We start from the raw sequence: 57,671 nt of genomic DNA, 5'->3' as shown, positions 1-57,671 counted from the left end.
GGTGGTCATTTACGCCATCTTCGCATTCATGTCCGACTTCAAGAATGTATCACCCATGAACGTCAACAACCTCATCATGCAGAATTCTTACGTCATCGTGCTGGCACTGGGCATGCTGCTCTGCTGCCTTACCGGTAACGTAGACCTTTCCGTAGGTTCTGTGGTTGCTTTCTCCGGGGCTATTGCCGCCATCATGGTAGTGGATTACCAGATGGCCATTCCCCTGGCTATCCTGGCCGCCATCGGCATCGGCCTATTGGTAGGTGTCTGGCAGGGCTTCTTCATATCGAAATTGGGCGTGGCGCCATTCATAGTCACCCTTGCTAATATGCTGGTCTTCCGTGGCTTGGCTCTGGTAGTGCTGAACGGTCAGACCAAAGGCCCCCTGCCCCAGGAATTCACCCAGATTGGTGCAGGCTACATGCCTCAGTTCTTCACGACCATCGGCGGCATGAAGTTTGAGCTGCTGGCTCTCACTGCAGGCGTTCTGCTCTCTGCCCTGATTGTCTTCATGGAAATCCGTTCCCGCAGGAACAAGGCCAAGAACGGCTTTGAGGTTCCCTCTTTGGGAGCTTCCATCTTCAAGGTTGGCGTTTCCATCGCCATCGTGAACTTCTTCACTGTGAAGCTTGCTATGTACATGGGTCTGCCTCTGGTGCTCATGATTGTGGCAGTCCTCGTGGCTTTCTATGCTTTCCTTACCAACCGCACCGTGCCCGGTCGTCAGATTTACGCCGTGGGCGGCAACAGGAAGGCTGCAGCTCTCTCTGGTATCAAGGTCAACAAGGTCATGTTCTGGATCTATGTGAACATGGGCATCCTGGCAGGCCTGGCCGGTGTTATCCTCACCGCCCGCAATGCTTCTGCAACTCCTAAGGCTGGTGATATGTTCGAGATGGACGCCATCGCAGCCTGCTATATCGGCGGCACCGCAGTGCCCGGCGGCGAAGGCACCGTTACTGGCGCCGTGGTAGGTGCACTGATCATGGGTGTCTTGAACAATGGCATGTCCCTCCTGGGCTGGTCTGTTGATGTCCAGAGAGTGGTAAAAGGCTTGGTCCTGTTGGCAGCCGTTGCCATTGACCTGCATTTCAAGAGCAAGAAGAACGGCTAAGGAGTGGATTGAGTTGGCAAAGGAAGAGATTGTAAAGGCACTTAACGATGGTGACACGGCTCTGGGGCTGGAGCTTGGCTCTACTAATATCAAGGCGGTGCTGGTGGATGGAGAAGCCCGGGTGATTGCCGAAGGCAGTTATGGCTGGGAAAATCAGCTGGTGGAAGGGATTTGGACATATTCTTTGGATGAGGTCTGGAAAGGGATCCAGTCCTGCTATGCCGCCTTGGCTGCCCAGGTGCAGGAGACGTATGGCGTGAAGCTCACGAAAATCGGCAGTTTCGGCGTCAGCGCCATGATGCACGGGTATCTGGCTTTTGACGCAAAGGGAGAGCAGCTGGCCCAGTTCCGCACCTGGCGGAACAATATCACCGGGGAAGCAGCCCGGAAACTCACGGAACTTCTGGGGTTCAATATTCCCCAGCGGTGGAGCATAGCCCATCTCTATCAGGCGATATTGAATGAAGAACCTGAGGTGCCAAGGCTTTCCTTCCTTACCACTCTGGCTGGCTACGTGCATTGGCAGCTGACTGGTGAAAAGGTGCTTGGTGTGGGGGATGCCTCAGGCATGTTCCCCATCGACGCTGCCACCGGGGGCTACGATGCAGAAATGGTTTTGAAGTTCCAGCAGCTAACTGAGGTCAGCCGTTTTGACTGGCGTTTGGCAGAGCTCCTGCCAGAGGTCAAGGCCGCTGGCACCGTGGCAGGTCATATCACTGAAGAAGGTGCAAAACTCCTTGACCCCACGGGGGCTTTGGAACCGGGCGCTCCCTGCGCTCCTCCGGAAGGGGATGCTGGCACGGGCATGGTGGCCACCAATGCGGTGCGCCCTGGCACGGGCAATATCTCTGTAGGCACCTCCGCTTTCTCCATGAATGTGCTCAGTGCGCCGCTTGCTGCTGTGCATGAGGACATAGATGTGGTCATGACCCCGGATGGGGCTCCTGTGGCCATGGTGCACACCAATAACTGCACCTCTGATCTCAATGCCTGGGTGGGACTCTTCGAGGAATTTGCCACCCTTGTGGGCTCCGATGTGAAGGGGGGCAAGCTCTACAGCCTGCTATTGACTCACAGCAAGAGCGCCCGTCGTGATGCAGGGGGGCTTCTCAACTACAGCTGCCTGTCCGGGGAGAATGTGACCAGGGTGGAGGCAGGCCGTCCCTTGTTCGTCAGAGGGCCGAAGGCGAAGATGCATCTGCCGGAGTTCATGCTGACCCAGCTTTACGGTGCGCTGGCACCCTTGGCTGTGGGCATGCAGGTGCTCACAGAAGAGGAGCACGTGGAGGCTGAAGCCATGGTGGCTCAGGGTGGTCTCCTGAAAACCCCGGAGATTGCCCAGCAGGCGCTGGCTGACCTCCTGGGGATTCCCATCACGGTGATGGAGACTGCAGGCAGCGGCGGTCCCTGGGGCATGGCGGTGCTGGCGCTCTTCCTTAACAAGAAGGGGGCAAATGAGAGTTTGCCGGACTTCTTGGAGAAGAATATTTTTGCCGAAGCAAAGAGTTCGACCCTGCCACCTATGGCAGAGGGACGCGAAGGGGCCAAGGCTTATATCAAGGCTTATAAAGAGGGGCTTAGATTAGAACGCATGGCTGGGGAGTGCATTAACGAGTGATGTTGGCAGCGGGACAGATGCTTTGATGTTATGATTGGCACTGAAATTTTATAAGGGCAAAGTGTATAGCAGTCCTTACCTCCACCGCTTGCGGGGGAGGTGGCAGCCCAAAGGGCTGACGGAAGGGGGGGGCCAGGGGGCGAATAGGTGACTTCGAAGGATACTTGTTCGGTTGATTTTCCCCCTTCCACCGTCTTCGACGGTCCCCCTCCAGGGAGCCCACCGGGCTCCCGCGCTTACGCGCCCCCCGCAAGCGGTGGAGGCCTTGGCACTCACCTTTACTGTAGCTTAACTAGAAAAAGGAGTTTTACAAATGCTTAAATTACCTGATTATGAATTTTGGTTTGTGGCTGGCAGCCAGTTCCTTTATGGTGAGGAGCAGCTGAAGAATGTGGCCCGTGATGCAGAGGATATCGTCAAGAAGCTCAATGAGAGCGGGTCCCTGCCCTATAAGGTGGTCTGCAAGGGGGTCATGACCACGGCTGACGGCATCACCCAGTTCATGAAGGATGTGAACTACCACGAGGAAGTGGCAGGCGTCATCACCTGGATGCATACTTTCTCTCCGGCCAAGAACTGGATTCGCGGCACGGTGCTGCTGCAGAAGCCACTCCTGCATCTGGCTACCCAGTATCGTCAGGATATTCCCTACGATACCATTGATTTCGATTACATGAACCTGAACCAGAGTGCCCATGGCGACCGTGAGTATGCTTACCTCAACAGCCGTCTGAACCTCAAGAACAAGATTGTCTACGGCTTCTGGGGCGATGAAGAGGTGCAGGCTGAGATTGCCAGCTGGCAGGATGTGGCCGTGGCCTACAACGAGAGCTTCAAGCTGAAGGTCTGCCGCTTTGGCGACACCATGCGTGATGTGGCTGTCACCGAGGGTGACAAGGTGCAGGCTCAGATCCAGCTGGGCTGGACGGTGGATTACTGGCCGGTAGGCGATCTGGTAGAAGTTATTGACGCTGTTTCCGAAGAGGATATTGACAGGGAGTATCAGGAACTGCGCAACAAGTATGACCTGGCTCCCCAGCATAACGATGCTGCCAAATTCACCGAATCTGTGAGATATCAGCTGCGGGAGTATCTGGGTATCAAGAAGTTCCTGGATGACAGGGGTTACACCGCCTTCTGCACCAACTTCCAGGACCTCAAAGGCCTCAAGCAGCTGCCGGGCCTGGCTGCCCAGCTTCTCATGGCTGAGGGCTACGGCTTTGGCGCTGAGGGTGACTGGAAGCATGCGGCTCTCACCCGCCTGTTGAAGATCATGGCTCACAATGACCGCACTGTCTTCATGGAGGATTATACTCTTGACCTCCGCAAGGGCCATGAGGCTATTCTGGGCGCTCACATGCTGGAGGTGGATCCCACCATTGCCAGCGACAAGCCGAAGGTTGAAGTCCACCCGCTGGATATCGGCGGCAAGGATGACCCTGCCCGCCTGGTGTTCACCGGTGCAGACGGCAAGGCCGTGGATGTCACCGTGGCTGATTTCCGGGATGGCTTCCGCCTGATCTACTACCCGGTAGATTGCCGCAAGGCTGAGGCAGAGACTCCCCATCTCCCTGTAGCCAAGCAGCTCTGGACTCCCACCGTGGGCCTCAAGAAAGGCTCCGAGGAGTGGATGAGGGCTGGCGGCGGACATCACACCGTCCTGTCCTTTACCCTTACTCCCCAGCAGCTCCATGATCTCGGCGTGATGCTGGGCATGGACCTGGTGGAAATCCTTTAATCAGCTTTCTCCACACTCTTTTTCTCATATAAATCCTAACGACAAAGGCAGCCTCAGTCGAGGCTGCCTTTGTCGTGTATGGAGGAAATTAAAAAGGGGCTGTTGCACGTAATCCAAACGTGCAGCAGCCTCATTTTTTATGCAAAAAGATAATCCCGGGACATTCAAGCCCCGGGATTAGGTGTAGAATTTAGGTATGCAAAAACCAAATTCACAGAAAGAGTATACGTCTTTAGGAGAGAATTATCAACTGTTTCTCCCCTTAAATCTTGAATTTCAGGTTAGCAAAGATGACCCCGTCCGCCTGCTTCGCCACTGCATTGGAGGTATGGATATAAAGTCACTGGAGGAGACCTATCAAAGGATAGATCGAAATCTGGCGTCGCCCAGGCAGATGCTGGCCATCCTTGTTTATGCCGGAATGAACCATATTTTCAGCTCACGCAGGATCGAGACTGCCTGCCGAAGGGACATCAACTTCATGTACCTGCTGGAAGGCAAGCCGGCCCCTGACCATGTTACCATCTCAAGATTCCGTTCCAAACATCTGGCCCCCTGCATCAAGGAACTGTTTGCCCAGATGGACTTCCTGCTTGAACAGTTCGGTGTCATTTCCCTTAAAGACATCTTCATTGACGGAACAAAGATTGAGTCTTTCTCCAACAAGTATAAATTTGTCTGGAAGAAGGCTGTCCTTAAAAACAAAGCCAAGCTCATGGCAAAGCTTCCTGCCTTTGTCAGCAAAGCCAGGGAAGCGTTCACGCTTTCTCTGCATTACGGCGATGAAATCCATGTCAGGCACCTCAAAAAGCTCCGCCGCAAGCTCAAGGCATGCCAGAAGGCGCAGGACATCATCTTCGTCAAGGGAACGGGCAAGCGCAAGACTGCCCTGCAGAAAACAATGGAGCAGCTGGACGAGTTCATTGCCCGGCTCAAAAAATACAATACATATCTGCACATTCTAGGCAACCGCAATAGCTTTGCCAAGACAGACACGGATGCCACCTTCATGCGCATGAAGGAAGATGCCATGAAGAACGGCCAGCTTAAGCCCGCCTACAACATCCAGTGCGGTACGGACTCTGAATTCATCACATGGGCATCGGTCGGTCCCCAGCCTACAGATACAACCACACTCATTCCTTTCCTTCAGGATATGGAGAAACATCTGCAGCGCCGCTATCCCAATGTGGTTGCGGATGCAGGATACGAAAGCGAAGAGAACTACCTCTATCTTGAGACCAACGGGCAGCGCGCCTTCATAAAGCCCAGCAATTATGAGAAGAGCAAGACAAGAAAATGGAAAAAGGATATCGGGCGCAGGGAGAATATGACCTATCTGCCAGAAGAAGATGCCTATTTATGCGCCCAGGGCAGGAAGCTTGCAGCTGCAAAGGAATTCGTACGCAGCAGCCGGACAGGATTCAAAAGAAATATAACCCTTTACAGTTCTGCGGATTGCGGCAATTGCCCGCTGAAGAGCCAGTGCATACACGGAAACCATTGCAAGACCCCGCTGGAGGAGAGAACCAAGCACTTTGAAGTATCCAAACAGTTTCTGCGCCAACGTCAGGAAGATTTGGAACGTATAACCTCAAAAGAAGGAGTACAACTGCGCATAAACCGAAGCATACAGGCAGAAGGTGCATTTGCAATGATGAAGGCGGACATGAATTTCCGAAGGTTCCTGAGCCGCGGCACAGCAAATGTCCTTGTTGAGATCATGCTGGTGGCTATGGCTTACAATATTCAAAAGCTGCACTGCAAAATCCAGTCAGACAGAGCAGGCCAGCACCTGTTCCCTGTGAATAACGCAGCCTGAATACAAAATAAGAGCACAAGAAAAAAGGCGATTTTTAGACCGCCTGGTATCTTGTGCTCATTTTTAGTGGATTTTACAACGAATAGGAACTTCTTATACATCAACAAGGAAAAGGGGCTGTGCATAAGTGGAATTACACTCATGCAACAGCCCCAAGGTTTAATCTTCTGCATTCTGCAATATGCGTATCTCATTGCGCATGATGTAACGATCCCGGTCTGGCGGCGTCCCATTCACCAGATAGTCGAAGGCTATCTGCATGGCGCGGCGGCCTTGTTCGTGGGGGTGCTGGTAGAGGGCGGCCTGGATGATGCCTTGCTGCATCATGCGGATGGTGGTGGGAATGGTATCGAAGACGATGATGGTGATTTTCCCTGCCAGGCCCGCCGCCAGTACGGCACGGCTGGCACCGTAAGAGGCACCGGAGGATATGACAAAGAGGGCATTGATATTCGGCTCGTTTTTCAGAAGCTGGGTTACCTGCTCGTAGGCAATCATGTCATCATCTTCCGTCTCGTGGATGGAGAGGATGTTGCATCTGTCCCCCATGGTTTCCCGGAAGCCGTCCAGCCTTTGACGATGGCCCAGCATGGAAAGTGAGCCTAAGAGCACGCCCACATTGAGCTTCTCCGGCCCGATCATGCGCAGCAGCGCCCCTGCCGTGCGTCCCCCTTCCAGATAGTCGGAGCCTACATAAGTGTGGCGGGAAAGTCCCGGGGCATCGTTGTTGATGGTGATGATGACAATGCCGTCATCTATGAGGGCGTTGAGCCTGCGTACCACGCTGGGGTGATCCACCGGGTTGATGATGAGGGCCTGCACCTGGGGGGAAAGCTCGTCGATGAGGCGGCACTGCTCCTCTACGCTGTAGCCCCTCATGCTGCGCCAGATGACTTTTAGGCCGTAAGAATCATATTTTTTCGCAGCTTTCTGCATGGAAGAGAGTACGTCATCGAAGAAGTGGATGCCGATGGAGGGAATCAGCACGCCCACGATGGGGGATTTCTTGCGGGCGGCCAGGGCTCTGCCTGCGGGGTTGGGCTGGTAGTTCAGCTTCCGCATGGTCTCGAGGATAAGCTGCTCCTTTTCCGGCTTGACTTTGCCCCGCCGGTTCACTACTCTGTCCACGGTGCCCCGGGAGACGCCGCAGAGCTCTGCTATCTGTTTGATAGTAACCATTATCTTGTTACTCCTTTTTCTCGGATTAGAAAAATGTGCGTATATCTGATTTTGTGCCTAATGAGAACGAGCACAATCAATATGATTCCTATAATTTCGCCGTATCTGCTGTGTTTTCCTGCTTACTTAATTAAAAGTGTGCATATTTATTTTACAACATGGGAGAGAAAAATCAATCGGAATTTTAGTCAGGATGATATATGAAATTGTGTTAATATCAATGTGGATTTAGAATTTTTTACTTGCGAAATTAGGACTTTTGGGGTAAAATATGGCAAGTGAAAGAGAGTTGCTCAAGAAAACAATACAATTTATAGTCCAGCATTATTTTGGCCGCAGTTGGTTAAAGGAAGGAAAGGGAGAGAAAAAATGGTCTTAGCTGTGAACAAGGCTACCAATAAATTGTTCAAATTCAAGACTGGCAAGTACAATCTCAAGGAGCAGGCTGCCTGGAAGTCCCGCACTGCTTTTATTGAGGACACCATGAGGGAGCTTATCCGCGAGGCCAACACCCGCGAGGTTTCCGTCTTTGCCAAGTGCTATTATGGCATCAGCCTTACCCGCAATGAAACCAGCGGCCGCTGGACTTTGGGTTATCAGGATGCGGTGAACTATTGGTCACGTTCCAATGCCAAGGTTTACCAGATTCAGTAAGCAATCATACATATTTTAATTTAGGGCGATACACCGTCAGAGGATTATTTCCTCGGCGGTGTTTTTTATTTTGCAGGAGCAGGATTATTGAATTTGGTGACGAAAAAATAAATTTATGAATATAATTCATCTTTTTCTTTCAATCGCCATAGTTTTCAGTTACAATGAAATAATAGACAGTTAGCTTCATCAATGGAGATGGATTCATTATTCATAGATGGGAGAGAAAGACGATGGCAGAAGCAATGGGCCGTCGGGAGAGAAAGAAGCAGCTTTCCCGGCAGGCCATCTTAAAGGCTGCCCAGCAGCAGTTTGCCACCCGGGGTTATAAGGAAACCTCGGTGGCTGATATCATGAATGCGGCAGATTTGGGTACGGGCACCTTCTATAATTACTTCCAGTCTAAGGAAGAAGTGCTGATGGCCCTGCTGGGAGATTCCGTGGAGATGGTGGAGGCGGCAGTCCGGTCTGAGAAGGAAGCGGGTGGGACCTCTGTTGACCTGCTGGCGGCGGGCATCAAGGCCACGGCGTCCTTTCTGGATGAGAACCGCTATGTGCTGCCCTTGTTCCTTGCGGCTTCGGAAAGGGCGGCAGAGCCCCGTCCGCAGGAAGCGGAACATGGTTCTGCAACGCCGGGGTTCAAGGGCATTTTTGAGGAAATCATCAGCCAGGGGCAGCTGGCTGGGGAAATCCGCAATGATGTGCCGGCAGAACTGATAGCAGAAATGCTGCATTCCATCTACCAGGCAGCGGCCTTCAGCAAGTTGGAGATTCCCTTCAGGGATAATGTGGCTATGAAGACTTGTTTGCTATTAAATGGGATACGGAAGGAGTAAAAAGCCTTCCCCTTGAGGGGAAGGTGCCCCGTTAGGGGCGGATGAGGTGGAGTGCTTACTGGATGAGGTGTCATATCGAGCTCATTGGCACCTCATTCGTCAGTCCTTCGGACTGCCACCTTCCCCTCAAGGGGAAGGCATGGAAGTGACAATAGGATTTAGGAGAGTGTTTTATTTTGATCAGCGTAACGAAGCTTTTGTTTGCCAGGGAATACTACGGAGACCAGCTCCGCTATACGAAGAATGCCCACTCCATGCGGAATGGGGCGGCTGAGGGCATGGGGCCGGTGGTGGTTTGGAATTCCACCAAGACCTGCAATTTGAAGTGCATGCACTGCTATATGCAGTCCGATGCCCAGAAGTACAAGGACGAGCTGACCACGGAAGAGGCCAGGAAGTTCATAGATGACCTGGCAGACTTCAACGTGCCTGTGCTGCTGTTCTCTGGCGGGGAACCGCTGATCCGCCCGGATTTCTTTGAGCTGGCTGAGTATGCGGCAGAGAAGGGGGTTCGTCCCACCCTCTCTACCAATGGCACCCTCATTACCCGTGAAGTTGCCCAGCGCATCAAGGATATCGGCGTGGGCTATGTGGGCATTTCCCTGGATGGTCTCAAGGACGTCAATGACAAGTTCCGCGGGGTGGAAGGAGCCTATGAGAAGGCCATGGCCGGCATTGAGAACTGCGTGGCAGTGGGCCAGCGGGTTGGCCTGCGCTTTACCATCAACCACCACAATATCATGGAGCTGGACAAAATTTTCGATTTCATCGAGGAAAAGGGCATCAACCGTGTCTGCTTCTACCACCTTGTTTACTCCGGCCGGGGGGCGGGCATGATGGATCAGGATGTTACTCCGGAGGAATCCCGCCGGGCTATGGATACCATCATTCGCCGCACCAAGGATTTCGAGGCCAGGGGTCTGGAAAAGGAAATCCTCACGGTGGACAACCACTGCGACGGGGTATATATGTACCTCAAGGCCCTTTCCGAGGGGGAGGATGATACTGCTGCCAAGATCAAGGAGTATATCTCCATGAACGGCGGCAATCGCTCCGGCATTGCCTTCGGCGAGGTGGACCCTCTGGGATATGTGCATCCTGACCAGTTCACTCAGCATCACACCTTCGGCAATGTGCGGGAGAGAAAGTTCGGGGATATCTGGAGCGATACCTCCAATCCTATCATGGCAGGGCTGAAGGACAGGAAGCCTTTGCTCAAGGGCCGCTGCGCCAGGTGCAAGTTCCTGGACAATTGCAATGGCAACTTCCGCACCAGAGCCGAAGCCCGCACGGGAGATTTCTGGGAAAGCGACCCCTCCTGCTACCTCACTGATGAAGAGATTGGCCTGACGGGAGAGGGGGCAGCCAAATGACCATGCCTGAAGGAATCACTGGCGGACATACGGGCCACCCTGGTCATCCCGGGGGACATCCCCACGGCCATGGCGGCCCGGTGAAAATCGTTTCCTGGAATACCACCAATGCCTGCAATATGTTCTGCGCCCACTGCTATCGTGAAGCAGGCTGCAAGGCGGAAGAGGAGCTTTCCACCGCCGAGGCGAAGAAGCTGCTGACGGAGATTGCCAAAGCTGGCTTCAAAATCATGATTTTCTCCGGCGGTGAACCTCTCATGCGGCCGGATATCCTGGAGTTAGTGAAGTTTGCTTCTGATTTGAATCTCATTCCTGTCTTTGGCACCAACGGCACGTTGATTACGCTGGATATGGCGAAGAAGCTGAAGGAAGCCGGGGCCAAGGGCATGGGCATTTCCCTTGACTCCCTGGACAAGGAGAAGCACAACAAGTTCCGCGCCTTCCCCGGTGCCTGGGAGGGGGCGGTGCAGGGCATGAAGAACTGCCGTGAGGCAGGCCTGCCCTTCCAGATACACACTACGGTGATGGATTGGAACCAAAGCGAACTTGAGGCTATGACGGATTTTGCCGTGGAGATCGGGGCCAAGGCTCATCATTTCTTCTTTTTGGTGCCCACGGGGAGAGCCAAGACCATCGAGGAGGAATCCCTGAGGGCGGAGCAGTATGAGGAAGTGCTCACCCGCATCATGAAGAAGCAGCAGGAAGTGGAGATAGAGCTTAAGCCCACCTGTGCGCCACAGTTCTTGCGGATTGCGGATCAACTGGGGATCAAGAGCCGGTTCACCAGAGGGTGTCTGGCGGGGTTGTCTTACTGCATTATCAGTCCCAGGGGTAAGGTGCAGCCTTGTGCTTATCTCAATATGGAATTGGGAGATGTGAGGGAGACGCCTTTTGATGAGATTTGGGCAAACAACGAAGTACTGAAAAAACTTCGTACACTTCAGTACAGTGGAGGCTGTGGGGCTTGCCGCTATAAGGGAGTTTGCGGCGGATGCAGGGCACGGGCGGCTTGTTACCACGATGGGGATTATATGGCGGAGGAGCCGTGGTGCTTGTACCACGGCCGCCGTGGGTAGGCCTGCGGTAGGCCTGCGGCCGTTCTTTTCTTTGATGCAAAGAAAAGAACTAAAAGGTATACATGCCGGTGGCATGTTTACGCGGCCTTGCATTTCATCCTGAAATCCAACGGCCGCGGGAGCGCCCATCCATGGGCGCCGGGGTTCGGGAGTTCGAAGGAGAACGTGTATAGCAGGTTTTACCTCCACCGCTTGCGGGGGAGGGGGACCACCGAAGGTGGTGGAAGGGGGGACCAGAGGTCGTATGCCTGAAAAAATAGAGCCGGAACTTTTATATTTCCTGCAGCCGTCAGCCTTGCCAGTTACAATCCTGGTAGTTGAGAGCGTCAGTTACCTCCCAAAGCTGCGAGAAATGTTTCCTTCTGCCAGGCTCTTGGCCGTAGCCGATGAGGAAGATGCTCTTGATGAGCTGCCGTCTGGTTTGGATGTTGAGTTCCATTGCATGGACTACCTCTCTGAGCGGCTGCCATTTCCACTTCAGTCTTTGGATTACATCATCTCCGACCTCACCTTGGAGCGGGCTGGCAATCCTCAGGACATAGCGGCGGGGTTCTCAACATATCTCAAGGAAACGGGGGCTTTTCTCACCAGTTTCCGCAATATCCGCCATTGGTCTGTGCTTGAGGAACTTAGGGATGGGCACTATTATCAGGTGGTGTCCCGTCTCTTTGCCCGGCCGGAGTTTGAGCGGCTGCTTTATGCTTCTTTTTACAAGAATGTCCATTGCCACGGGCAGAAGCGGCAGGCTCCTGCGGGGGTGCTGGAGGGACTTCTGGCGGCCGGCTTTGAGAATGTGGGGGACGATCTGGAAACGGAATACTGGCTGGTCAGGGCTGACCGCTCCATGCCGGAGATGGCGCTTTTGAAGTCCATGTATACCGCAGAGGACAGGAAGCAGCTCAGCCGCCTGCTGCACAGGATTGAATATGAGGTGGAACTGACAGAATCCTGCCGGGAATTCTGGGACTTGTGGCAGGAGCTGAAGCTTTTTTCAGATTATGCGGGGGAATTCATCCACGAAGCCGTGTTTCACCCTGAAGCGTTCTTTGCGAACTTGCGCTTTGGGTCGGAAACTTTGGGGGATAAGGTAGAGGAACGTCTTGAACTCATAGGGGAGATGGAAGCATGGGAGAGATAGGGGCGAGAAAGCTGGATGAGAAGAAAATAGCCTTTATCACCTGCGTCAACAGCGAGGAGTGGTACAGCGAGTGCCTGCTGTATTTGCAGCACCTTGACCTGCCGGAGGGGTTCACGGCAGAATACCTGCCCCAGCGGGGGGCGGCGTCCATGTGTGCGGGATATAATGCGGGACAGCGGGCCAGCGATGCGAAGTACAAGGTCTATCTACATCAGGATACACTGGTGGTGAACAAGAAGCTGGTGGCAGACTTGCTCAGCCTGTTCGCCCACCCGGAAATCGGCTTGGTGGGGGTCATCGGATGCAGGAGCCTGCCTTCCACTGGGGTCTGGTGGGACGGACTGCGCACCTATGGCCGGGTGCTCCACGCCTGTGAGCCGGAAAGTGTGGTGGACTCTCACTGCCGGGAGCCGGAGGGGCTTTATCAGGACTTGCAGGCGGTGGACGGCCTGTTCCTGGCAACTCAGTATGACATACCCTGGCGGGAAGACCTCTTTACCGGCTGGCACATGTATGACACTTCCATGTGCATGGAAATGCAGCGGGCAGGGTACAAAGTGGTGGTGCCAAATCAGGAGCAGGACTTCTGGTGCATCCACTGCCCCAAGGAAAAGCCCCTGGCTTCTTCCTACAAGGGCTACCGCAAAATCTTTGTCAAGGAGTACGGGGAGGAGCTTTGCCCGGAGGTTTAGGACGTTTTTGAAAAATTTAAGTGTGAGCGTCCCTGTGGCGCTTATTTTTTTGGCAGGAAAATGCCCTTTTAGTGTATAATATAATGAATAGTGTATTATAGACTTAGTGGTGGGATAGATAGAGATGAATCATGAGAAGCTGAACTGGCTGAAACTGGCCGACAAATTTGCCCGGGAGGGCGACCCCAAGGGGATGCGGGCCTGCGCCAAGGAACTTTGGCAGCTTGATCCTTCCGGCATGGACGGGGCGGCTGTGATGGCCGAGGCGGCTTTGTATACAGGGGAAACAGACGAAGCCGAGGCTCTGGTTGAAGAAATCCTCAAGGCCCGTCCCCGCCATCTGCGGGGCAGGCTGGTACAGGGGGGGCTTTGGGCCCAGGACTTCCAGCTGGATAAGGCCATTCCCTGTTTGAAAGACCTGGCGGCAGAGTGCAGCCAGAAGCAGGCGGCTTTGGAGCCGGAGGATGATTATTATGGGGCTCTTGGCTATATTCTGATGAAGTCACGGGGGTGGCTCACCGATGCCATGTATCTGGCGGCTGACCCGGAGGGGGCAGGCAAGGAGTTGCTGGCCCTGGCCAGAATGTCTGAAACAAAAGAGGAACAGGCTGATTACTACAGCAAGTATCTCTTTATGAGGAACTACCGGGAGCAGGGCTTGCGTGAGAGCTATCTGGCGGCGAAGAAATACGCGGAAGTGCAGGAGGCTGTGCCCTACCAGCACGCTGAAGTTGCCCGTCTGCCGGAGAAGAAGCTGCGCATCGGCTATATTTCACCGGACTTCCGGGAGCACGCTGTATCATATTTCCTGGCCCCGCTGCTGAAAAAATTTGACGGCAGCAAATTCATGGTCTATTGTTATTCCACCGGCAGGGCAGATGAGGTCACCAAAAGGCTTCGCTCCGGCCCCATCAGCTGGCGGGACCTCCGGGGCAGGAGCCCCCGCACAGCGGCCCGGCTCATTGCTGAGGATGGCATTGATATACTGGTGGATCTTTCGGGGCACACCCAGAATTCCACTTTGCCCATTACCGCTTACCGGCCTGCGCCGGTGCAGATTGCGGGCATTGGCTATATGAACACTACAGGTGTTCCGGCTGTTGACTATTTCCTGTCAGACGAGACCTGCCTGCCTACCGGGGATGACGGAGCGGCTTCTGCCTTTACGGAAAAGATTATACGCCTGCCCCATTCACATCTCTGCTATGCTCCCGGTTTTGTGCGCGAACTGCCTGATGCGGGCAGTGAGGCGCCAGTGCTCAGGAATGGCTATGTGACCTTTGGCAGTTTCAACAATTTTGCCAAGGTCACGGACGAGATGCTGCTGCTTTGGCGGGGCATCCTTGACCAGGTGCGCAATTCCAAGCTGGTCATCAAGAGCAAGATCTGCAGTATTCCCTCGGGGCAGCAGATCTTGCGCCAGCGGCTCCAGAAGTTGAATTTTGAGCTGGCAAGAGTTGAATTCCGCCCTTACAGCCCGGATTACATGGAGCAGTACCGGGATATCGATATCGCCCTGGATCCCGCGCCTTACAATGGCGGTGCTACCACCTGCGAGGCCCTTTTCATGGGGGTGCCGGTGATAACCCTCAGGGGCAGAAGCCACGGTTCCCGTTTTGGAGCCAGCATCCTGGTGAACGCCGGGGTTGAGGAACTGGTGGTGGAAAATGATATCAACTACGTGCGCAGGGCAGTGCAGATAGGCAATTCTCCCCAGCTTATAGGGGCTTACCATTCGGGGCTGCGTGCCAACGTGCTGAAATCCCCGCTGATGGATATGAAGGGATATATGCAGGAGCTGGAGGCCGCCTATCGGGCGGTGTGGAGAAAATTCTGTGAAAGCAACGGCTGAGCCGCAGGAGCTTTGATAAGGAGGGAAAGAGATGTCGGACGGGATTTTTTCTCCCATGCTGAGGGATCTCTTGATATTTGTCTGTCTCACCGTCAGCATACTGGCCTTTGTCTTTGCGGCTTACGCCTGGACTATGATGCAGGAAGGACAGAAGAAATACGTCAGGATGCAGTCTTTCATGGATGAATACGACAAGATGAAAGACCGCCTCAAGGATGTGGAATCGCGCCTGCGCAAGGAAGAAATCAAGCTCAAAGCTACCATGGCTGCCAACCGCCTGGGCAGAGCCGGCCTTATCCCCACCCTGAAAGAGGGGGAGGAAATGGACGCAGAGGCGCTGGAAAAGCTGGAAAAGGCCGTGGAACGGGCCGAGGCCGAGGCTACGGCAGAAAAGCTCTCCGACAAGGAGGCTGCTGCTGTCACCAAGGAAGTGCCTGATGAAAAGACTCCCTGGCAGGCCATGGTGGATGAATTCAACGGCCTGGCTGCCAATATGAACCAGCCGCGTTACAAACAGGCCTGCGAGCAGTTTGTGGACAGGTATCATCTGGCTATGCTGGCCTTTACGGAAATCGACAAGATGACAGAGCAGCCTAAGTTCGTGGTGATAGGGGATATCCTGCAGAGCAACCTCTGGGCCATGACCATAGAGGGAGCAGGTCCCGGCAAGTATGCTGTGGTGCCTAACCCCATCAAGCCCTATAATTCAGATGCACATGAACATCAGGGCATGAAGGAGACGTTTGCTTCCAATTACGAACGGGGCACTACATACAGCGGCTATCAGGTGAAGCTGCCCGCTATTTTCAAGGCTGTGCTGGGGAACTGGCGCATTGATCGGCCCGGGGTTATCCGGTTGAGCTAAGTATTTTCAAGCCTCCCTCATTGAGGGAGGTTTTTTCATCTGCTTATACCAGATTTTGGTTATGATTCGCTCTTGTTCTATCAGTAAGTTAGTTATTTCACAATTGATAGAAAAATTTATTCAATTTTTAGCAGGAGAATAAATTCGTATGACGAATTACAGGCGATAAGGAGGGTGAGCAACGATGGATATTTTAGTTTGTATCAAGCAGGTACCAGGTTCTAATAAAGTTGAAGTGGACCCGGTGACGGGGGTGCTCAAGCGCAATGGCGCGGATGCCAAGATGAATCCTTACGACTTATTTGCCTTGGAGACAGGGCTGCGGCTGAAGGAGCAGTATGGGGGCAGCCTGAGCGTCCTTACCATGGGTCCGCCTCCTGCCAAGTCCATCATATACGAGGCCTTTGCCATGGGGGCTGACAAGGGCTGCCTGATCACCGACAGGAAATTTGGCGGGGCAGATGTGCTGGCCACCAGCTATACCCTATCCCAGGGCATCAAGCGCTTTGGCAAGTTTGACCTGATTATCTGCGGCCTTCAGACCACTGATGGGGACACTGCCCAGGTAGGGCCGGAGGTGTCCGAGCAGCTGGGCATTCCCTGCGTCTGCAATGTGAAGGCGGTGAAGGGAGTAGAGGATGGCGCCGTCATGGTAGACATGGAGATGTCTGAGGATGTGGAGTCCCTGAAGGTTGCCTTCCCCTGCTTGCTGACGGTGCAGAAGGATATATATGAACCGCGGCTGCCTTCGTATAAGAAGGGCAAGGAGACTGCCAATAGAGAGATAGTTACCTATACGCTGAATGATATGGAAGACAAGGACGAGCACCACTATGGGTTGAACGGTTCTCCCACCCAGGTGCAGAGGATTTTTCCGCCGGAGATACACAAGGCGCGGGAGACTTGGGAGGGCACCGGCGAGGAGCTGGCACGGAAGATATATCAGCATTTGAAGAGTCACAAGTATATAGCGTGAGCAGTGCTAAGGTGTTTAGGAGAAAACTCCTGACTCAATGGGAGATGAAAGTATGGGCAAATTGGTAATTCATCAGGAAAAGATTGAAGATATTGCTGCGCTGGTTTCTATCTGTCCCTTTGGTGCCATGACCGCCAGCGAGGGCAAGGTGGAGATAGGCGCTGCCTGCCGCATGTGCAAGCTCTGCGTGAAGAAGAGCGGCGGTGCGGTGGAGTTTGTGGAGGATGCCCCGGAACCCGCTGTAGACAAGAGCAAGTGGCAGGGGATTGCCGTGTATATAGACCATGTGGACGGACGCATCCATCCCGTATCTTTTGAGCTGCTGGGCAAGGCCCGTGAGCTGGCAGACAAGATCCATCAGCAGGTCTTTGCCCTTTTCATGGGAGAGAATATCGGCAGCGGAGCGGAGGAGCTGCGCCATTATGGGGTGGACAAGGTCTTTGTCTGTGACAAGCCTGTACTATCCCAATTCAATATCGAGATTTACGCCAAGGTCTTTGAGAGCTTTATCCGCCAGGTTCAGCCTGCGGCTATCCTGGTGGGTGCTACCCCTGTGGGGAGGCAGCTGGCCCCCAGGGTGGCAGCCCGTTTCCATACGGGGCTCACGGCTGACTGCACGGTGCTGGACATTCATGAGAACAGCGATCTGGTGCAGATTCGCCCGGCCTTCGGCGGCAATATCATGGCTGAGATTCTTACTCCCAATACACGTCCTCAGATGGCCACTGTGCGCTACAAGATCATGGAGGCGCCTGAGCGGTCCAAGGAGGCACAGGGCGTGATTGTGCCTTTGGAGGTGAAGGAGGAGCTTTCCTCCCGCATCGAGGTGCTGGGCATCACCAAGAAGCCCAGGGAAAAGAGCATCGAGCATGCCGATGTGCTGGTAGTGGCAGGGCGAGGTGTCAAGAAGAAGGAAGACCTTGCTCTGGTGGAAGAACTGGCCGAGGCCCTGGGGGGCGATGTGGCCTGTACCCGTCCCCTGGTGGAAGTCGGCTGGATGGACCCGCGCCGCCAGATTGGCCTTTCGGGCCGCACGGTGCGTCCCAAGCTCATCATCACCTGCGGTGTCTCCGGTGCCATCCAGTTCGTGGCTGGCATGGAGCACTCCGAAGAAATCTTTGCCATCAATACCGACCCCAAGGCGGCCATTTTCAAGGTGGCAAACTATGCCGTGGTGGGAGATATCTATGAGATTCTGCCGCAGCTTATTGCCAGCATCAAGCAGGGGAGGGAAATCGCATGAGTGAGTACAGGCAGGTAGGAAAAGAAGATTTGCTGGCGATTGCCGGCTTCATAGACAGGGAACGCTTGCTCTTTGGCGAGGAAATAAATGAGGAATACAGCCATGACGAGCTGGCCAGCAAGCGGGTCTATCCTACTTTGGTGGCCAGGGTGACTTCCACAGAGGAAGTGTCAAGGCTTATGGCCTATGCCAACGAGCATCATATTGCAGTTACCCCCCGGGGGGCGGGCACGGGACTGGTGGGTGCTTCCGTGGCAGTAGAGCAGGGCATCATGATAGATACCACCCTGATGAACCATATTTTGGAACTTGACGAAGAAAATCTCACCCTCACGGTGGAGCCGGGAGTGCTGCTCATGGAACTCAAGGGGTTCGTGGAGGAGAAGGGCTTCTACTATCCCCCTGACCCCGGTGAGAAATCTGCCACCATCGGCGGCAATATCAGCACAAATGCTGGTGGCATGACGGCTGTGAAATACGGCGTCACCCGGGATTACGTCCGTGCCCTTGAGGTGGTGCTGGCAGACGGCACAGTCCTGCAGCTGGGGGGCAAGGTGGTGAAGAACAGCTCCGGCTACGACCTGAAGGATATGGTCATTGGCTCCGAGGGCACCCTGGCCTTTGTCACCAAGGCGGTGCTGAAACTGCTGCCCCTGCCCAAGAAGACTGTGAGCCTGCTGGTACCTTATCCCACTTTGGAACAGGCCATCGGCACGGTGCCTCTCATCATCCAGTCCAAGTCCGTGCCCACGGCCATCGAGTTTATGGAAAGGGAAGTAATCCTTGACGCAGAGGAATACTTAGGCCGCAAGTTCCCGGACAATCAGGCGGACGCCTATCTCCTGCTGAAATTCGACGGCAACACCATGGAGGAAATCGCCTCCTATTATGACGATACCGCCCAGATCTGCCTGGACCAGGGGGCTATCGACATCCTCATTGCCGACACTGAGGAGCGCAGCACTCCCGTTTGGAAGACCAGGGGCGCCTTCCTGGAAGCCATCAAGGCTTCCACCAGTGAGATGGACGAAGTTGATGTGGTGGTTCCCAGGAACAAGGTCAACGCCTTCGTGGAATACGTCCATGAACTGCGCCAGCAGCTGGGCATCCGTATCAAGTCCTTCGGCCACGCAGGTGACGGCAACCTCCATGTCTATATCCTCAGAGATGATATGCCGGAGGATAAATGGCAGGAAATGCTGGATAAATCCATGTCCAGCATGTATGCAAAGGCAAGAGAACTCCGGGGTCAGGTCAGCGGCGAGCACGGCATCGGCCTTGCCAAGCGCCCCTATCTGAAAGAATCCCTGCCGGAAGCCAGCCTGAGGCTTATGCAGGGCATCAAGCAGGTCTTCGACCCCAACAACATTTTGAACCCCCACAAGGTCTGCCAGGCGTAAGCCAGACAGCCCTATATACATAAACCGCCGCCCTACTGGCTACGAACCAGCGGGGCGGCATTTTTTTAGTTTTGCTGAACAACAACCTGTATTATATGTTTGGAAAAGACTTGAAGATTGATTGATGTCTGGGAAGAAGGTGATAGTTTTCCATTTGTTCGTATGACATCGACGCGAATCTTTTTGGTAGGATTCATAGTTAGTGGAGGTATGCTCAGTCTTTGCCGATAATCTCTGTTTCGTCGGCCATAATGATTTCTGCAAATGCTTTGTCATCGAGATAGCAGTCATACAAAAGACTATCAAGGGTTTCGTACCAGCCGATTAGCTCATAATCAAAGTCACTGTGAGATGGTCTCCTTTAGCGGCTATAGCTATGACGAGGTGATGGAGCTAATGGATTGGATTCTTGACGAGATGCTTGCTGTGTCAATCCGCTATAGCTGGTCATACAAGCTTAGCAGTGAAATTCTGCGGTTCAGAGAGCGGCTGCCTACGATCATGCTTTTCATAAGCAGGCTGTTCCGTGATTTCAGCATGAAAGCTGAGGCTATGGGACTGCCTGAGGAGGTATTCCGCCTTCTCTATGGCAGATTGGCAGTAAACAAAGAGTCCGAAGCCTATGCGAAACTTCCCCGGCAGGCATCAGCCCTCATCCCGGCAGGGGAGTTAGCCAATGTTGAAAAAGTGCATGATGAAATAGTCACCGGCATCAAGAGGGCCAGCAGCATGGTCGAAAATGTCAATGGCAGACTTCGTGCCTACATGAACATAAAGAGGCATGTTTCATCGAACTTTTATAGCCTGGTTCAACTTCACATGAATGCGAAGAAGTACCGTAGGTCAAGGGTTGCGTCAAGAAAGGGCCACAGCCCGTTGGAGCTGCTTACAGGCAAGCCGTGGCCAGAATTCATTGACCTGCTGGAGGAATATGGATTCTGGGACAAAGACATGGCGGAACAAGTTGCATAAATTTCGCACACAAAAGCGAAAACTCAACGGCATTTTATGCCGCACAGGAGGGTGTTGCTTTTTGCTCTTTCAAAGGATTTTTAAACATCAAATGGCTGTTTTTGAAACACGCCAGAATTTGAATGAATTAATAAAATTTTTATTGATACTCCCGTTGCAAGGAGCTATATATTTCCATGGTAAAAACTCTGTGCGAAAGGTTTGCTCCCGAATCCCGAAAATAACGAAGGCAGAAGATGTCCCCCACTTCCATAAGTGGGGGACGGCTTCTGCCTTCCTTATGACACAATATCCCAGCTTACCAACACAATGTTTTGACTGTACGAATAGCGATACTCCAAGCTACTGCAATAGTGAAATATAATTGTCATGCCTATCTTGTGGTCGTCTTTTTTGACCTTCAAAGGATCAAAGGGCTTGCCCTCGCTCCGCAAATAAGCCGCAATCTTATCTTCCTGAAGCATCACTGACAAATCCATGTAACTGCCACTGCCACAGCCAGAATGATTCAAGATGTTCAACATAAGCTCATCCAGACAGTGAACGACGCTATTTTCCCAATCGCTTGCGCCGTTTTCCCGCAAGAACCGGATTAACGAATCAATAGCTGCTGTTTCTTCTTTTGCGGTACATTCTACCGAAATATCAAGCATTTTCCGTTCCGGGTCATCTTTGGGTATCAGCGAAACCAGCTGTAATTTACCCTGTGAACGCATACTAACCGCCATCGTGTCCGACAAAATAATCAGCAGGCTTAGCGCCGTAGCCAAAGGAAACGCCCACCAAATTTGATCCGGCGGTAACATATAATCCAAAAACATGAAGGAAACGGTAATCGTAGCCAGTGTCATCAGACTGTTCACGCTGGAAATCACCCGATGCCCCAGCGCCACATGCAAAAACGTCAGCGAGGATACAATCCCAAGAGAAAACAGCATCACGCAAATCATGGGCAGGGCATGCCCGGTCAGTTCTATCAGCTCAGGTGTATTGGCGCCAAAGAGGGAGGCCAGATTTCGGGAAAACAGTCCTCCAATGTTAAAACAAATCGGCGCCAGCAAAGTGACAAACATTCCCCGCGCAAACAACAACCTCACGCCGCGATAGTCTCCCTGCCCGATCATCATGCCGCCTATGGCCGTGTAGGACATTCCCACACCATTGGAAATCATGCTACCGATGGAGATGATGCTGTAACCGATGGACATGACAAACATGCCATTTGCCCCCTGATTGGCCATAATGTATGTGTTGCAAACCAGCATGAGAACTATGACTGATATTGTCCCCACCAAACTGGGCAAAGAATAGGCTATACCGCTACGGAAGTCTTTCCACCAATTCGGGCAACGACACAGTTTCATTCCGCTATACTTGAAAATATAACCTAGCAGAACCATGTCACAGACCAAAGCACCGAACAAGGTAGCATAGGCTGCGCCTACAATATCCATGTGCAACACTTTTACGCTCGTTACGACAAAAGCAGCATTAGCAACCATACCGGCAATCATGCCGATAGTCACAACCTTAGGCTTGCCCATAACGTCAACCAGCAATGACAGTCCGTTCTGAAAAACAATCACCATACAGCCCATCATCAATACTCCGATGTATTTACTCACCAGCGGGAGCAGCTCTGCGTCAACGGGCAGCAAACCCACCACAAAGGCGGAAAAATCCGTGGCCGCCACGATTGCGCTCAGAGTCAGGCACACGGCCAGCATAGAACCAAAACTGACCGTGAATACCTGATTGGCGCGATTGTTATCCATCGCCCCAAGATGCTGGGCAATGCGGTTAGCCGGCCCCTGCGCCAACAATGCGCCAATGGCGCTGATGCAGATTACAACCGGCATGGCAACATTTATCGACGAGAAAGCATCGGCACCCAACAGATTACCCATAAGGATGCCGTTTATGATGCTATTCAGGTTCATTGCGGCCATGGTCATAATGGCCGCAATCATGTAGTACCTGAAACTGTAATTGATTAAATAAGCTTTACGATCCAAAATCAACACCTTTTCCAAGCAGTTTTTGCGCTATTCTGCGGTAGAAGGAGTGCATTTCCTCCTTGACGAAAATAGAGCCGTGAGAATAATCGACAAAATCGTGAATTTCCGCCTGCGGCGCATTTTTGTGCAACGCGTCCATTTTCTCGCGCATCATTTTTTCCGTAGTGTTGAGGTGCGCGTTCAAAAAGATTACTTCACCATCATAAGGCGCAAGCGAATTCTGCGAATTTAGTGTACTGACCATGTTATTCAGATTCGCAAATATTTGCAGTTCTTCATCTGTATACTCGTGTTCTTTGACCTCAAACGCTTCCGTCATTTTCCGCAAATCTTGAACGGTTGTTTTTTTGACTTCTTGCGGAGCGCGTTTGCCAGCGGTGGGCAGAGTAGTGTCACCCATGATCACAGGGAGTTTTTCCCCGGTCATTTTTTCCCACTCGGCAGCCATGCCGTAAGCGATGGCTCCGCCAAAACTGAAGCCAATAAAGCCGACTATTTTTGCGTCTTCAGGCAAAGTCAATTGCGCGATAGTCAGATAGAACGCCACCACTTCATCATAGTGCTCATATACGAATATCCTTTCATAATGGTTCTGAATGGGTTCGATGACAAACACATTGAAGTACTCGTCAAACAGCGCGTGCAAATGCGCCGTATCGTTCAGCGTCACGATGCCCTGCACAAATACCAGTACCGGCTTTTTTTCGTCATATTCGTCATAAAGCCACGAATAACGCCGCTTACCCTTGACAAAGCCGCGAATTGTCTTGTAACGCATGATATCCGATACCCGCAGCCGCATACGCAATTCGTTATTCAACCGACTGGTCAGCAACATGGCCTTCAGCGAATTTAATCCCAATGATTTCAAATCATCGGTGACACCGAACGTAACGCCTGGGAGAATTTCCCTGGCAATCCGCAGACAGTTTTCTTCCAGCCTGTTTTCTGGCGGGACGTTTTGTGTTTCGGCCGAAACATCCGGTTCAGGCAACGCCTTCCGATTAATTTTCCCGTTGGGGGTCAGGGGCATTTCATCCAACTGCATGTAAACAGTTGGCACCATGTACGAAGCCAGCGACTCCGTCAGGAAAGCTCTTAATGCCTCTGAATCGATATCACAATCGGCGGAATAGTACAGCACCAAGCTGTCTTTTTTCACCTGAGCGTTAACCATCTTGATTCCGCTATACTGAGCGGCACGACTTTCGATTTCCCCCAATTCAATTCGGTAGCCGTGAAGCTTAATCTGGAAATCAATCCTTCCGGCGTAAATGATTTGGCCGTTTTTGTCATAATAGCCCAAATCCCCTGTATGGTACATACGCATACCAGGTACGAAGGGGCAGTTGACGAACACGGCTTCGGTCAGTTCCGGACGGTTCCAGTAGCCATACCCCACATGAGGACCGGCAAGGCAAATTTCTCCACGCACTCCCGGCGGTACCAGATTGCCATTTTTGTCCAATAAGAAGCAGTAGGTGTTCCACAGTGGCCGTCCGATGGGAATTGTTTCGTAATTGACGCCCTTTTCCAAAATAAACAATGTGGAAGCATTGGTACATTCGGTGGGCCCATATTCGTTATAGAACAGGACATCATCGCTGACCACCCCCTGCAGGGCTTCGCCGCCACAGGAAATAAACCTCTGATGCAACGGATAGCCGTTTTTCAAAATTCTGGCTAAAGCTGTGGTGTATCCGCCACCGGTTATCTTCCGTTCTTCAAGGAACTCATAGATCTGATTGGGGTCACGACGAATTCGCTCCGGCATAATGTGTACGGATGCACCGGCCGACAGAGGCGGGTAAAAATCGTCAATATGTCCGTCGAAGGAGAAGGATCTGTGACTGCTGATACGATCATCGGGGGTATAGCCATAGGCGTAAACCATGGATACGGTTAAGTTCATCAGCCCCTTCTGATAAATAACTGCTCCCTTGGGTTTGCTGGTAGAGCCGGATGTGTAGATCATATAGGCAAAGTTTCGCGGACTCGTACGATTGACTGGCTTGGCCTCTGTTTTGAAAATCTCCGGCATGGAGGCTTCCGTCAACGTGACCTTGGCCTGAGCATCTTCTTCAATATAGGCAATGCGCTCCTGAGGATATGCCGGATCAATGGGGACAAAAGCCGCACCGGCCTTGTGAATACCCATAAAGGCCACGACAAACTCCTTAACCCGATCCATCTTGACCGCCACAAAATTATCAGGCTCAACGCCATGATCAATCAACCAACATGCCACCTGATCTGAAGCATGATCCAATTCCGCATAAGTCAGACTGCCGTGTTCATCAGCCACCGCTTCTGCCATCGGACGTTCCGCCACCTGGGCTTTAAAGAGATCAAGCCAGGTCCTGGTATTATCGTAAGCTAGCTCATCGCCCTTGGACAGAGCCATCAGCGCGGGCATATCGTCCTCACCAACCCGAGCCAAAGACACAATGGGCGCATCCGGTTTCTTGACCATTTCCGTGATGAGCACGCCGAACAATTTGCCCACTGTTTCTATTTCGCTGCGACGATAATGTTTACGATTAAAGGTAAGCGTAATACTGAGTTGTCCTTCATTGTTGATAAACATTGCAGGCGTGACTTCGTCAAAACTCTCTTCCTTGATAAGTACCGGGCGGATATTAAAGGCCAAATTGGTTTCTTGAGCATCCGCCGTCTCGACTTCTGCGCCGCTGTCGTAGTTTTGGAAAGCGATAATATTCTGGAACAGATCCGCGCCCAAATCAGTTTGCTGCTGAATCTCGAACAACGGGCAGTAGTCGTATTTGTTGCTTTCAGCCGCTTGCTGTTGCAGTACCCTCAGCATCTGCCGTGCTGTCGTTTCCTGTCCGATACGCACGCGCACCGGCACAGAATTGATAAACGCTGCCACCAGTTCGCTCACATCTTCTTCGGTATTATCCCTGCCCGACACTACTTTAGCAAAAACGACATCGTCCGTCCGACAATAGGTCTGAAGCACCATGCCCCAGGCCAGTTCGACACCATTGCTGACGGTAGCACTCTCGGCACTGCACAAAGCCAGGAATTTGTCGGTAATGTCTTTATCAAGGGTGCTGACGATAACGTTGTTTTCGCTTTGTTCATTCATCGGCACTTCGCCCAACGAGGGAATTTCAGCCCGCGTTTCGTAATCAGCCAACAGTTTCCGCCAGTAAGTCAAACCTTCTGTCTTGTCCTTGCCGAGAATCTCTCTGACTGCCCGCTCATATTTACCGTTATCAGGCTTTTGATCCGGCGTGCGCTCTAACGTGATCTCCTCGCTCAGGAACCTGAACAGATCGTTCATGCATAAGCCCATGCACCAACCGTCTTCAATGGCATGATGTATCGCCACAATCAAGTAACAACTGCCTGCATCTTTTTTGGCGCAGGTCACCTGGAACAGTGGCTTGCGCTGAAGCTCGAAAGCGTTGCTCAGAATCTGCCGCCGCAGGCTTTCCGCCGCTTTTTTGGGATTAGGCTTATCGCTGACATCAACCATATGGGGGACAAGCTTACGCCGAATAATCGCCTGACGGGCCTTTTTCACGCCGTCATAAATAATGGACGTGCGGAGCACTTCATGTTTGGTTGCCATTCTGTCCAAAGCAGCGGCCAGCTGCGCTTCGTCGGGCAATACATCCAATTCGAAAATAGTGACAATGCGGTACGCCCAGCTTTTGGGGTCGGACAGGTATTTGAACAGCATGCCTTCCTGCATTGGCGTCAAGGGGTAGATACGCTCAATCTCCTCGTCCCGGGCTGCAAAGTCCTCCATCACCGTGCGGAATTCGCGCTCAGACCACTCGGTTTCGCCCAAATCCGACGCAGTATATTGTTTTTCGGTCAGACTTGCGAGATAATCTGCCACATCGCCCATGTTCCGGAAGATATCCCGGACAAAGCTTTCGATCTGTTCCTGGTTGTAAATCCCGCTGTTATAGGCCACATCCAGCCCGAACCGGCCGCCTTCCACCAACGCATTGAGGGCGAGGTCATTGCCAAAATTGTTTCTAGCCGACAGCGCAGGTCCTACGGGAATATCCGACGTACCGAGCACACTGTCACCGGCTGCCTGTTCGGCATCCATTTCGCCGAGATAGTTAAAACCAAGGCGGGCAATGCGATCACCTGCATCGGGGAAGGATTTCTCACCCGCAAGGAAGCGTAATACATTATAGCCCACGCCTTTATTCGGCACGCGGTGCAGACTTTCCTTAACCTTCACAAATGTATCGGGCAAACTGCCGCCTATATGCTTGAAAATGACCGGATAAATGGAAGTGAACCAGCCCACCGTCCGATCCGTAATGAGAGAGCCGCCAATATCTTCTCGACCGTGTCCTTCCAATTGCACGGACAAGTTATTTTCGCCGCTCATGGCCGCATAGCTCAGGCAAACTGCTGTCAGCAAAGCGTCGTTAATATTGGCGTTCATCATAGCAAAATTAGCCCGGATAAACGCCTGGGTCGCTTTTTCATCCAGCGCAGCCGATACGTGCAGGATTTTCCGGCTGTAATCCTTTTCGTGGGAAAACGACAGCGACAACATTTCTTTCTGCACATTCTCCCAATAAGGAATTTCCTGCGCCAGTTTGTAACTGTTGCGATAAATCTGCAACGCCTTTGCATAGTCGTTATAAGTGTTGGTCTTCATGGGCAGCTCAACCGGACCGCCCTTCTCAATGGCTGCAATGGCAATTTCCAAATCGGAGGCGATAACGCGCCAGGACACACCATCAATAATCAAATGATGCGCCGCAATATAGAGGTAGCTGCGCCCGCCTTCGTGAATCAGGGCAATGTTCAGCAAAGACCTGGCCATGTCAATGTTGGCCTGCAGCCTGCTGCACAGTTCCGTAATCTCCTGCTCAGAATGTACTTCAACTTCCTGCAGACTCAACTCGGCACCAACAGGACGAACGAACAAGCCGCCGTCTTTATAGATTGCCCTGAGCAGGTCATGCTGTTTGGCAATAGCGTTAATCGCCTGCCTGAGCAGATCTTTGCTGCAGGGTTTCCGCAAAATCCACAGAGTCGCCTGACAGTAATGCTGCGGATCTGGCACATCCAAATACTTGAAGTAGCGCACAATGGCCGTATCCGGCACCGCGCCTTCAAAAGGCTGCGTCGAAATAGCAGCAGCCTCCTCTTTGCGAATGACCGACGCAATAGCCCGTACGATCTTGCGATTCATAATATCCGAAACCTGAATCCGATAGCCAGCCTGACGAATCAGGCTTACCATGCGGATGGCCTTAATGGAATCGCCGCCCAGCTCGAAGAAATTGTCCAGCGCGCCAACGGGAGCATCAATACCGAGAATCCTGGCCATGCTTTCTGCCACGGCTTTTTCTGCCTCGGTTTCCGGCTCAACATAAGCATTGGAACTGGTCAACTTCGGCTCCGGCAATGCCCGCCTGTCCACTTTGCCGTTGGGATTCAGCGGCAGCACGTCAAGACGCATATAAACTTCAGGCACCATATACGCCGTAAGGGACTCAGACAAATGTTTTTTCAGTGCCTCCACATCAATATCTGCTTCGGACACATAGTAGCAGCACAACTGCCTGGTGGTTGTGCCCTTAACATCGACCACGGTCTGAACAATGCCGGGATACGAAGCCACGCGATTTTCTATTTCACCCAGTTCAATACGCAGGCCGCGCAGTTTGACCTGATTGTCAATGCGTCCCAGATACTCAATATTGCCGTCTTCGCTCCAACGTACCAGGTCACCGCTGCGATAGGCTCTGACCGGCTCGCTGTCAGGCAGCGCCCTGAATTCGATGAACTTATCCGCCGTCAGTTCCGGCCGGTTCATGTAGCCTCTGGCCACGCCCTGTCCGGCAATGAGCAGCTCACCACTGGCTCCCCGAGGCACCAATTTCCTTGTCTTGTCAATGATGAACAGCTGATAATTGGCCAGGGGACGACCGATGAGTTTTCCTTCAAAATAACCGGGTACATCGTAATACGTGGAGAACAAGGAACACTCGGTAGGTCCGTACACATTCAGGAAACGATAGTCCGGCGGAGTTACCGGAGGCATTTTCTCGCCACCAGTGCTGAGGCAGCGGAGCGAATGGTTCATCTCGCTGATCAGGCACCCGATCTGCGTGGTCATAAAGGCAACGGTAATGTCATTTTCTTCCATGTAGGCGTTCATCGCAGCAATATCCATCCGGATTTCCGAATCGAGCAGATACACGGTGCTGCCGGCCAATATGGAAGGATAGAGGTCAATCATGTGCGCATCAAAGCCGAAGTTGGCATAGCCCGCCACATGGTCTTCCATGGTCAGGGCATACTCGTCAGCATACCAATAGCAGAAGTTGACCACGCCGTAATGCTCCAATGCCACAGCCTTCGGTTTTCCCGTAGTTCCGGAGGTAAAGAGGATAACCAGCAGGTCATGAGCTTTGGGGGCAGTCAGTTCCTGCGCTTCGGCCTCGGTTACACTCGGTAAACCGGCCAAGGCGCCGCTATAAAAATGTTCGCCCGCAAAATCCGGCAATTTTTCTTCGACCAGATTGTTCTCGGACAAAATCAAACGGATTCCGGCATCTTCGCACATAAAGGCGAGACGATCCGTGGGGAATGCGGGGTCGATAGGCATGTAAGCCGCTCCGGTTTTGATAATCGCAATTGGGTAGAGCAGCATTAACTCAGACCTGCCGATCATTACCCCTACAATGTCTCCGGAGCCTATTCTGTAGTTTTTATGCAGGAACACCGCCAATCTGGTGGTAATGTCGTCAATTTCCCGATAAGTGAATTTTTTCTCACGGAACACCAATGCCGGCGCGTCAGGAGTTTCAGCTGCACGTTTTTGCAGGAAGCTCAGAATGGTTTCGCTTTCGTCGCGCTCCAGCGTTCTTCCTTCGCCCAAATGCATCAGCTCTTTGGTTTCCTGCTCGTCAACCAGGCGCACATCTTTAATCTTGTTCGCCTGAGCCATGCTTGAAGCGGCAGCAGCGAAAGCGTGAGCCAATATATCCATATCCGACGCTGAATAACGTCTGCCGTCGTACTCGACGATAATTTTATACTCGCCTTTATCCGGCACAGTCGTCACCATCACGGGGAATTTCACCATATCCAGGGACAGGGGAATCGCGGCTGCCCCTTCCACTTCGATGGCCATACCGCCCTGATAAGCGAACATAATCTCGCCACGCAAGCCGTGTTTTTCCACAAATTTCGTGTAAGGATATATTTCCCGTTCAAAGGTCATTTGCAACTGCTGCTGCACCGACCGCACATAGCTAACCACGGATTCGTCCCGATGATTTTTGACTTTGTCGGCAAATACCACGGGAAGGGTACGCACATACATACCTACTGTATTTTGCAGTTCCGTCCCCGCCGAGCGTCCGTTGCTGATGGTGAGGTACATAGGTTTGTCTTCCCGGGTAAGCCCGTGCAATACTTCAGCAAAAGCCGCCTGCAGGTACTCGCCCGGTGTAACGGCATATTTGCGGCAGAACTCGTCAATGGCGACCGCCGGCATTCCCCGCACCAGTGTACTTACCGCTGCTTCCTCATTGCTTTCGACCTGATTCGGCCGATCCGGCTGGGCAGAGTCGGGATAGGAAGCCGACGTTGCGCCATCCAGCAGCTCGTCATAATATTTTTCCACTTCGGCGAATGCTTCGCTCTGCAGGAACTTCTGCTCATAAACGGCGTAGTCATAAGCCGTAACCTTTTCCGGCATGCCCTCAACGCCCTTGCAGGCATTGAACAGATCATTCAGGAATACCACTCCGGACATGCCGTCATAAATAATGTGGTGAACATCCATGAACAAATATGTTTTCTGTTCATAGGTGAAAATTTCGAACCGATACAGCCTGTCGTTCAATAAATCAAAGGGTCTGACCAATTTTTGAAAAAATGCCGCATCGGGACGCTCCGTCAAGGCGGTTATTTTGATTTTCGCCTGTTCATCGGCGTGGGGCTGTTGCATAATGCCGCCGTTTCTGCGTACCAGGCGAGATTTCAGATAAGCGTGGAGATTCACGGCTTTGCCAATAGCCTCCGCCAAAACATCAGCCGACATATCCTCAAATTCGTAAGCGGAAGGAACATTATACTGCGTGGTGCCGCGATTCATTTCCCAATCGATAAAGAGTCCACGCTGGTTTTCCGTAATTGGATAGTATGGCCGCTCCGGATAATGCTGCAAACCGGAATCAAGCACCGTAGCGGCAACAGATTTCCCATATTCGGCAATATCGCGTACCGTGGGCTTTTTCATAATGTCGGCTACACGAATCTTAATACCCAGCTGACCTTCCAGAGCAGCAGCCAGGCGCATAGCCGCAATGGAGCTCATCCCCAGGGCGATCAAGTTATTCGTTACGCCAAAGCTGTCTTTGCCCAAAATTTTCACTGCAGCTTCGAAAATTTTCTGCTCATCTTCGGTTTCGGGAGCAATGATTTCGCCGACTATCACTTCTGGTTCCGGCAATGCCCGCCTGTCTACCTTGCCGTTGGGATTCAGCGGCAATTCATTAAGACACATATAAACTTCTGGCACCATATACTCCGTAAGAGATTCGGCCAAATGTTTTTTCAGCGCCTCCACGTCAATAACCGTATCCGCCACATAGTAGCAGCACAACTGCTGATTAGTTGTGCCTTTAACGTCAACCACGGTCTGAACAATGCCGGGATACGAAGCCACGCGATTTTCTATTTCGCCCAACTCAATACGCAAGCCGCGCAGTTTGACCTGATTGTCAATGCGTCCCAAATACTCAATATTGCCGTCTTCGCTCCAACGAACCAAATCACCGCTGCGATAAGCTCTGACCGGCTCGCTGTTAGGCAACGCCCGGAATTCGATGAACTTATCCGCCGTCAGTTCCGGACGGTTCATGTAGCCTCTGGCCACGCCCTGTCCGGCAATGAGCAATTCGCCGCAGGCTCCCCGAGGTACCAAATTCCTCGTCTTGTCGATGATGAACAACTGATAGTTGGCCAAAGGACGACCGATGAGTTTTCCTTCAAAGTAACCGGGCACGTCGTAATAAGTGGAGAACAAGGAACACTCGGTAGGTCCGTACACATTCAAGAAGCGATAGTCCGGCGGAGTTACCGGAGGCATTTTCTCGCCGCCGGTGCTGAGGCAACGGAGCGAGTGGTTCATCTTGCTGATTAAGCAACCGATCTGTGTGGTCAGGAAAGCAACGGTAACGGCATTTTCTTCCATGTAGGCGTTCATCGCCGCAATATCCATCCGGATTTCCGAATCGAGCAGGTACACGGTGCTGCCGGCCAACATGGAAGGATAGAGATCAATCATGTGCGCATCAAAGCCGAAGTTGGCATAACCCGCCACATGATCTTCCATGGTCAGGGCATACTCATCGGCATACCAATAGCAATAGTTGACCACGCCGTAATGCTCCAATGCCACGGCCTTCGGTTTTCCCGTAGTTCCGGAGGTAAAGAGGATAACCAGCAGGTCATGGGCTTTGGGGGCAGTCAGTTCCTGTACCTCGGCTTCGGTTACACTCGGTAAACCGGCCAAAGCGTCGCTATAAAAACGTTCGCCCGCAAAATCCGGCAATTTTTCTTCCACCAGATTGTTCTCGGACAAAATCATGCGAACCCCGGCATCTTCGCACATAAAGGCGAGACGCTCCGTGGGGAAGGCGGGATCGATGGGCATATAGGCCGCGCCCGTTTTGATGATCGCCATGGGATAGAGCAGCATTAACTCCGATCTGCCGATCATTACACTCACAATGTCCCCGGAGCCGATTTTGTGGTTTTTATGCAGGAACACCGCCAATTTGGTGGTAATGTCATCAATTTCCCGATATGTGAATTTTTTCTCGCGGAACACCAATGCCGGCGCGTCGGGAGTTTCGGCTACACGTTTTTGCAGGAAGCTCAGAATGGTTTCGCTTTCGTCGCGCTCCAGTTTCCTGCCTTCGCCCAAACGGATTAACTCCCTGGTTTCCTTCTCGTCAACCAGTCGCACATCCTTCAATTTGTCCGTCTGAACCAAGCTCAGAGCGGCCGTACCAAAGGCGCGAGCCAACACGTTCATATCCGCCGCCGCATAACGCATCCCGTCATACTCGATGACAATTTTGTATTCGCCCTTATCGGGGGTGACCGTCACCATCACGGGGAACTTGGCCGTATCCAGGGACAGGGGCACAGCAGTCGCGCCTTCCACTTCATCGGAAATGCCACCCTGATAAGCGAACATTATCTCGCCGCGCAAGCCATGCTTTTCCACCAAACGGGCATAAGATACCATTTCCCGCGCATAGGTTTCCTGCAACTGTCCATAAGTGGCCTTCACATAATGGCGAGCCGTTTCGGAAACTTTTCCTTCACCGGCATAGACCGCCGGGAGCGTTCTGACGAACATACCCACCGTCTCCGCGAGGCAGGGATCGGTGCGCCCGTTGCTGACCATGAGGTAAAGGGGCTTATCTTCGCCGGTCAACCGCTTCAGAACCACGCCAAAAGCCGATTGTAACAAACTGCCCGGCGTTACTTCGTTGGTCTTGCAGAAAGCGTCTATCGCATCCCGAGGAATTTTGTATTCCACCGACGCATTGGTTTTGCCGTCCGGTTCGGCGGAATCGGGATAACTGACCGCCTGCACCCCCTTGAGCAGATTTTCAAAATATTCTTCGGCCAGACTGATTTCCTCGCCGGACAAAATCTCCTTTTCATAAAGGGCATAGTCATAGGCGGTTATTTGCTCTTTGGCTGGTTCGTCACCACGAAGCGCGGCAATCAAATCATCAAAGAGCACGCCAAAGGAAAGACCGTCGCAGATCAAATGATGAACGTCCAAAAACAGCCAAGTTTTTCCGCCATAACTGTAAATATTTGCCCGATACAGCCGCTCCGACAATACGTCGAATGGTTTTACCAACTGTTGGAAAAATTCGGCGGCAGGTTCGTCGGTCAGAGTTTCTACATTGATGACGGGGGCTTCGCCCGGATGAGCCTCCTGCACCACGTTACCCGATACTTTAGCGAGCCGCATTTTCATATAGTCGTGAGTATCGATTACTTTCGTCAGCGCGTCTGCTAGGGTCGCAGGGGGGACGCTAGCAAAACGATACACACCGGGCATATTGTACTGAGTGGTGTCGCTGTGCATTGCCCAATCAAGATACACGCCACGCTGATTTTCGGTAAGGGGATAGTATTGGCGGTTCTTGTGGTGACGCAGTTTCGACGAACCTTCGGTGTAATGCTCTTCCAAAGCGGCGATATCCCGCACGGTGGGAGCTTTCAGAATATCCGATACACGCAAAGATGAACCCAGTTCCTTGGCCAGAGCGGCATTCAGTCGCATGGTATCCAAGGAACTCATACCCGCCGCAACCAAATTGGTTGTGGTTCCGATTTCTTCCATGCGGAGCACGGTTTTGGCAAGACGAAGAATTACGGCTTCCATTTCCGTCTCCGGCGCGGTAAGTTCCTCCCTCTGGACGGCGGGTTCCGGCAATGCCTTCAGATTGACTTTACCGTTGCCGGTCATGGGCATTTCAGGCAAAGACATATAGATAGACGGAACCATATAATCCGGCATGGTCTCGCCCAGGAAACTTTTCAGTTCTTCTTCCGATACGGGATTATCTGCGACATAATAAAGAACTATGCGTTCCTGCTTAACCTGCGACAGAGCCTGACGGATACCCGCAAAAGCCATTGCCCGGGTATCAATTTCGCCCAACTCTATGCGGAAGCCTCTGAGCTTTACCTGAAAATCGATACGACCCAGATATTCAAGCTCCTGTTTGTTGTTGTAACGCGCCAAATCGCCGGTGCGGTAGATTCTTTGCTCCGATCCATCGGGGAGGATAACCGTTTTGAATACTTCCCGTGTCTTTTCGGGCAAATTCCAATAGCCAACCGCCACCTGCGGTCCGGCCATGCACAATTCGCCCACCGCGCCAAGGGGCAGCAAATTGCCGTCTGTGTCCAAAATGAGCGCACGGCAATTATATAACGGCCTCCCGATGGGAATATCCGCGTAATCTGCTCTGTCAACTTCACAGTAGGTAGCGTCCACCGTAAACTCGGTCGGGCCGTAGGTGTTGTAGACTTTGCCGGTAATATTTGGCACCGCCGTCATTTTCTCGCCGCCGAGAACTATATAGTCAAGTCGCAACGGCTCGTCAACGTCGCCCAGCAACTGCCCAAATTGTGTCGTATAGCAACCGCCGGTAATGCCGTTGTCCTTGATATATGCCCGCATGAGCATGATGTCTTTGCGCGGTTCCTCCGGCACGATGTACAAAGTGCCGCCGGCCGTCAGCACGGGATACAGATCCTCCACCGACGCATCAAAGGCAAAATTGGAGTGGCAGGCAATACGGCTCTTTTCCGTGTGACCCCAACGATCGCGGATAAAGCACACCAGATTCAGCAGGGCGCTTTGAGGAATTACAACTCCCTTGGGGTTGCCGGTGGAACCGGACGTATAGATCATATAGGCGCGCGACTCCGGCGTGGCCGGGCAGAGCTCGCCCGTCACTTTCGTCTGTTCCGCTTCCTTCACCAGACCATCGTCCAACAACAGCTTGGCCTCGGAGTCATCCAGCATATAGCGGATACGTTCGTCGGGGCAGTCCGAATCCATGGGGATATAGGCCGCCCCGGCCTTCCAGATGCCAATCGTGGCCACCATGAAGTCCTTGGTACGGCCGACTTTGATCGCCACAAAATCGTTGGGCTGGACCGAATGATTGATCAGATACTGTGCCACGGAGTCAGACAGAGCATCCAATTCGCCATAGGTGTATGCGCCCCGCTCATCCACCACCGCTTCAGCGTTCGGACACTCGGCAGCCTGCGCCTTGAAGAGATCCAGCCAGGTTTTAGTCGAATCGTAATTTCTAACTTCACCTGTCGAAATTTTAAGCAGTTCCTTCGCCTCGTCAACGCGAACCAGCGCAATTTCCCCAAGCGCCGCCTCGGGCTTGTCCATCATATTCCGGAGGGCGGATTTTATGGCCCTGGAGAAGAAACGCACTGTCTCTGCGCTGTTGACGGCGTCGGAGGACAGCACGCTGATTATGTAGTCCTCGCCCACCAGACTGATGTCTACGCTGATGTCCGTCTGGCCGGTTGACCGGGGAATCTCCGTCAGCGGGTATTTCCGATGACCCAGATTCACCATCTGCACAAAGGGACGGAAGTTAAAGGACACACGGGAAAGTATTCCCAGTTCATCGTTAAGATGGGTGAAGGGGCAGCGCCCCATGGCGTAAGCCTTGTCCCCGTCCTCTTTCAGCGTCCGAACCAATTCCAGCACGGTAATATCAGGGGACAGATTGGCTTTCAGGGGTACGTTGTTGACGAACATCCCCTGCGATTTCATCATCTTGCGGTTGACCCGGTTGTGATAGCTGGTGCAATAGACCGGGGTCTTGGCGCGGGCCAGTCTGCCCAGCGTCAGGGCAAAGGCTCCTTGGAACAGCGCGGATCCGTCCACACCGTGCTCTCTGCACCATCCGTCGAACCACTTTTTGTTGATTTTTTCAGCGTGGCTGACGAGCCTGCCTTCCGCCGAAGCCAGATTTGACAGGCTGGTCATCTCCAGACCCTGCAGATTTCCGACAAAATATTCCCGCGCCTTGGCGTATTCCTCGCTGGCAAAAAATTCCTGCTCGCTCTCCGCCAACTTGTAAAAGCTCTCGTCAACGGGCATATCCTTGCCCTCCAGCGCCGACCGTAGCTCGCGTTCTATCAGGGCGCGGCAGCTGAGACCATCAATCACAAGATGGTGAATATCGAAGATCATGTGCAATCTGGCTTCGGTCTCAATCAGCTCAATGCGAAACAGCGGTTCGCCGCCAAGGACATCGAAAGGACGTACGAAATCTGTCCGGATGTATGCCTGCGCTTCCGCCTCGCTCATCTGCTTGATCGGTATATTTATCGGCATATCGTCATCCGGCCACTGGCAGAGATTTCCTTCCTCGTCCACTGCGAAACGGTTGCGCAGCACCGCCGAGGCTCGGATTACTTTCTTCCACGCTTCTGCGATTGCCTGCGCATCTTCATGCCGCTCCATTTCAGCATGCATCGGCAGATTGTACTGCACACTGTCCGGGTACTTCTGCCAATCTAAAAATACTCCCAACTGAGACTGCAACAGCGGGTATTTTTTCATGTTTGCTTCTCCTTTCATTGGACGATATGCCATCATATTCTGAAAAATCTTTCGCAATCTCTATGATGCCTTACTATTCGTCACCCTATGGTGATTCTCCTGCCGACAAAGGACTTGGACAGGAGAAATGGCGTGTTTCAAAAAAGCCATTTTTATGCCCGCAAAAGGAACTTCCCCATCCCATGGCGAAATTCTCCATCAGAGCTTTTCCGTGCCAGTGACATGTCAACGGGAGTTCTGAGCCATAGGCGAAGAACTCCCCGACCGATGACAACGCAGATGGCTGCATATCGGGCAATTATTATGGATATGAACGAGGCTAGTGTAAAACCTCGTTCATATTTATAACAATTGTTATTCTGGAAGATCGGGATATATGGACACCAATTTTGTTCTAGCTTTGTCTATTGTAAAGTGCCAATGTATGGGGGTGAGTTTGGCGTTTCGTTCCTTTTCCCAGACAGCTACTTCTTTTTGCAGCTTGTCAATGGAATCGACACGTCTGGCCAGGCACTGCTTGGTAAGAAGGCGTGTTTCAAAAACATCAAAATCAGCTTTAAAACCAGCCTGAAAAAAATCTGTTGACTTCACCTTAAATTATCTCAACTACTGTTCAAATAAAATAAAAGCATACGTTCACCTCAAATGCTTTATACTGAGAGTAGCAACAATCCAGTTAGGCATAGGAGGTGTACCGTATGCTAACATCATTGTACTACCCAAAAGAGATATTGAAAAGTCTTTTATCTGGAGTTCCCACTTCGTTACCCGGTGGTTTTAACTCTTGCTCCTTTTTTATGGGACTTATCGGAAAGTGGGCTGACCATGTGAATTTGCCTGTAACTGTGATCTCTGAAGCATTTGGTGTTACCCCTCAGGCTGTCTATGATGCAGAATATGGATGACCGCAAGGGCGAAACGTGGGAACTTGCCATGGAGACCTTGAAGGATTTGGGGCGCAAGCTGAAGGTGGCCATCAGCGATGCTGGCAGCGGTCTCCTCAAAGGCGTGAAGGCCGCCTTCCCTATCCGCTATAGCTGGTCATACAAGCTTAGCAGTGAAATTCTGCGGTTCAGAGAGCGGCTGCCTACGATCATGCTTTTCATAGGCAGGCTGTTCCGTGACTTCAGCATGAAAGCTGAGGCTATGGGACTGCCTGAGGAGGTATTCCGTCTTCTCTATAGCAGATTCGCAGTAAGCAAAGAGTCAGAAGCCTATGCGAAACTTATCCAGCAGGCATCAGCCCTCATCCCGGCAGGGGAGTTAGCCAATGTTGAAAAAGTGCATGATGAAATAGTCACCGGCATCAAGAGGGCCAGCAGCATGGTCGAAAATGTCAATGGCAGGCTTCGTGCCTACATGAACATAAAGAGGCATGTTTCATCGAACTTTTATAGCCTGGTTCAACTTCACATGAATGCGAAGAAGTACCGTAGGTCAAGGGTTGCGTCAAGAAAGGGCCACAGCCCGTTGGAACTGCTTACAGGAATTCATTGACCTGCTGGAGGAATATGGATTCTGGGACAAAGACATGGCGGAACAAGTTGCATAAATTTCGCACACAAAATCGAAAACGTAACGGCATTCTATGCCGCACAGGAGGGTGTTGTTTTTTGCTCTTTCCAAGGATTTTTAAACATCAAATGGCTGTTTTTGAAACACGCCGTCCTCTGCACTGCAACGGTGCAGGGGATTTTTCTTTGAGAATATTTCCCTTTGTGGTAAAATATAAGGCGGTATACTCTCTTGCAGAGAGTTTTGCGAAGACTATTAAGGAGGGAAATACCTCGATGATACATATGCGCAATGTGAGGAAGGTCTACGACACCGGCGTGGTGGCCCTGGATGGGGTGAATGTGGACATCAAGAAGGGAGAGTTTGTCTTCGTGGTGGGGGCCAGCGGTGCAGGCAAGTCCACCTTCATCAAGATGCTCTTTCGTGAGGAACTGCCCACCAGCGGCGAACTGCTGGTGAACGGCCATGATGTGGTGAATATGGACAGGAGCGAAGTGCCGTACCTGCGCCGCGGCCTGGGGGTAATCTTCCAGGATTACCGCCTGCTGCCGGACAAGACGGTGTTTGAGAACGTGGCCTTTGCCATGCAGGTCATTGAGGCCCCCCGCCGCACCATGCAGCGGAGCGTCAATGCGGTGCTGGAAGTGGTGGGGCTCCGGGACAAGTACAGGAGTTTTCCCTCTCAGCTGTCAGGCGGCGAGCAGCAGCGGGTGGCCATCGCCCGCGCCATCGTGAATTCGCCCACCATCGTCATTGCCGACGAGCCTACGGGCAATCTTGACCCGGAGACCAGCTGGGATATCATGGATATTTTCCACAGGATCAATCAGGCGGGGACTACCGTGATCATGGCCACCCACGACAAGCATATCGTGGACACCATGCAGCGGCGGGTCATCGCCATCGAGGGAGGACATATTGTGAGGGATGAAGCCCGGGGGGTATACGGTTATGAAGCTTAGGACCAGCGAATATTTCTTGCAGGAAGTCTTCCATTCGCTGAAGCGGAATAACTGGATGACCTTTGCCTCCGTGGGTACCGTGGCGGTGTCCCTCTTCGTGTTGGGCGTGTTCCTGATCCTGGTGCTGAACATGAACCGCATGGCCGGCATGCTGGAGTCCCAGGTGCAGATCAGCGTCTATCTGGAGGACAAGCTGGAAGCCAGCGACAGAAAGAAGATACAGAGTGAAATAGAGAATATGCAGGGCATCGAGTCTGTGAAGTATGTTTCCCGGGACGAGGCCAAAGATCGCCTGTCCGAGCGGCTGGGTGACCAGAAATACCTGCTCGAGGCCCTGGGGGAGAAGAATCCCCTGCCTGATGCCTTTGAGGTGACTGTAATCCAGCCGGAACTGGTGGAGACTGCCGCCACGGCCATAGCTCAGGTCAAGGGGGTAGAGGAAGCCAAGTATGGTCAGGATGTGGTGGAACACCTCTTTGATATCACCCGGCTCATGCGCATTTTCGGCCTGGCTTTGATGGTGCTGCTGGCGGGTGCGACTTTGTTCATTATCTCCAATACCATCCGTCTGACGGTCTTTGCAAGGCGCAAGGAAATCGCCATCATGAAATATGTGGGTGCCACGGACTGGTTTATCCGCTGGCCTTTCGTCATTGAGGGCGTGGTCATGGGATGCTTCGGCGGGTTCCTGGCGGCGCTGGCTCTCAGGAGCTTCTATGCGGCCATGGCAGCCAAGATTTACAGCACACTGGCCTTCTTCCCGTTGATGCCCCAGTATCCTTTCATGAACTATGTCACGGTGGGCATCATCCTGGCGGGCATGGCCATCGGTGCCGGCGGCTCTGCCATTTCCTTGAAGCGTTTCCTGAAGGTGTGAGCATGGAGAAGATGAAGATCAAAAGCGGAGCCTGGCTGCTCACGGGGCTGATGGCGGTGCAGTCTGCCACGGCGCTGGCTTCTTTGGAAGATGACAAGGCCAGCTATGATGCCCAGGCAGAGGAAAAGCGCCAGCAGAGTGAGGAACTGGCAGGCAGGATAGAATCCCTGTCCGAGGAAAAGCGCATCCTGGATGAGGAGGCAGAGGCTGCCATTGCCGAGCATGAGGCCTGCAAGGCGGAGCTTGATGCTACTGAGGCACGTCTGGAAGAAAATGAGGAAAAGCTCAAGAAGACCCAGGCAGACTATGAAGATAAGACTGAGAAGCTGGGCAAAAGGGTGCGGGATATCTACATCAACGGCCAGATTTCCTATATGGATGTGCTCTTTGGCGCCAAGGACTTCTCCGACCTGATGACCCGCATGGATTTGCTCAAGCGGGTCATCAAGCAGGATTATGACCTGGTGCAGCTGGTGCTGGCAGAAAAGGCAGATATCGAGCGCACCAAGTCCAGCCTGGAAAAGGACAAGGCTGTGCAGGTCCAGCAGGAAGAAAAGGCAAGAGCTGCCCGTGATGAGCGTGAAATCAAGGTAGCCAAGCGCAAGGCTCTCCTGGACCGCATGAAGAATGACAAGGCAGTCATTGATGCTCAGTACGATGAGCTCATGGCGGCTTCCAAGCAGGTGGAGGAGATGCTGCGCCGCTCCAGCTACGTCAGTGCCGCCCCTGCGGCGGTGGGGGGCGGCAGCGGTGCCATGCTCTGGCCCATGGCGGGGCCTGTGACATCGGAGTTTGGCTGGCGTGTCCACCCCATCACCGGCACACAGAAATTCCACAGCGGAGTGGACATCGGCGGCGATTACGGACAGCCCATTGCGGCGGCCCAGGGTGGCACCGTGGAGTATGCCGGCTGGATTTCCGGCTATGGCAATGCGGTGATCATCAGCCACGGGGGCGGCATTTCCACCCTCTATGGCCATTGCCAGTCGTTGGCGGTGGGAGTGGGTCAGCAGGTTTCCCGGGGGGAGACTGTGGCATACTGCGGCTCTACTGGCAACTCTACCGGTCCTCACTGCCATTTTGAGGTGCGTCAGGGGGGCGAGCCCATCAGTCCCTATTCTTTCTTGTAATATTATGAGGCAAAGTTATGAGTCTTTTCATGAATAAAAAGCGGTTGGCAGCAGTTATAGCCGTCACGGCTGTGATCTCTTCCTTGCTGACCATGGCGGTCTGGATGGCCGTGCTGGGGCTGGACAAACACAAGGCTCTTGACCTGGTGCGGTTCTTTGGCACCATGCGGTTCATCGAGACCCGCTATGTGGATGAGACAGACGAGAGCAAGCTTTTGGATGGTGCCATCTCCGGCATGGTGCAGTCTTTGGGTGACCCACACTCCATCTACATGGACAAGAATATGTACACCCAGCTCATGCAGCATACGGAGGGTTCCTTCGGGGGCATTGGTGTCACCATGGGGTTCAAGGACAGCAAGGTGACCATCGTTTCCGTATTGGAGGGAACTCCCGGTGAGGAGGCAGGCCTGCTGGCGGGTGATGAGATCATGGCGGTGGATGGCACCCCTGTCACGGAACTCCAGCCTGAGGAAGTGGTGCTGGGTATCCGCGGCGAGGTGGGCACCAAGGTGGCCCTGACTGTGCATCGGGAGGGCCAGGAGGATGCAGATTACCAGCTGACCCGCGCTACCATTCACGTGCCCTCTGTGAAGGGCCTGATGGTGGAAGGCACAGATCTGGGCTATATCCGCATTGCCTCCTTTGCGGAGAATACGGGCAAGGAATTCAAGGAGGAGCTGAAAAAGCTCAAGGATGAGGGCACCAGGGGGCTTATCATTGACCTCAGGCAGAACCCCGGCGGCCTTATCACCAGTTGCGTGGAAGTGGCCCGGGAAGTGGTGCCCAAGGGCAATATTGTGTCCGTAGTGGAAAAGAGCGGTGCCAGGGAGGAGTATGATTCCGACCTGGAGGAGCCGTATATGCCCGTGGTGGTGCTCATGGACGGCGGCAGCGCCAGCGCCTCGGAAATCCTGGCTGGTGCCCTGCAGGACACCGGGGCGGGCAAGGTGGTAGGCGTCCAGTCCTACGGCAAGGGCTCAGTGCAGATCGTGGTTCCCCTTATGAATGATGACGGCATCAAGCTCACGGTAGCCAAGTACTATACACCTTCCGGACGCAGCATTGACGGCACAGGCATCACGCCGGATGTGGAGGCGGTGCTTTCCACTGAAGGCGGCGTGGACAGCCAGCTGGAGAAGGCCAAGGAAGTGCTCAAACAGGAGCTGGGAGAGGCTCTCTGAAATATTTCTTAAAAAATATAAAAAAAGCCTTGACAGGCGGTGTCTATCTGAGTAAAATATTCTTTGTCAGTCGGCGCAAGGCAACTTGCCAGACAGATGAATGCGGAAATAGCTCAGTGGTAGAGCACCACCTTGCCAAGGTGGGGGTCGCGAGTTCGAGCCTCGTTTTCCGCTCCATATATGCGGAAATAGCTCAGTGGTAGAGCACCACCTTGCCAAGGTGGGGGTCGCGAGTTCGAGCCTCGTTTTCCGCTCCATATTGCGGAAATAGCTCAGTGGTAGAGCACCACCTTGCCAAGGTGGGGGTCGCGAGTTCGAGCCTCGTTTTCCGCTCCATTGAAATCACAGCCGGTGCAGATGCGCCGGCTTTTCTGTTGCAGGCAGCCATCGCAAAACTTTTTTATAAAAATATCAAAATAGGGGTTGACGGGACATGGTGCCTGTGCTAATATAATATCTGTCGCTGGCGAGCGGCAAAGGAAAGGGCCTATAGCTCAGTTGGTTAGAGCAACCGGCTCATAACCGGTCGGTCCTTGGTTCGAGTCCAAGTGGGCCCACCAAAAATAATTTAATATCGCCACAAAATGACTCAGTAGCTCAGCTGGATTAGAGTATTTGACTACGAATCAAAGGGTCGGGGGTTCGAGTCCCTCCTGGGTCACCATTGTGGGTAGGTGCCCGAGTGGTTAAAGGGAACGGACTGTAAATCCGTCGCCTCACGGCTACGATGGTTCGAATCCATCCCTGCCCACCACCTGAAATCAGAGCGTCGCGTAAGCGGCGCTTTTTCGTTTGCCCAGAAGGGATTTTGCTGTCTGTTTCTACCTAGTACCTGCTCTCAAGACAAGGGCAGTGTTTTTTGTTATAATGTTAGATACGTTTGAGAAGCGGCGGGGGGTCCGCAGGCTTCTGAAAGGAGAAATTTATGGATTCGCATAGAATAACTCCCCTGACAGAGGGGGGGCTGCTGGCGGCCTTGACGGTGGTTATTGCCATAGCTTCTGTCTACGTGCCCCTGGCTGGGCCTTTCATCGCCCTGCTCTGGCCCCTGCCTCTGGCAGTGCTGGTGCTCCGGCACGGCATGCGCCAGGGGATTATGGCCATGCTGGTGGCGGGGGTGGCTCTGGCCATGCTCATAGAGCCCCTCATCGCCCTGCGGCTGGTGATGGCCTACGGGCCTTTGGGGCTGGTGCTGGGATACGGCTACAGGAAGGGATACAACGGGATAAAACTCTTCACTCTGGCCTTTCTGGCAGCCATCCTGGGAGAACTGGTGGTTCTGGGGATGATTTTTGCCATCTTTGGCAATAATCCCTTTGCCATGCTCATGGACGGGCTCAAGAGCTCCTTTGAGGCCAGCTTCGCCCTCTACGAACAGGCGGGCATGCCCGCTGAGGAGATAGAGGCAGGGCGGGCCCAGATTGCCACAGGTCTGCAGCTGATGTCCCAGCTGGGACCGCTGCTGATTGTGGTGCTGGGGCTTTTGGATGCCGGGGTGGCGTTTTTCTTCGGGGGGCGCATTCTGGCGCGGTTGGGCCATGAGGTGCCACAGCTGCCGCCTTTTGCGGACTGGCGGCTGCCCAAGGCTTTTGCCTATCTTTTTGGCTTTGCCATGGTGGGGCTGTACTGGGGCGGCACCCGGCAGATTGAATGGCTTTACCAGCTGGCTCTCAATGCTGATATGCTGGCTCTTTTCGCGGGATTGATTCAAGGGCTGGCTCTCGTGTCTACGGTGATGAACAAGTTCAAGGTCACGGGCTTCTGGCGGTGGCTATTTTACCTGCTTATTCTTCTCAATGGCCTCTTTGCCCAGATCCTGGCCTTTACGGGCCTGTTTGACATGGTGTTTGATTACCGCCGCAAGTTTAGGCGTCATAACGGGGAGTAATCCCCTGGGAGGTGATGGTTATGCCGCGCAATCTGTCGGCCTGGATGGACCTGACGGTGCATCTGGTAGTGATGCTGGCGCTGGTTTCAGTGCTTTACTTTTACAATGAATATCTGGCTGCCGGAGCGGCAGTGCTGTGGCTGTGCCTGGCTTCCTTTGCCAGGGAGCGCTGTGCTGACCGTTCCCGCCGCTTTGAGATTTACTTCAAGAATGTGCTCCGCAACTTGGGAGCGATGCTGAATTATGCGGTGGAGGGACTGCCGCAGGCCATCATCATTCTCAATGAAGAAGGCCGGGTCCAGTGGACCAATTCCCGGGTGCAGGAGCTGACAGGTTCCCCTGTGGAGCAGGACACGGACATGGCCGATATCTGGCCGGGCCTCATTGTGGGGCCTGTCTGGGGCACCGAGGGCGAGTATGTCTTCATGCATGAGGATAGGTACTTCCAGGTGTTCCATGAGCCCATCAAGTCCCTGACGGGGGAGCAGCCCTTGATGGCTTTCTACGTGCAGGATGTGTCGGGCTTTGAGCATCTGCGCAATGAGTACATGCGCAGCCGTACGGTGCTGTGCTTTATCCAGATCGATAACTATGATGAGGTTGTGCAGCGGCAGACGGAAGCGGAGCGCACGGCGCTGCTGCTGGCGGTGAACCAGCAGCTGGACAACTGGACCAAGGCTCACGGGGGCTTCATGCGCCGTGTGGCGGAGGATCGCTACATAGTGCTTCTGGAGCGCGAGGGCCTGGACATGGCCATGGGAGAAAAGTTCGAGGTGCTGGACAAGGTGCGCCAGCTCACCAATACCAACCGCCTGCCGGTGACTCTGTCCATGGGCATTGCCGTGGCTGACAGCCAGAGCATGGGTGAGCTGGGGGCCCAGTCCCAGGCCGGACTTGACCTGGCGCTGGGCCGCGGCGGCGACCAGGTGGCCGTGAATATCGGCGGCAAGACCCAGTTCTTCGGCGGCCGGGCCAAGGCGGTGGAGAAGCATACCAGGGTCAAGGCCCGGGTGGTGGCTCACGCCCTCAGGGAAATCATGGAGGGAGCCGAGGAAATCTACGTCATGGGTCACCATAACGAGGATTTTGACTGCTTCGGCGCTGCTATGGGCGTGGCCAAGATGGCGCGTCAGCTGGAGAAAAAAGTGCATATCGTGCTGTCTGATATGAATGACGGCATAGATAAGTTCGCTGACCTCCTGCATGGCAAGGAGGAGTACGAGAATCTCTTTGTGCGGGCAGAGGATCTGGGCGGCGTCGTGTCCCTGAATCCCCTGGTGATTGTGGTGGACACCCATATTCCCCATCTGGCGGCTTGTCCGGAACTGCTGGAAAAGACCAACCAGGTGGTGGTCATAGACCATCACCGCCGCAGCGAGCACTTTATCAAGAACCCTCTGCTGGTCTATATCGAGCCAGCTTCCAGCTCCACTTCCGAGCTGGTGACGGAGCTATTGATGTACTTTGAGGACAATCTGATGCTCTCAAGGCTGGATGCCACGGCCCTTTATTCCGGCATTGTGGTGGACACCAAGAATTTTGCCGTGCAGACAGGTGTGCGCACCTTTGATGCGGCGGCCTACCTGCGCCGCAGCGGGGCTGATCCTGTCATGGTGCGGCACCTCTTCCGCACGGACTACGAGACTACCGTGGCCCTGGCGGAGGTCAAGGCCCGCTCCAAGCTCTATCCTGGGGGCTTTATCGTCAGCTCCAACCCCAAGCTCTGCCAGAACGGGCAGGTCATCGCCGCCCAGGCGGCAGATTCCTTCCTGCGGGTGGAAGGGGTGCGCATGAGCATCGTGGTGTTCCAGCTGGACGAGAACACCGTGGGTCTTTCTGCCCGCTCCACGGGAGAGCTTAATGTACAGGTCATCATGGAGTTCTTCGGCGGCGGCGGCCACCAGAATGTGGCCGGAGCCCAGGTGAAGAATTCCAGCCTGGATGAAATCCTGGAGCGAGTAGTGGATGTAAGTCAAGATTACATAAAGGAGTATGATTCCAATGAAAGTAATACTGAGTCAGGACGTAAAGAAGCTGGGCAAAAAGGGTGAGATCGTGGAGGTGCAGGAAGGCTACGGCCGCAATTTCCTGCTGCCCCGCAAGCTGGCAGTGCTGGCCACCGCCCAGAGCATGAACGTGGCCAAGCAGCAGGCCGGCTCCAAGGCCCGCAAGGAGGCTATGGCTACTGATGAAGCAAAACTCATGGCTTCCCAGCTGGAAAAGGTTGAGGTCACTATCCCCGTGCGCATTGGCGAGGGTGGCAAGCTCTTTGGCAGCGTCACTGGCAAGGATGTTTCTGATGCTCTCAAGAAGCAGAATATCGACATTGACAAGAAGAAAATCTCCATCAAAGATAATATCACGGGTACCGGTGTTTATGAGGCAGTCATCAAGGTCCATCCTGCCATCACCAGCACCGTCAAGGTAAACATCGTGGCAGAGTAAGCAAGATGAGTTTTTTTGATAATATCTTCAAGAAATTCGCCGGTGGGCAGCAGCAGGAAAGTCAGGCTGACGCACCGGCTTTTCCCGCTCTTACGGACCTTGACCGGGAAATAAACGCCGTCTATGCCCTGCTGGTGGACCTTTGGACCACGGAACGGCTGGTGGTGCAGGCAGGGAAGATGGATGCCCTGCAGCTCATGCGCTCTGATGAGCCTGGAGACAGGGTGCTGGCCCTTCAGCGCATTCTGGAGCAGAATCCCCTGGCAGGACCTGCTCCCAGAGGCAAGGATATAGGCAGAGTCCTCACCATGCTGGAAGAACGGGTGGCTGACATGGTGGCCCGCAAGAGCGTGGAGGACAAGATTGAGAAGAAAGTCTCCGAGAAGCTGGAGCAGGACCATGCTGACTATGTGGAGGATATCCGTCGCCAGGTCATCAAGGAGGAAAAGCCGGGCATTGAAAGTCCTCATGACAAGGCCAAGCGGGAGGAACTGGAGAAGCTGGAGCAGGTGCATCTGACCCAGTCGGTGATGGAGTTGCTGCGTCCTCAGTCCTTTGGGGAAATCGTGGGACAGGAAAGAGCCGTGAAATCCCTGATGGCGAAACTCAGCTCCCCCTATCCCCAGCATCTGATTCTCTATGGCCCTCCCGGTGTAGGCAAGACCACGGCGGCCCGGCTGGTGCTGGAGGCTGCCAAGAAGAAGGAGAGCTCTCCCTTCAATGAGGAGGCCCCCTTCGTGGAAACAGACGGCACCACCCTTAGGTGGGACCCCAGAGATATAACCAACCCCCTTTTGGGCTCTGTCCATGACCCCATCTATCAGGGCGCTTCCAAGACCTTGGCTGACGCGGGTGTGCCGGAGCCGAAGCCGGGGCTGGTCACAGATGCCCACGGCGGCATACTCTTCATCGACGAAATCGGTGAGATGGACGAAATGCTCCAGAACAAGCTGCTGAAGGTGCTGGAGGACAAGCGGGCCTTCTTCGAGTCGGCTTATTATGACCCGGAAGATCCCCATGTGCCGCCATATATACGCAAGCTGTTTGAAGAGGGGGCACCGGCGGATTTCGTGCTGATTGGCGCCACCACCCGGGATGCGGCCCATATCAATCCCGCCCTGCGCTCCCGCTGTGCGGAGATTTACTTCGAGCCTCTGACGCCGAAGCACATCGTGCAGATAGTGCAGAACGCAGCAAAAAAACTGGGAGCAGAGCTGTCGGAAGAACTGGCTGCCCTTATTTCCGAGTACACCATAGAGGGCCGCAAGGCCATCAACATCCTGGCTGATGCTTACAGCCTGGCGCTGGAACGCACGGGAGCAGCCAAGGGAGAGCCAGTCACCATCTCCAAGGAAGATATCTACGAGGTGGCCCAGGTGAGCCGCCTTTACCAGTTTGTCACGAAAAAGGCCTCTGACAAGGCCGTCAAGGGACATATCTTCGGTTTGGGCGTGTCTGGTTTCTTGGGCTCCGTCATTGAGATAGAGGCCGTGGCCTTCCCTGCCCATGAAAAGGGCAAGGGGGCGGTGCGGTTCAATGAGACCGCAGGCAGCATGGCCAAGGATTCTGTGTTCAATGCGGCGTCCGTCCTGCGCAAAGTCACCGGTGAGGATCTGCATGATTACGATGTGCATATCAATGTTATCGGGGGCGGCAATATTGACGGGCCTTCGGCAGGTACGGCCATCTTGGCTGTCCTGGTCAGCGCTGTCACAGGGAAGAAGATCCGCCAGGATGTGGCGGTGACAGGGGAGATTTCCCTGGCAGGCCGGGTGCGGCCTGTGGGGGGAGTTTTCGAGAAGGCTTATGGGGCCAAGCAGGCGGGGATCAAGACTATGGTGATTCCTAAAGAGAATGCCAAGGATATTCCCGAGGAGCATCTCGGGCTCTCTATTCATCCTGTGGAAACGGCGGAGGAAGCTTTCGAGTTGATTTTTGCGGCTGAAGAGTAGCCTGCCCATTGCCTGCGGCCTACTTTTTCTTTGGTGCAAAGAAAAAGTAGCAAAAAGAAACTGCGGCCTTACATTTCTTCCTAAAATCTAACGGCCGCGGGAGCGCCCATCCATGGGCGCCGGGGTTCGGAAGTACGAGGGATTGATTGTGAGTGAGGGGCACAGGTATAGCATAAGCGGAACGTGTGAAATTTTACCATGAATCTTAGCGAGCACAAGCGACGCTCTGCGAAGCAGAGCTAGTGCAGTGGGAGCTTAGATTCCATGGTAAAATTTCAAGTGAAGCGTTGCTATGCCTGTGTCCCGAACGCCTTATAACGAGTAAGAAACAAGGAGGAGCAAATGGCAGAGAATCGCATGCCGCCTCAAAACATCGAGGCTGAGAAGGCTGTTTTGGGGGCTATGCTCATCAAGAAGGATGCTATCATCGAGGTGCAGGAAATCCTGCGGCCTGAGGATTTTTATCGGGAAGCGCATAAGGTGGCCTATGAGGCCATGCTGAAGCTGACGGATAATGAGGAGGCCGTGGATATCGTCACCCTCACCGAGGAACTCCGCAAGGAGGAGCAGTTGGAGAGGGTGGGAGGCGTGCGCTTTGTTACGGATATTGCCAACACCGTGCCCACGGCGGCCAATATTTCCTATCATGCCAAGATCGTCAAGGAAAAGGCGGAACTGCGCCGCCTCATTGATGCGGCTACGGCCATTGCGGCGGCGGCTTATGAGGACACGGACGAAGTGGCCAACATCATGGACGAAGCGGAAAAGCGTATCCTGGCCGTGGCTGCGGGGCAGAGCACCGATGGCTTCGAACCCATGAAGGCCATCCTGCTCCGCACCTTTGAGCGCATCAATGATCTCTATGATTCCAAAGGGAATATCACGGGCATTTCCACAGGCTTCAAGGACCTGGACCACATTACCAGCGGCCTTCAGCCCTCGGACCTTGTGCTGGTGGCGGCCCGTCCTTCCATGGGCAAGACTGCCTTCACCCTGAATATGGCCAGCTATATCGGCCTGCACAATCTGGGTACCGTGGCTTTCTTCTCCCTGGAAATGAGCAAAGAGCAGCTGATGCAGCGCATGCTATGCTCCGAGGGCGGCATTGATGCCCAAAGACTGCGCACGGGCCAACTGGATGATGACGAGTGGACGCGGCTGGTGGAAACTGCCAACCGGCTGAACAGCGCCCCCATCTACATCGACGATACTGCAGGCATCACGGTGATGGAAATGCGCTCCAAGGCCCGCCGTCTGAAGGCGGAGCACGGCCTTTCCGTCATCTTCATCGACTACCTGCAGCTCATGCAGGGCCGGGCTTCCAAGAACAGCGACAACCGCCAGCAGGAAATCTCCGAGATCTCCCGCTCCCTAAAGGCCTTAGCCAGAGAGCTTAATGTCCCCGTCATAGCCCTTTCCCAGCTTTCCCGCTCCGTGGAAAGCCGCCAGGTAAAGCGCCCCATGCTCTCCGACCTGCGCGAGTCAGGCTCCCTGGAGCAGGATGCGGATATAGTCATGTTCCTCTATCGCGAGGATTACTACGACAAGGACACGGAAGCCAAGAACATCACGGAAGTCATCATCGCCAAGCACCGCAACGGTCCTGTGGATACCATCAAGCTGTTCTTCCAGAAGGAATTCACCAAGTTCAGAGATTTGCTTATTGAGTGAGGTTAATAGCAGTGGATAAAGATGAATTTATGAAAGCCTGGCTGGCAAAGCCTGACCGCACCCAGGTGGAAAATAAAGATTTTGGCTTGAAAGATGCCTTAGACAGGCTGAAACTGGGGAATGGTGTTAAGGCCCAGCCGGCTCAGATCCCGGATGGGGCCAGAATATATCAGGCAGCCGTAAATTTGGACGAAGAGAAGCGGGCCAAGGCCGGGGAAACCGGGCCTCTTGGCAGGAAGCGACGCATTGCTTTTGTGGCCTACAGCGCCGACATGTGGGATGCCCTGGCTACCATCCATGCCGAAGCAATGAAGGATGCCGGAGCTGATGTACACACCATCGTGGTACCTTGGTATGAGCGGGATGAAAATGGGCAGCCTGCTGTGCAGCACGATGAAAGCAGCAAGTTCCCCCGGGGCATCGTGCTTACGCCCTGGCAGCATTATGACTACCGGCAGATCAAGCCAGATATTGTCTTCTGCCACAATCCCTATGATGATTTCAATGTGGTGTCCATGATTCAGCCCGAGTTCTTCCTGAGATTCATGCGGCCTTTTGTGCGCACGCTGGTATATGTACCATACTTCGTATCTTTTAATGGGTTTGTGCCAAAGGACAGGCTGATGTCGGCAGGCCTTGATCATGCAGATTTAATCCCTATGGAAAATGACCATATCAGGAACCAGTATTTGGAAGTTTACAAGAAATTTGGTATAGACAATAATTGTTGGGAACGTATGGAGCCGGGGCAGAGCAAGTTTGTATCCCTAGGCTCGCCTAAGCTTGACCGGGTGAGATTCCCGGAGCCGGAGGATTTTGAGATACCGGAGGAGTGGAAAGGCGTTTTGTTGGATGCCAACCAGCAGAAAAAGCCTGCAGTCTTTTACAATATCAGCGTACAGACTTTTTTTGACAGAAAGGAAAAGATGCTGGATAAGATAGAGGCCGTGCTGAATACATTCAAGCTCAGGCAGGAGAAGGTGGCCTTTATCTGGCGTCCTCATCCCCTTTATCGGGAGTCCATAGCGAAATCCTATCCTGAGGGCCTGGCCAGGTATGACAGGCTGGTGGCAGAGTTCCGTACAGAGAAATGGGGCATCTATGATGATACCAGCAATATGTACCGCTCTATGATTCTCAGCGATATGTATTACGGCGATTGGTCCAGCGTTGTGACTTTGTACAGAATGATGGACAAGCCCTTGCTGATTCAGCAGGCATGGTAGGAGTGGCAGCATGGATTTGCAGAAAAGGTTATATGTCAAGAACTATGAGGCTTGGAAATACTTTTGCAACCAGGAATGCTTTTCAACTGAAGTATTGAAGGTTCAAGAGGTGCCTGATGGGGCCATCCTGCCTATGAGAGCCATTCCTGACAATCCCTGTGTAGACGATATTTATGAGGGGGGCGTGGTTGATGCCAAGGGGCGTTTTGTGGCTGGCTCGATCAGGATCAACAAAAAGAACCCCGGCTATATGTCTGTGCTGAGAGGGTATAGTGTAAAGTCTGAAGAGTTGCAGCACAGTCCGGAAAAAGTTATTTTTGGTGGTGTTGTCATAAAACATTTTGGCCATTTTTTGGTCGAGTGCATGTCAAGGCTTTGGTATGTCTTGCAGCAACGGGATGATGGAAAGAAGATTGTCTTTATTGACAACGGCTGGAAAACTGACCTGAAAATGAATGATTTCTTCGAACTTCTGGGAATTGACCTGAAGCGTATCGTCTTCCTGAAACGGCCTACAAGGTTTGCTTCTGTAATCATCCCGGAAGAATCTGTGCATTCCTGGGGGCAGTTCTATACGCAGGAGTACAGGCAAATCTATCAGAAACTGCGAGACGCAGTACCTGCCTCATCGCATAAAAAGATATATCTTACCCATAGTGCCTATCACAGGGATATTACCTGTTGCAATGAACAGTATTTCGAGAATTATTTTGCGGCTAAAGGATTTGCGGTTATTAGTCCTGAGAAATACAGTCTTGCCGAACAGATAGCTATCTTGAAGGGGGCTGACGAAGTGGCTTGCATGGTCAGCACATTGAGCCACCTCATTCTTCTGGCCAAACCCCACACCAAGCTTATTATGCTTACTCGTACCAGTCATGACGTGCTGGTGGCTCAATGCCTTATTAACGAAGCTGCACAGGCTGATTGGTACATAGTAGATGCGTCACAGAACTACCTTTATGGCAATAGAAGTCATGGTGTGATACTGCTAGGGGCCACTGAGTGCTGGCGAAATTTTGTAAGGGATCATTATGGTGAGGAGGATGTGCCTGACACGCTTTCTGAGGCTGCCTTGCCTTATATGCGGGCGTGGTGCAGATACTATGAGCAGAACGACCATTTGAAGCGACTGGATGCTCAGGATTTTGTGGAGCTCTTCCGTCAGATGTATGAAGTGATTATGGGAAAAGATTGCCCGCCTGGGCTGCTGAAAAAATCTCCTAAGGACGAATATCTGGAGGAGAAGGGGCACCAGTTGGGGTCCCTGCAGAATTATAACGAAGTTTTGCACGAGCTGGCTGGCAAGCCTGTGCTGGTTGCCTATGAGATAACCACGGACAAATACAAAAGCCTCCGCTGTTACAGTGGGCAGGTTTGCGGCACGGGGGATGCTGCTATCAAGGATATCAGGATTTACTTCACCGATGAGAAGGTTTCCTGTACTTACAGACTATACCTGCAGGGACAGGGGTGGACTGAACCCAGGAAGTCGGGAGAGGATGCGGAGGCTCTCGGCAGACATGTCTATGGATTGAGCGTTGCCCTGGCTCCTGAATGGGAAAAAATTTACGATCTCAGCTTCCGCCTGCATAACAGAGAGGGCTGGAGCCCCATGCTGCCAGGTGGGGCCAGCGCTGCCCAGGAAGCAAGTCCCCTGGATGCGATTCAATTGATGCTGAAGATAAAAGCAGCAACGTAAGTGTTGGCATACGAGTGAATATTCTCTACAATAAGAATTTAAAAAAACGTCCTTGACAAAACTTCAAGGGCGTTTTATGATGTAATAAATGGAATTGGTTTCACAGACTAGTGGAACTGTTTTCAGAGGTATCCCGGCAGGAATTTGGTGGATTGTGTAGAATACAGTCCGTAGGATAAGGTTCCTGTGTTATTGTTCTCATATATCTGTGCGTATTTAGGGTATCGTTTCCAGAGAGGAAAGAGGAGGAATCATTCATGTCAGATTTACGTCTTGACAGCCCCATTCAGGGCAAGCTGGTACCGCTTTCAGAGGTCAAGGACCCGGCATTTGCCAGCGGGGCAATGGGCCGCGGTGCTGCTGTCAGCGAGCCTGTCGGCAAGGTTTATTCACCGGTGGATGGCGAGGTCACTGTGCTTTTTGAGACGAAGCACGCCATTGGCCTCCACGGTGAGAACGGCGCTGATATTCTCATTCATGTGGGCCTTGATACTGTGAACCTGAAGGGTGAGCATTTCACCGCTCATGTGGCACAGGGGGACAAGGTAAAGCGCGGCCAGCTCCTGCTTGAGTTTGATGTGGCTGCTATCGTGGCTGCAGGCTACGATGTGACCACCCCCGTGCTGGTGACCAATGCCGCTGATTTCGGCAAGATCACCGTGGCTCTGGGAGATCAGGAAATCTCCGACAGCGTTGAGGCAGCTGCCGAAGTTCCTGCAGCTGCTGCTGCAGCTTCTGGCCATGACGTGGCTGCTGATGAGGCAGAGCTGGCTAACCTCCCTGCTGAGGAGCGTGTGGCCAAGCTCATCGCCAAGTATGTGGGCGGCATGGACAATGTCCGCAGCGCCGAGCACTGCGCTACCCGCCTGCGCCTCATTGTCAATGACCGTGAGAAGATTGACGAGAAGGCCATCGAGAACATCGACGGTGTCAAGGGCCAGTTCTTCGCTGCTGCCCAGTACCAGATCATCCTGGGCACTGGCTTCGTAGACAAGGTCTATGATATCTTCGTGGCAGGCACTTCCCTGGGGGCTACCAGCAACAACAAGGCTGAGGCCTATGAGCAGATGTCTACTATGCAGAAGATTTCCCGCACCCTGGGCGACGTCTTCGTGCCCATCATCCCCGTGCTTGTGGCAACAGGTCTTTTCATGGGCCTGCGTGGCGCGTCTCAGGCCTTGGGCGTGGAGTTCAGCGGCAATGTGCTGACCATGAGCCAGGTGCTCACGGATACCGCCTTCATCTTCCTGCCGGCTCTGGTTTGCTGGTCCACCATGAAGCGCTTCGGCGGCACCCCGGTCATTGGCCTGGTCCTGGGCCTGATGCTGGTTGCTCCCCAGCTGCCTAACGCCTGGGCTGCTATCCCCGGCGGCGCACAGGAGCCCCTCATGATGGATGTGCTTGGCTTCACCGTCCCCGTGGTTGGCTATCAGGGTTCCGTGCTGCCCGCTCTGGTGCTGGGCATCGTGGCTGCCAAGCTGCAGGCCTTCCTGAAGAAGTTCGTGCCTGACCTCATCGACCTCATCGTGACCCCTTTCCTGACTCTGTTCACCTGCATGATTCTCGGCCTGCTGGTTGTCGGCCCCATCATGCACGCTCTTGAGAGCGCTGTTTTCGGCGCTGTGCAGGCCTTCCTGCAGCTGCCCTTCGGCATCGGCGGCATCGTAGTGGGCGGCCTCCAGCAGGTGGTCGTGGTCTTCGGTGTCCATCACATCTTCAACGCTCTGGAAGTCCAGCTCCTGGCTACTACTGGTGTTGACCCCTTCAATGCCATCATCACCGGTGCTATCGTGGCACAGGGCGGCGCTGCCGTGGCTGTGGCTGCCAAGACCAAGAACGCCAAGAAGCGCGCTCTCTACATCTCTTCTGCAGTTCCTGCCTTCCTGGGCATCACCGAGCCTGCTATCTTCGGTATCAACCTCCGCTTCATGAAGCCTTTCATCTATGGTCTGGTAGGCGGCGCCTGCGCAGGCGGTCTGGCAAGCTTCATGCAGTTGGCAGGCACCGGCATGGGCATCACGGTAATCCCCGGTACCCTGCTGTACCTTGACCATCTGCTTCCTTACATCATGGTCAATGTGGTTGGTTTTGCAGTGGCCTTCGCTCTGACCTTCACACTCTTCACTCCGGAAGAATAATATCATCTTGAAATATTAAGTAGGCGGCCTGAGACTTGAGCAAAACACAGCATAAGTCATGGGCCGCCTCTTTTCATAAGGAGGATGACCTTTATGGAAAAATTTGACAAGGCGGAAATAGACGCCAAAGTGCGGGAGGGGATGCCCTTCACCCATCGCTGGCATAACCGCTTTCATCTGGAAATGCCCTTTGGCCTCATCAATGACCCTAATGGGCTGACTTATTATAAGGATGAATACCATATCTTCTATCAGTGGAACCCCTTGGGGGTAGTGCACAAGAATAAGTGCTGGGCTCATGTGAAGACCCGGGATTTCGTGCATTACTCCATGCCGGAGCTTTCCATGTGGCCCTCTGACGAGCATGACAAGGATGGCTGCTACTCCGGCTGCGGCACGGTGGAGAACGGACAGCTGCGGGTGGCTTATACCTGCAATGCCAAGGACGAAAACGGCAAGCGCACTCCTGCCCAGCGCTTCGGCACCCTGCAGGAGGATGGCACCGTCAAGAAAGAGGAAATCGTGGTGCCGGATGCGGCTCCCGGCTACACGGGGCACTTCCGTGACCCGTACATCTTCAGCCGCCATGGCAAGCGCTACTTCGTGCTGGGAGCCCAGCGTGAAGATGAGACTGGCACGGTGGTGGTTTATGAGGAAAATGAGGATGGCTGGCAGCTGAAAGGGGAGCTGGCTCACCGTCTGGGTGAGTTCGGCTACATGTGGGAGTGTCCGAACCTCCTGCGCTTCGGCGACTACGAAGCCCTGATTTTCTGTCCTCAGGGTCTGGAGGCCCGTGAGTATGACAGGCAGAACATCTATCAGGCGGGCTATGTGGCAGGCCATGCTTCCCTGGATGCCATGACTCTCCTGCATGGCAAGTTCCAGGAGCTTGACCACGGCTTTGATTTCTATGCTCCTCAGGTATTCCAGCACGAGGGACGCAACCTCATGCTGGGCTGGATGGGCATGCCGGACAAAGACGGGGATTACCCCACGGCTGAGAAGGGCTGGATGTTCAGCCTGACCATGCCTAGGGAGCTGACTCTGAGGCAGGGGCATATCTATTCCAAGCCCGCCCGGGAGATGAAGGCCCTGCGCATTGAGGAAACGGCGGTGACGCTTGACAGTGACAGCACCGATGAGCTGATCTGCGGCCTCTATGATACTTCCGAGGTCATTTTGGATATCAGCCTGGGAGAGGCTCACAGGGTCTCCCTGGAGTTGGTGTATGGATTGGAAAAGACCGTCATTACCTACGATACTCAGGAGCAGGCCTGCACCATTGACCGCTCCGGCATGAAGCTGGGGGGCAAGGGCAAGCGCAAGTTCCGCCTCTATTCTGACGGTGTGCTGTCCCTGCGTCTCTTCGTGGACCGCACTGCTGTGGAAGCCTTCTTCCAGCATGGTGAGGAAGCAGCCAGCTTCTTCCTCTTCCCGGAGAAGAATATCCAGCCTGAGTTGCGCCTTTTCTCTGATGCGGATATGGAAAGCGTCTCCGGCCGCGTCTGGGAACTGGACAGCTACAAATTCAGCTGACTTTAGGACAAATGAAAAAGCCTGCTGCGCGGTTGCAGCAGGCTTTTTTGAGTTCAGTCATTGACGGCTTTATCCTCCGGAATTTCCACCAGGTGAACCCGGCGAACCCTTTCAAAGGGAATGCCTTCAAAGGAATAGCGCAGGTCAAGATATGCGCTGGAACGGGTAAAAATCACTTTCTTCAACGGGAATTTGCTGGACTTTTTGATTCGATCAATGTAGAACTTGGCTTCCTCAGCGCATAAGGGACCATTCTCGACGACGACACGAACGTCATCAATCATCATGATTGGACACCTCCAATGTAGAACAACGTACCTATACAAGCATCTGCCCGGTACGCAAGGGCTTAAGGCAAAGGCTGACATACTTTGAGCGTTTCAGCTTGTTACTGATTATACTATAGCATTTCCTCTTTGTTAAGGCCTTTTGACTTTCTTGTAACGCTGTTTCAGCCGAAATATGGATTTGTCATCCCAAAAAGAGAGAGAAAGTCTTGTATGCTTGCTTTTTTGGCGATTATCATAAAGAGAAAACCTTTACATAAGAAGTTTTAAGCTGAAATGAGACTAAAGAGAAATGTTATCTGAGTGATTCATCAGATGATTTGACAGGAAAGATGCCTTGTGTGATACTGAAGCAGATGGGAAGGGGGCAGAGATTTGAAGAAGTTTGGCAGAGCAGATGTCTTTCTCATGGTGCTCATGTTGCTGCT

Annotated in this window: 37 protein-coding genes and 6 tRNA genes (2 of these 43 running past the window's edge); 38 read left to right on the top strand and 5 right to left on the bottom strand. The window is 53.2% G+C overall.

Going from position 1 to position 57,671, the window contains the following annotated elements:
* From mmsB to P159_RS0117490, 4 genes are all read left to right on the top strand, one after another.
* Positions 1–1,114, top strand: partial view of a multiple monosaccharide ABC transporter permease gene (mmsB, locus tag P159_RS0117505; protein WP_051650447.1) — the 3' portion only. It extends 89 nt beyond the left edge of the window; only the last 1,114 of its 1,203 coding nucleotides appear in the window; its start codon lies beyond the left edge, outside the window; the stop codon is at positions 1,112–1,114.
* Between the two features lie 13 nt (positions 1,115–1,127).
* Entirely contained in the window at positions 1,128–2,732 is a 1,605-nt protein-coding gene (locus P159_RS0117500; protein WP_037377086.1) for an FGGY-family carbohydrate kinase, read from the top strand.
* Between the two features lie 313 nt (positions 2,733–3,045).
* Complete coding sequence (gene araA / locus P159_RS0117495; RefSeq protein ID WP_029546161.1) at positions 3,046–4,470, top strand: L-arabinose isomerase; 1,425 nt, start codon at positions 3,046–3,048, stop codon at positions 4,468–4,470.
* A gap of 196 nt (positions 4,471–4,666) precedes the next feature.
* On the top strand, positions 4,667–6,292 hold the full coding sequence (locus tag P159_RS0117490) for an IS1182 family transposase (RefSeq protein WP_029542724.1): 1,626 nt from the start codon (positions 4,667–4,669) through the stop codon (positions 6,290–6,292).
* 159 nt (positions 6,293–6,451) lie between these two features.
* On the opposite strand, the gene P159_RS0117485 is transcribed toward P159_RS0117490, so the two are convergent.
* The gene (locus P159_RS0117485) at positions 6,452–7,471 is read right to left on the bottom strand and encodes a substrate-binding domain-containing protein (protein WP_029546160.1); all 1,020 of its coding nucleotides are present in this window, start codon (positions 7,469–7,471) and stop codon (positions 6,452–6,454) included.
* Between the two features lie 369 nt (positions 7,472–7,840).
* On the opposite strand from P159_RS0117485, the gene P159_RS0117480 reads away from it, so the two are divergent.
* The 12 genes from P159_RS0117480 to P159_RS0117425 all read left to right on the top strand — a co-directional run bounded on the left by P159_RS0117480 (position 7,841) and on the right by P159_RS0117425 (position 20,548).
* Positions 7,841–8,125 (top strand): hypothetical protein, encoded by a 285-nt coding sequence (locus P159_RS0117480; RefSeq protein WP_029546158.1) that lies wholly within the window; start codon positions 7,841–7,843, stop codon positions 8,123–8,125.
* 233 nt (positions 8,126–8,358) lie between these two features.
* Positions 8,359–8,961 carry a TetR/AcrR family transcriptional regulator gene (locus tag P159_RS0117475; RefSeq protein WP_029546157.1) on the top strand — a complete coding sequence of 201 codons (603 nt, stop codon included), beginning with the start codon at positions 8,359–8,361 and terminating at the stop codon, positions 8,959–8,961.
* 176 nt (positions 8,962–9,137) lie between these two features.
* Positions 9,138–10,334 carry a putative heme d1 biosynthesis radical SAM protein NirJ1 gene (nirJ1, locus tag P159_RS0117470; protein WP_029546155.1) on the top strand — a complete coding sequence of 399 codons (1,197 nt, stop codon included), beginning with the start codon at positions 9,138–9,140 and terminating at the stop codon, positions 10,332–10,334.
* Positions 10,331–11,410 (top strand): putative heme d1 biosynthesis radical SAM protein NirJ2, encoded by a 1,080-nt coding sequence (nirJ2, locus tag P159_RS0117465; RefSeq protein WP_185753783.1) that lies wholly within the window; start codon positions 10,331–10,333, stop codon positions 11,408–11,410. Before nirJ1 ends, nirJ2 begins: the two co-directional genes overlap by 4 nt.
* A gap of 244 nt (positions 11,411–11,654) precedes the next feature.
* Complete coding sequence (locus P159_RS0117460; protein WP_051650446.1) at positions 11,655–12,548, top strand: class I SAM-dependent methyltransferase; 894 nt, start codon at positions 11,655–11,657, stop codon at positions 12,546–12,548.
* Complete coding sequence (locus tag P159_RS0117455; protein ID WP_029546149.1) at positions 12,536–13,240, top strand: glycosyltransferase family protein; 705 nt, start codon at positions 12,536–12,538, stop codon at positions 13,238–13,240. Before P159_RS0117460 ends, P159_RS0117455 begins: the two co-directional genes overlap by 13 nt.
* A gap of 124 nt (positions 13,241–13,364) precedes the next feature.
* The gene (locus P159_RS0117450) at positions 13,365–15,092 is read left to right on the top strand and encodes a hypothetical protein (protein WP_029546148.1); all 1,728 of its coding nucleotides are present in this window, start codon (positions 13,365–13,367) and stop codon (positions 15,090–15,092) included.
* 31 nt (positions 15,093–15,123) lie between these two features.
* On the top strand, positions 15,124–15,957 hold the full coding sequence (locus P159_RS0117445) for a hypothetical protein (protein ID WP_029546146.1): 834 nt from the start codon (positions 15,124–15,126) through the stop codon (positions 15,955–15,957).
* Between the two features lie 184 nt (positions 15,958–16,141).
* The gene (locus P159_RS0117440) at positions 16,142–16,933 is read left to right on the top strand and encodes an electron transfer flavoprotein subunit beta/FixA family protein (protein WP_029546145.1); all 792 of its coding nucleotides are present in this window, start codon (positions 16,142–16,144) and stop codon (positions 16,931–16,933) included.
* 52 nt (positions 16,934–16,985) lie between these two features.
* Entirely contained in the window at positions 16,986–18,176 is a 1,191-nt protein-coding gene (locus tag P159_RS0117435; RefSeq protein ID WP_029546143.1) for an electron transfer flavoprotein subunit alpha/FixB family protein, read from the top strand.
* Positions 18,173–19,576 carry an FAD-binding oxidoreductase gene (locus P159_RS0117430; protein ID WP_029546142.1) on the top strand — a complete coding sequence of 468 codons (1,404 nt, stop codon included), beginning with the start codon at positions 18,173–18,175 and terminating at the stop codon, positions 19,574–19,576. The genes P159_RS0117435 and P159_RS0117430 overlap by 4 nt, the downstream gene beginning before the upstream one ends.
* 396 nt (positions 19,577–19,972) lie before the next feature.
* Positions 19,973–20,548 (top strand): hypothetical protein, encoded by a 576-nt coding sequence (locus P159_RS0117425; protein WP_029546140.1) that lies wholly within the window; start codon positions 19,973–19,975, stop codon positions 20,546–20,548.
* Positions 20,549–20,826: 278 nt separating this feature from the next.
* On the opposite strand, the gene P159_RS0117420 is transcribed toward P159_RS0117425, so the two are convergent.
* From P159_RS0117420 to P159_RS20840, 3 genes are all read right to left on the bottom strand, one after another.
* Positions 20,827–22,572 carry an MATE family efflux transporter gene (locus tag P159_RS0117420; protein ID WP_318253652.1) on the bottom strand — a complete coding sequence of 582 codons (1,746 nt, stop codon included), beginning with the start codon at positions 22,570–22,572 and terminating at the stop codon, positions 20,827–20,829.
* Positions 22,553–36,730, bottom strand: coding sequence for a non-ribosomal peptide synthetase (locus P159_RS0117415; protein ID WP_029546136.1), 14,178 nt, complete (start codon positions 36,728–36,730; stop codon positions 22,553–22,555). Before P159_RS0117415 ends, P159_RS0117420 begins: the two co-directional genes overlap by 20 nt.
* Positions 36,731–37,084: 354 nt before the next feature.
* A complete protein-coding gene (locus tag P159_RS20840) occupies positions 37,085–37,321 on the bottom strand; it encodes a hypothetical protein (protein ID WP_074698518.1) in 237 nt (78 codons plus the stop codon).
* Positions 37,322–37,428: 107 nt separating this feature from the next.
* On the opposite strand from P159_RS20840, the gene P159_RS0117405 reads away from it, so the two are divergent.
* The 21 genes from P159_RS0117405 to P159_RS0117305 all read left to right on the top strand — a co-directional run bounded on the left by P159_RS0117405 (position 37,429) and on the right by P159_RS0117305 (position 56,956).
* Positions 37,429–37,635 (top strand): hypothetical protein, encoded by a 207-nt coding sequence (locus P159_RS0117405; RefSeq protein WP_029546132.1) that lies wholly within the window; start codon positions 37,429–37,431, stop codon positions 37,633–37,635.
* Positions 37,616–38,227 carry a hypothetical protein gene (locus tag P159_RS0117400; RefSeq protein WP_185753782.1) on the top strand — a complete coding sequence of 204 codons (612 nt, stop codon included), beginning with the start codon at positions 37,616–37,618 and terminating at the stop codon, positions 38,225–38,227. The genes P159_RS0117405 and P159_RS0117400 overlap by 20 nt, the downstream gene beginning before the upstream one ends.
* A gap of 293 nt (positions 38,228–38,520) precedes the next feature.
* Entirely contained in the window at positions 38,521–39,207 is a 687-nt protein-coding gene (ftsE, locus tag P159_RS0117395; protein ID WP_029546129.1) for a cell division ATP-binding protein FtsE, read from the top strand.
* Entirely contained in the window at positions 39,197–40,084 is an 888-nt protein-coding gene (gene ftsX, locus P159_RS0117390; protein WP_029546127.1) for a permease-like cell division protein FtsX, read from the top strand. The genes ftsE and ftsX overlap by 11 nt, the downstream gene beginning before the upstream one ends.
* A gap of 50 nt (positions 40,085–40,134) precedes the next feature.
* Positions 40,135–41,214, top strand: coding sequence for a peptidoglycan DD-metalloendopeptidase family protein (locus P159_RS0117385; RefSeq protein ID WP_318253651.1), 1,080 nt, complete (start codon positions 40,135–40,137; stop codon positions 41,212–41,214).
* Positions 41,215–41,243: 29 nt separating this feature from the next.
* Positions 41,244–42,398 (top strand): S41 family peptidase, encoded by a 1,155-nt coding sequence (locus P159_RS0117380; RefSeq protein ID WP_029546124.1) that lies wholly within the window; start codon positions 41,244–41,246, stop codon positions 42,396–42,398.
* Between the two features lie 102 nt (positions 42,399–42,500).
* A tRNA-Gly gene (locus tag P159_RS0117375) sits at positions 42,501–42,575 on the top strand.
* A gap of 5 nt (positions 42,576–42,580) precedes the next feature.
* A tRNA-Gly gene (locus P159_RS0117370) sits at positions 42,581–42,655 on the top strand.
* 4 nt (positions 42,656–42,659) lie between these two features.
* Positions 42,660–42,734, top strand: a tRNA-Gly gene (locus P159_RS0117365).
* Positions 42,735–42,881: 147 nt separating this feature from the next.
* Positions 42,882–42,958 (top strand) — tRNA-Ile (locus tag P159_RS0117360).
* 26 nt (positions 42,959–42,984) lie between these two features.
* Positions 42,985–43,062, top strand: a tRNA-Arg gene (locus P159_RS0117355).
* A gap of 4 nt (positions 43,063–43,066) precedes the next feature.
* Positions 43,067–43,152, top strand: a tRNA-Tyr gene (locus tag P159_RS0117350).
* Positions 43,153–43,323: 171 nt separating this feature from the next.
* On the top strand, positions 43,324–44,286 hold the full coding sequence (locus P159_RS0117345) for a YybS family protein (RefSeq protein ID WP_029546122.1): 963 nt from the start codon (positions 43,324–43,326) through the stop codon (positions 44,284–44,286).
* 20 nt (positions 44,287–44,306) lie between these two features.
* Entirely contained in the window at positions 44,307–46,337 is a 2,031-nt protein-coding gene (locus P159_RS0117340; protein ID WP_029546121.1) for a DHH family phosphoesterase, read from the top strand.
* A complete protein-coding gene (rplI, locus tag P159_RS0117335; RefSeq protein ID WP_029546119.1) occupies positions 46,288–46,731 on the top strand; it encodes a 50S ribosomal protein L9 in 444 nt (147 codons plus the stop codon). Before P159_RS0117340 ends, rplI begins: the two co-directional genes overlap by 50 nt.
* 5 nt (positions 46,732–46,736) lie before the next feature.
* Complete coding sequence (gene lonC, locus P159_RS0117330; RefSeq protein ID WP_029546117.1) at positions 46,737–48,683, top strand: Lon family ATP-dependent protease; 1,947 nt, start codon at positions 46,737–46,739, stop codon at positions 48,681–48,683.
* 342 nt (positions 48,684–49,025) lie between these two features.
* Positions 49,026–50,354 carry a replicative DNA helicase gene (gene dnaB, locus P159_RS0117325; RefSeq protein WP_029546115.1) on the top strand — a complete coding sequence of 443 codons (1,329 nt, stop codon included), beginning with the start codon at positions 49,026–49,028 and terminating at the stop codon, positions 50,352–50,354.
* Positions 50,355–50,365: 11 nt separating this feature from the next.
* Positions 50,366–51,580 (top strand): hypothetical protein, encoded by a 1,215-nt coding sequence (locus P159_RS19700; protein WP_029546113.1) that lies wholly within the window; start codon positions 50,366–50,368, stop codon positions 51,578–51,580.
* A 10-nt stretch (positions 51,581–51,590) separates the two neighbouring features.
* The gene (locus tag P159_RS0117315; RefSeq protein ID WP_029546112.1) at positions 51,591–53,282 is read left to right on the top strand and encodes a glycosyltransferase family 61 protein; all 1,692 of its coding nucleotides are present in this window, start codon (positions 51,591–51,593) and stop codon (positions 53,280–53,282) included.
* Positions 53,283–53,539: 257 nt separating this feature from the next.
* On the top strand, positions 53,540–55,420 hold the full coding sequence (locus tag P159_RS0117310) for a glucose PTS transporter subunit IIA (protein ID WP_029546110.1): 1,881 nt from the start codon (positions 53,540–53,542) through the stop codon (positions 55,418–55,420).
* Positions 55,421–55,513: 93 nt separating this feature from the next.
* Complete coding sequence (locus tag P159_RS0117305; RefSeq protein ID WP_029546109.1) at positions 55,514–56,956, top strand: glycoside hydrolase family 32 protein; 1,443 nt, start codon at positions 55,514–55,516, stop codon at positions 56,954–56,956.
* Positions 56,957–57,009: 53 nt separating this feature from the next.
* Here P159_RS0117305 and P159_RS0117300 read toward each other — a convergent pair whose 3' ends face one another.
* Positions 57,010–57,243, bottom strand: coding sequence for a hypothetical protein (locus P159_RS0117300; protein ID WP_029546108.1), 234 nt, complete (start codon positions 57,241–57,243; stop codon positions 57,010–57,012).
* A 375-nt stretch (positions 57,244–57,618) separates the two neighbouring features.
* Between P159_RS0117300 and P159_RS0117295 the strand changes: the two genes are divergently transcribed.
* On the top strand, positions 57,619–57,671 hold the start of the coding sequence (locus P159_RS0117295; RefSeq protein WP_318253621.1) for a NusG domain II-containing protein. The gene runs 307 nt beyond the window's last position; 53 of the gene's 360 nt are visible here — the first part of the coding sequence; the start codon lies at positions 57,619–57,621; its stop codon lies off the right edge, out of view.

It is taken from the genome of Selenomonas sp. AB3002, assembly GCF_000702545.1.
Classification (GTDB): Bacteria; Bacillota; Negativicutes; order Selenomonadales; family Selenomonadaceae; genus Selenomonas_B; species Selenomonas_B ruminantium_A.
The sequence above is the reverse complement of the archived record's forward strand: the minus strand, read 5'-3'. Positions and strand labels throughout refer to the sequence as shown.

Coding starts and splice junctions, on each gene's coding strand:
- araA (WP_029546161.1), top strand. CDS start 3,046: ATGCTTAAATTACCTGATTATGAATTTTGGTTTGTGGCTGGCAGCCAG.
- P159_RS0117490 (WP_029542724.1), top strand. CDS start 4,667: ATGCAAAAACCAAATTCACAGAAAGAGTATACGTCTTTAGGAGAGAAT.
- P159_RS0117485 (WP_029546160.1), bottom strand. CDS start 7,471: ATGGTTACTATCAAACAGATAGCAGAGCTCTGCGGCGTCTCCCGGGGC.
- P159_RS0117480 (WP_029546158.1), top strand. CDS start 7,841: ATGGTCTTAGCTGTGAACAAGGCTACCAATAAATTGTTCAAATTCAAG.
- P159_RS0117475 (WP_029546157.1), top strand. CDS start 8,359: ATGGCAGAAGCAATGGGCCGTCGGGAGAGAAAGAAGCAGCTTTCCCGG.
- nirJ2 (WP_185753783.1), top strand. CDS start 10,331: ATGACCATGCCTGAAGGAATCACTGGCGGACATACGGGCCACCCTGGT.
- P159_RS0117460 (WP_051650446.1), top strand. CDS start 11,655: ATGCCTGAAAAAATAGAGCCGGAACTTTTATATTTCCTGCAGCCGTCA.
- P159_RS0117455 (WP_029546149.1), top strand. CDS start 12,536: ATGGGAGAGATAGGGGCGAGAAAGCTGGATGAGAAGAAAATAGCCTTT.
- P159_RS0117450 (WP_029546148.1), top strand. CDS start 13,365: ATGAATCATGAGAAGCTGAACTGGCTGAAACTGGCCGACAAATTTGCC.
- P159_RS0117445 (WP_029546146.1), top strand. CDS start 15,124: ATGTCGGACGGGATTTTTTCTCCCATGCTGAGGGATCTCTTGATATTT.
- P159_RS0117440 (WP_029546145.1), top strand. CDS start 16,142: ATGGATATTTTAGTTTGTATCAAGCAGGTACCAGGTTCTAATAAAGTT.
- P159_RS0117435 (WP_029546143.1), top strand. CDS start 16,986: ATGGGCAAATTGGTAATTCATCAGGAAAAGATTGAAGATATTGCTGCG.
- P159_RS0117430 (WP_029546142.1), top strand. CDS start 18,173: ATGAGTGAGTACAGGCAGGTAGGAAAAGAAGATTTGCTGGCGATTGCC.
- P159_RS0117425 (WP_029546140.1), top strand. CDS start 19,973: ATGGATTGGATTCTTGACGAGATGCTTGCTGTGTCAATCCGCTATAGC.
- P159_RS0117415 (WP_029546136.1), bottom strand. CDS start 36,730: ATGAAAAAATACCCGCTGTTGCAGTCTCAGTTGGGAGTATTTTTAGAT.
- P159_RS0117405 (WP_029546132.1), top strand. CDS start 37,429: ATGCTAACATCATTGTACTACCCAAAAGAGATATTGAAAAGTCTTTTA.
- P159_RS0117400 (WP_185753782.1), top strand. CDS start 37,616: ATGATGCAGAATATGGATGACCGCAAGGGCGAAACGTGGGAACTTGCC.
- ftsE (WP_029546129.1), top strand. CDS start 38,521: ATGATACATATGCGCAATGTGAGGAAGGTCTACGACACCGGCGTGGTG.
- ftsX (WP_029546127.1), top strand. CDS start 39,197: ATGAAGCTTAGGACCAGCGAATATTTCTTGCAGGAAGTCTTCCATTCG.
- P159_RS0117385 (WP_318253651.1), top strand. CDS start 40,135: ATGGCGGTGCAGTCTGCCACGGCGCTGGCTTCTTTGGAAGATGACAAG.
- P159_RS0117380 (WP_029546124.1), top strand. CDS start 41,244: ATGAATAAAAAGCGGTTGGCAGCAGTTATAGCCGTCACGGCTGTGATC.
- P159_RS0117345 (WP_029546122.1), top strand. CDS start 43,324: ATGGATTCGCATAGAATAACTCCCCTGACAGAGGGGGGGCTGCTGGCG.
- P159_RS0117340 (WP_029546121.1), top strand. CDS start 44,307: ATGCCGCGCAATCTGTCGGCCTGGATGGACCTGACGGTGCATCTGGTA.
- rplI (WP_029546119.1), top strand. CDS start 46,288: ATGAAAGTAATACTGAGTCAGGACGTAAAGAAGCTGGGCAAAAAGGGT.
- lonC (WP_029546117.1), top strand. CDS start 46,737: ATGAGTTTTTTTGATAATATCTTCAAGAAATTCGCCGGTGGGCAGCAG.
- dnaB (WP_029546115.1), top strand. CDS start 49,026: ATGGCAGAGAATCGCATGCCGCCTCAAAACATCGAGGCTGAGAAGGCT.
- P159_RS0117315 (WP_029546112.1), top strand. CDS start 51,591: ATGGATTTGCAGAAAAGGTTATATGTCAAGAACTATGAGGCTTGGAAA.
- P159_RS0117310 (WP_029546110.1), top strand. CDS start 53,540: ATGTCAGATTTACGTCTTGACAGCCCCATTCAGGGCAAGCTGGTACCG.
- P159_RS0117305 (WP_029546109.1), top strand. CDS start 55,514: ATGGAAAAATTTGACAAGGCGGAAATAGACGCCAAAGTGCGGGAGGGG.
- P159_RS0117300 (WP_029546108.1), bottom strand. CDS start 57,243: ATGATGATTGATGACGTTCGTGTCGTCGTCGAGAATGGTCCCTTATGC.